The sequence below is a fragment of the Epilithonimonas sp. JDS genome, assembly GCF_021261315.1.
Lineage (GTDB): Bacteria > Bacteroidota > Bacteroidia > Flavobacteriales > Weeksellaceae > Epilithonimonas.
Genome location: NZ_JAJSAX010000008.1, coordinates 1 through 57,671, shown reverse-complemented (window position 1 = coordinate 57,671; position 57,671 = coordinate 1). Strand labels below are relative to the sequence as shown.

General features: G+C 37.8%; 52 protein-coding genes and 1 tRNA gene (1 of these 53 running past the window's edge). 31 read left to right on the top strand and 22 right to left on the bottom strand.

Features of this window, described 5'->3' with window-relative positions; all coding sequences use genetic code 11:
• The 5 genes from ftsZ to LUD75_RS17080 all read left to right on the top strand — a co-directional run.
• Positions 1-1,714: the 3' portion of a cell division protein FtsZ gene (gene ftsZ, locus LUD75_RS17100; protein ID WP_232707026.1), read on the top strand. Its footprint begins 167 nt before the window's first position; 1,714 of the gene's 1,881 nt are visible here — the last part of the coding sequence; its start codon lies off the left edge, out of view; it ends in the stop codon at positions 1,712-1,714.
• A gap of 101 nt (positions 1,715-1,815) precedes the next feature.
• Positions 1,816-2,262 carry a GatB/YqeY domain-containing protein gene (locus LUD75_RS17095; RefSeq protein WP_232707025.1) on the top strand — a complete coding sequence of 149 codons (447 nt, stop codon included), beginning with the start codon at positions 1,816-1,818 and terminating at the stop codon, positions 2,260-2,262.
• Between the two features lie 298 nt (positions 2,263-2,560).
• A complete protein-coding gene (locus tag LUD75_RS17090; protein WP_034963849.1) occupies positions 2,561-2,971 on the top strand; it encodes a BrxA/BrxB family bacilliredoxin in 411 nt (136 codons plus the stop codon).
• A 108-nt stretch (positions 2,972-3,079) separates the two neighbouring features.
• Positions 3,080-4,021, top strand: coding sequence for a ribose-phosphate pyrophosphokinase (locus tag LUD75_RS17085; protein WP_232707024.1), 942 nt, complete (start codon positions 3,080-3,082; stop codon positions 4,019-4,021).
• Positions 4,022-4,064: 43 nt separating this feature from the next.
• Positions 4,065-4,706 carry a 50S ribosomal protein L25/general stress protein Ctc gene (locus tag LUD75_RS17080; RefSeq protein WP_232707023.1) on the top strand — a complete coding sequence of 214 codons (642 nt, stop codon included), beginning with the start codon at positions 4,065-4,067 and terminating at the stop codon, positions 4,704-4,706.
• A gap of 197 nt (positions 4,707-4,903) precedes the next feature.
• On the opposite strand, the gene LUD75_RS17075 is transcribed toward LUD75_RS17080, so the two are convergent.
• From LUD75_RS17075 to LUD75_RS17050, 6 genes are all read right to left on the bottom strand, one after another.
• Positions 4,904-6,619: a hypothetical protein gene (locus tag LUD75_RS17075; RefSeq protein ID WP_232707022.1), complete on the bottom strand. Its 1,716-nt coding sequence runs from the start codon at positions 6,617-6,619 to the stop codon at positions 4,904-4,906.
• 78 nt (positions 6,620-6,697) lie between these two features.
• Complete coding sequence (locus LUD75_RS17070) at positions 6,698-7,357, bottom strand: hypothetical protein (RefSeq protein WP_232707021.1); 660 nt, start codon at positions 7,355-7,357, stop codon at positions 6,698-6,700.
• Positions 7,354-7,851 (bottom strand): hypothetical protein, encoded by a 498-nt coding sequence (locus LUD75_RS17065; protein WP_232707020.1) that lies wholly within the window; start codon positions 7,849-7,851, stop codon positions 7,354-7,356. The genes LUD75_RS17070 and LUD75_RS17065 overlap by 4 nt, the downstream gene beginning before the upstream one ends.
• A 149-nt stretch (positions 7,852-8,000) precedes the next feature.
• Positions 8,001-8,411, bottom strand: coding sequence for a hypothetical protein (locus LUD75_RS17060; protein ID WP_232707019.1), 411 nt, complete (start codon positions 8,409-8,411; stop codon positions 8,001-8,003).
• 27 nt (positions 8,412-8,438) lie between these two features.
• Positions 8,439-10,235, bottom strand: coding sequence for a translation elongation factor 4 (lepA, locus tag LUD75_RS17055; protein WP_232707018.1), 1,797 nt, complete (start codon positions 10,233-10,235; stop codon positions 8,439-8,441).
• Between the two features lie 69 nt (positions 10,236-10,304).
• On the bottom strand, positions 10,305-11,327 hold the full coding sequence (locus LUD75_RS17050) for a hypothetical protein (protein ID WP_232707017.1): 1,023 nt from the start codon (positions 11,325-11,327) through the stop codon (positions 10,305-10,307).
• A 161-nt stretch (positions 11,328-11,488) separates the two neighbouring features.
• On the opposite strand from LUD75_RS17050, the gene bamD reads away from it, so the two are divergent.
• From bamD to LUD75_RS17015, 7 genes are all read left to right on the top strand, one after another.
• Complete coding sequence (gene bamD / locus LUD75_RS17045) at positions 11,489-12,481, top strand: outer membrane protein assembly factor BamD (RefSeq protein ID WP_232707016.1); 993 nt, start codon at positions 11,489-11,491, stop codon at positions 12,479-12,481.
• 33 nt (positions 12,482-12,514) lie between these two features.
• Positions 12,515-12,838, top strand: coding sequence for a DNA-directed RNA polymerase subunit omega (locus LUD75_RS17040; RefSeq protein WP_034973898.1), 324 nt, complete (start codon positions 12,515-12,517; stop codon positions 12,836-12,838).
• Between the two features lie 199 nt (positions 12,839-13,037).
• Positions 13,038-14,231, top strand: coding sequence for a bifunctional phosphopantothenoylcysteine decarboxylase/phosphopantothenate--cysteine ligase CoaBC (coaBC, locus tag LUD75_RS17035; RefSeq protein WP_232707015.1), 1,194 nt, complete (start codon positions 13,038-13,040; stop codon positions 14,229-14,231).
• 93 nt (positions 14,232-14,324) lie between these two features.
• Positions 14,325-15,227: a DUF4835 family protein gene (locus LUD75_RS17030; protein ID WP_232707014.1), complete on the top strand. Its 903-nt coding sequence runs from the start codon at positions 14,325-14,327 to the stop codon at positions 15,225-15,227.
• A 143-nt stretch (positions 15,228-15,370) separates the two neighbouring features.
• Positions 15,371-17,020, top strand: a complete 1,650-nt coding sequence (locus LUD75_RS17025; RefSeq protein WP_232707013.1) for a DNA repair protein RecN — start codon at positions 15,371-15,373, stop codon at positions 17,018-17,020.
• 79 nt (positions 17,021-17,099) lie between these two features.
• Positions 17,100-17,441, top strand: a complete 342-nt coding sequence (locus LUD75_RS17020) for a hypothetical protein (protein WP_232707012.1) — start codon at positions 17,100-17,102, stop codon at positions 17,439-17,441.
• Complete coding sequence (locus LUD75_RS17015) at positions 17,438-17,596, top strand: type II toxin-antitoxin system RelE/ParE family toxin (protein ID WP_232707011.1); 159 nt, start codon at positions 17,438-17,440, stop codon at positions 17,594-17,596. Before LUD75_RS17020 ends, LUD75_RS17015 begins: the two co-directional genes overlap by 4 nt.
• Positions 17,597-17,721: 125 nt before the next feature.
• On the opposite strand, the gene LUD75_RS17010 is transcribed toward LUD75_RS17015, so the two are convergent.
• From LUD75_RS17010 to LUD75_RS17000, 3 genes are all read right to left on the bottom strand, one after another.
• Entirely contained in the window at positions 17,722-18,885 is a 1,164-nt protein-coding gene (locus LUD75_RS17010; RefSeq protein WP_232707010.1) for a thioredoxin fold domain-containing protein, read from the bottom strand.
• A 36-nt stretch (positions 18,886-18,921) separates the two neighbouring features.
• Positions 18,922-20,439 (bottom strand): GH3 auxin-responsive promoter family protein, encoded by a 1,518-nt coding sequence (locus tag LUD75_RS17005; protein ID WP_232707009.1) that lies wholly within the window; start codon positions 20,437-20,439, stop codon positions 18,922-18,924.
• Between the two features lie 358 nt (positions 20,440-20,797).
• Positions 20,798-21,265: a hypothetical protein gene (locus LUD75_RS17000; RefSeq protein ID WP_232707008.1), complete on the bottom strand. Its 468-nt coding sequence runs from the start codon at positions 21,263-21,265 to the stop codon at positions 20,798-20,800.
• Between the two features lie 173 nt (positions 21,266-21,438).
• Between LUD75_RS17000 and LUD75_RS16995 the strand changes: the two genes are divergently transcribed.
• Together LUD75_RS16995 and LUD75_RS16990 are read left to right on the top strand one after the other, a co-directional pair.
• Positions 21,439-23,298, top strand: a complete 1,860-nt coding sequence (locus tag LUD75_RS16995; protein WP_232707007.1) for a M1 family metallopeptidase — start codon at positions 21,439-21,441, stop codon at positions 23,296-23,298.
• A 108-nt stretch (positions 23,299-23,406) separates the two neighbouring features.
• Positions 23,407-24,165: a type III pantothenate kinase gene (locus LUD75_RS16990; RefSeq protein WP_232707006.1), complete on the top strand. Its 759-nt coding sequence runs from the start codon at positions 23,407-23,409 to the stop codon at positions 24,163-24,165.
• 8 nt (positions 24,166-24,173) lie between these two features.
• Here LUD75_RS16990 and LUD75_RS16985 read toward each other — a convergent pair whose 3' ends face one another.
• From LUD75_RS16985 to LUD75_RS16965, 5 genes are all read right to left on the bottom strand, one after another.
• Complete coding sequence (locus LUD75_RS16985; RefSeq protein WP_232707005.1) at positions 24,174-24,554, bottom strand: VOC family protein; 381 nt, start codon at positions 24,552-24,554, stop codon at positions 24,174-24,176.
• Positions 24,555-24,557: 3 nt separating this feature from the next.
• Positions 24,558-24,989: a nucleoside deaminase gene (locus tag LUD75_RS16980; RefSeq protein WP_232707004.1), complete on the bottom strand. Its 432-nt coding sequence runs from the start codon at positions 24,987-24,989 to the stop codon at positions 24,558-24,560.
• Positions 24,990-25,415 (bottom strand): Rrf2 family transcriptional regulator, encoded by a 426-nt coding sequence (locus tag LUD75_RS16975; RefSeq protein ID WP_232707003.1) that lies wholly within the window; start codon positions 25,413-25,415, stop codon positions 24,990-24,992.
• 110 nt (positions 25,416-25,525) lie between these two features.
• Positions 25,526-27,079, bottom strand: coding sequence for a G-D-S-L family lipolytic protein (locus LUD75_RS16970; RefSeq protein WP_232707002.1), 1,554 nt, complete (start codon positions 27,077-27,079; stop codon positions 25,526-25,528).
• Between the two features lie 14 nt (positions 27,080-27,093).
• Positions 27,094-28,332, bottom strand: a complete 1,239-nt coding sequence (locus LUD75_RS16965; RefSeq protein ID WP_232707001.1) for an outer membrane protein transport protein — start codon at positions 28,330-28,332, stop codon at positions 27,094-27,096.
• Positions 28,333-28,711: 379 nt separating this feature from the next.
• Between LUD75_RS16965 and ricT the strand changes: the two genes are divergently transcribed.
• The 4 genes from ricT to LUD75_RS16945 are packed head-to-tail and all read left to right on the top strand — an operon-like array spanning position 28,712 to position 34,573.
• Positions 28,712-30,178 (top strand): regulatory iron-sulfur-containing complex subunit RicT, encoded by a 1,467-nt coding sequence (gene ricT, locus LUD75_RS16960; RefSeq protein WP_232707000.1) that lies wholly within the window; start codon positions 28,712-28,714, stop codon positions 30,176-30,178.
• Positions 30,171-30,632, top strand: a complete 462-nt coding sequence (locus LUD75_RS16955) for a gliding motility lipoprotein GldH (protein ID WP_232706999.1) — start codon at positions 30,171-30,173, stop codon at positions 30,630-30,632. The genes ricT and LUD75_RS16955 overlap by 8 nt, the downstream gene beginning before the upstream one ends.
• A gap of 7 nt (positions 30,633-30,639) precedes the next feature.
• Positions 30,640-32,997: a transglycosylase domain-containing protein gene (locus tag LUD75_RS16950; protein WP_232706998.1), complete on the top strand. Its 2,358-nt coding sequence runs from the start codon at positions 30,640-30,642 to the stop codon at positions 32,995-32,997.
• A gap of 40 nt (positions 32,998-33,037) precedes the next feature.
• Positions 33,038-34,573 (top strand): protein adenylyltransferase SelO family protein, encoded by a 1,536-nt coding sequence (locus LUD75_RS16945; RefSeq protein WP_232706997.1) that lies wholly within the window; start codon positions 33,038-33,040, stop codon positions 34,571-34,573.
• A gap of 7 nt (positions 34,574-34,580) precedes the next feature.
• On the opposite strand, the gene LUD75_RS16940 is transcribed toward LUD75_RS16945, so the two are convergent.
• Complete coding sequence (locus LUD75_RS16940; protein WP_232706996.1) at positions 34,581-35,681, bottom strand: DUF4172 domain-containing protein; 1,101 nt, start codon at positions 35,679-35,681, stop codon at positions 34,581-34,583.
• A gap of 183 nt (positions 35,682-35,864) precedes the next feature.
• Here LUD75_RS16940 and LUD75_RS16935 point away from each other — a divergent pair, with 183 nt between their 5' ends.
• The gene (locus LUD75_RS16935) at positions 35,865-37,133 is read left to right on the top strand and encodes a DUF6080 domain-containing protein (RefSeq protein WP_232706995.1); all 1,269 of its coding nucleotides are present in this window, start codon (positions 35,865-35,867) and stop codon (positions 37,131-37,133) included.
• Between the two features lie 52 nt (positions 37,134-37,185).
• Here the strand turns inward: LUD75_RS16935 and LUD75_RS16930 are convergent, their stop codons facing one another.
• The 3 genes from LUD75_RS16930 to LUD75_RS16920 form a co-directional block, all read right to left on the bottom strand.
• Positions 37,186-39,513, bottom strand: a complete 2,328-nt coding sequence (locus LUD75_RS16930) for a T9SS type A sorting domain-containing protein (protein WP_232706994.1) — start codon at positions 39,511-39,513, stop codon at positions 37,186-37,188.
• A gap of 105 nt (positions 39,514-39,618) precedes the next feature.
• Positions 39,619-41,226 (bottom strand): tetratricopeptide repeat protein, encoded by a 1,608-nt coding sequence (locus LUD75_RS16925; protein ID WP_232706993.1) that lies wholly within the window; start codon positions 41,224-41,226, stop codon positions 39,619-39,621.
• A gap of 116 nt (positions 41,227-41,342) precedes the next feature.
• The gene (locus LUD75_RS16920) at positions 41,343-41,852 is read right to left on the bottom strand and encodes an SPOR domain-containing protein (RefSeq protein WP_232706992.1); all 510 of its coding nucleotides are present in this window, start codon (positions 41,850-41,852) and stop codon (positions 41,343-41,345) included.
• A gap of 189 nt (positions 41,853-42,041) precedes the next feature.
• Between LUD75_RS16920 and LUD75_RS16915 the strand changes: the two genes are divergently transcribed.
• The 8 genes from LUD75_RS16915 to LUD75_RS16880 all read left to right on the top strand — a co-directional run bounded on the left by LUD75_RS16915 (position 42,042) and on the right by LUD75_RS16880 (position 51,578).
• Positions 42,042-43,412: a c-type cytochrome gene (locus LUD75_RS16915; RefSeq protein WP_232706991.1), complete on the top strand. Its 1,371-nt coding sequence runs from the start codon at positions 42,042-42,044 to the stop codon at positions 43,410-43,412.
• A gap of 21 nt (positions 43,413-43,433) precedes the next feature.
• Positions 43,434-46,484 carry a TAT-variant-translocated molybdopterin oxidoreductase gene (locus LUD75_RS16910; RefSeq protein WP_232706990.1) on the top strand — a complete coding sequence of 1,017 codons (3,051 nt, stop codon included), beginning with the start codon at positions 43,434-43,436 and terminating at the stop codon, positions 46,482-46,484.
• 7 nt (positions 46,485-46,491) lie between these two features.
• Positions 46,492-47,889: an NrfD/PsrC family molybdoenzyme membrane anchor subunit gene (nrfD, locus tag LUD75_RS16905; protein WP_034973937.1), complete on the top strand. Its 1,398-nt coding sequence runs from the start codon at positions 46,492-46,494 to the stop codon at positions 47,887-47,889.
• The gene (locus LUD75_RS16900) at positions 47,876-48,397 is read left to right on the top strand and encodes a DUF3341 domain-containing protein (RefSeq protein WP_232706989.1); all 522 of its coding nucleotides are present in this window, start codon (positions 47,876-47,878) and stop codon (positions 48,395-48,397) included. Before nrfD ends, LUD75_RS16900 begins: the two co-directional genes overlap by 14 nt.
• The gene (locus tag LUD75_RS16895; RefSeq protein ID WP_232706988.1) at positions 48,390-49,130 is read left to right on the top strand and encodes a c-type cytochrome; all 741 of its coding nucleotides are present in this window, start codon (positions 48,390-48,392) and stop codon (positions 49,128-49,130) included. The genes LUD75_RS16900 and LUD75_RS16895 overlap by 8 nt, the downstream gene beginning before the upstream one ends.
• A gap of 12 nt (positions 49,131-49,142) precedes the next feature.
• Positions 49,143-50,477: a quinol:cytochrome C oxidoreductase gene (locus tag LUD75_RS16890; RefSeq protein ID WP_232706987.1), complete on the top strand. Its 1,335-nt coding sequence runs from the start codon at positions 49,143-49,145 to the stop codon at positions 50,475-50,477.
• A gap of 77 nt (positions 50,478-50,554) precedes the next feature.
• Positions 50,555-51,250: a 3'-5' exonuclease gene (locus LUD75_RS16885; RefSeq protein WP_232706986.1), complete on the top strand. Its 696-nt coding sequence runs from the start codon at positions 50,555-50,557 to the stop codon at positions 51,248-51,250.
• A 1-nt stretch (position 51,251) separates the two neighbouring features.
• Positions 51,252-51,578, top strand: a complete 327-nt coding sequence (locus LUD75_RS16880; RefSeq protein WP_063971654.1) for an SUF system Fe-S cluster assembly protein — start codon at positions 51,252-51,254, stop codon at positions 51,576-51,578.
• Between the two features lie 33 nt (positions 51,579-51,611).
• Here LUD75_RS16880 and LUD75_RS16875 read toward each other — a convergent pair whose 3' ends face one another.
• Both LUD75_RS16875 and LUD75_RS16870 read right to left on the bottom strand, forming a co-directional pair.
• A complete protein-coding gene (locus LUD75_RS16875; RefSeq protein ID WP_232706985.1) occupies positions 51,612-52,016 on the bottom strand; it encodes an OsmC family protein in 405 nt (134 codons plus the stop codon).
• A 117-nt stretch (positions 52,017-52,133) separates the two neighbouring features.
• A complete protein-coding gene (locus tag LUD75_RS16870) occupies positions 52,134-52,982 on the bottom strand; it encodes a hydroxymethylglutaryl-CoA lyase (protein WP_232706984.1) in 849 nt (282 codons plus the stop codon).
• 226 nt (positions 52,983-53,208) lie between these two features.
• On the opposite strand from LUD75_RS16870, the gene pepT reads away from it, so the two are divergent.
• The 4 genes from pepT to LUD75_RS16850 are packed head-to-tail and all read left to right on the top strand — an operon-like array spanning position 53,209 to position 56,774.
• Positions 53,209-54,459 carry a peptidase T gene (gene pepT / locus LUD75_RS16865; RefSeq protein WP_232706983.1) on the top strand — a complete coding sequence of 417 codons (1,251 nt, stop codon included), beginning with the start codon at positions 53,209-53,211 and terminating at the stop codon, positions 54,457-54,459.
• 30 nt (positions 54,460-54,489) lie between these two features.
• The gene (locus LUD75_RS16860; RefSeq protein WP_034963970.1) at positions 54,490-54,909 is read left to right on the top strand and encodes a SufE family protein; all 420 of its coding nucleotides are present in this window, start codon (positions 54,490-54,492) and stop codon (positions 54,907-54,909) included.
• The gene (locus LUD75_RS16855; RefSeq protein WP_232706982.1) at positions 54,910-55,875 is read left to right on the top strand and encodes a glycosyltransferase family 9 protein; all 966 of its coding nucleotides are present in this window, start codon (positions 54,910-54,912) and stop codon (positions 55,873-55,875) included.
• Entirely contained in the window at positions 55,872-56,774 is a 903-nt protein-coding gene (locus LUD75_RS16850) for a glycosyltransferase family 2 protein (protein WP_232706981.1), read from the top strand. Before LUD75_RS16855 ends, LUD75_RS16850 begins: the two co-directional genes overlap by 4 nt.
• Here the strand turns inward: LUD75_RS16850 and LUD75_RS16845 are convergent.
• Both LUD75_RS16845 and LUD75_RS16840 read right to left on the bottom strand, forming a co-directional pair.
• A complete protein-coding gene (locus LUD75_RS16845; protein WP_232706980.1) occupies positions 56,749-57,213 on the bottom strand; it encodes a VanZ family protein in 465 nt (154 codons plus the stop codon). The genes LUD75_RS16850 and LUD75_RS16845 overlap by 26 nt on opposite strands.
• Before the next feature lie 186 nt (positions 57,214-57,399).
• Positions 57,400-57,474, bottom strand: a tRNA-Val gene (locus LUD75_RS16840).
• Positions 57,475-57,671 lie beyond the last annotated feature (197 nt).

Sequence of the window (57,671 nt, the reverse complement as noted above, 5' to 3'; positions counted from 1 at the left end):
GACTTTGGACAACAATCCGGTTTCTAACAAAGTTCAGCTAGGAATCTCAATGACAGAAGGTCTTGGCGCAGGTGCTGACCCAGAAGTTGGAGAGAAAGCGGCGATTGAAAGCATCGACGAAATCAAAGCGGCGATGGGACAAAACACCAAGATGGTTTTCATCACTGCCGGAATGGGCGGTGGAACGGGAACCGGTGCGGCGCCTGTGATTGCAAAGGTAGCGAAGGAAATGGGAATCCTGACTGTAGGAATCGTAACCGTGCCTTTTAGTTTTGAAGGAAAAAGAAGATTGGACCAAGCTGAATTGGGCCTTGATAAATTAAGAAATAATGTTGATTCCCTGATTGTCATCAATAATGATAAATTAAGACAACAATTCGGAAATCTTGGTTTCAAACAAGGTTTTTCCAAGGCCGATGAAGTTTTGACCAACGCGGCGAAAGGAATGGCAGAGGTGATTACAGGTTATTTCGATGTCAATATCGATTTCCGTGATGCAAAATCTGTCCTTCAGAATTCCGGAACAGCATTGATGTCAACCGGCGTTGCAACCGGCGAGAAAAAAGCGGAAGAAGCAGTGAAAAAAGCATTGGATTCTCCATTGTTGAATGACAACAAAATCACGGGAGCGAAAAACGTTCTATTGTTGATTAGAAGCGGTGTTTCTGAGGTGACGATGGACGAAATCGGTGTGATTATGGACTACATTCAAAAAGAAGCTGGCCACACGGCTGATATTATTTTTGGAGTTGGAACAGATGAGGAATTGGGCGATGCAGTAAGCGTTTTGGTTATCGCAACAGGATTTTCTAACGATGATAAAAAGCACACAGGAACCACTGAAACAATTAAATATTCTTTGGACGACAGACCAAATTCGTTTTCAAGAAACAGAGAATCCCCTTTCAAAAGCAGACTTCAGGAAGAGTCAAAACCTCAGCCTGAATCCGGAAAGAACTTTTTTCGTCTAGAAGATGAGGATGATTTCGGAACGTCTAATTTTCCAACTAATTCTTTAGTAGAAAGTTTGGTGGAAGAAGTGCAGACTGAAACTCAAATCATCGAGAACGAGGAAATCGTAGATTATTCTAATGATTACAACGATGGAAAACAGGAGTACAATCTTTTCAATTTTGAAGATGATGCAAATGACGACTTCGATTTGGAGCCGCAATCTTTCACTTTCGAAGTAGAGGACAAGCCAAAAGCGTCTTTCAAAACTGAGGAAGTAGAAAAACCGGTTGAAGTTACTTTCACCATCAACGAATCTCCAGCGGAAGAGGAATTTCCTGTCATCGAAAAGCAAGTGATTTCCGAAGTTAAGGAAGAAATCGTAAACGAGGTTATCGAAGAAAAAATCGAGGAGCCAAAAGCTAACAATTATTCTTTCACATCAGAAGTAAAAGAAGAAATCGTAGAAGAAAAACAAGCTGAACCAATTCAGGAAACTGAAGGCGAATTCACTTTCTTCAACAAAACTTCCGACACCGCTTCCAAAGCAATGGACAGAAGAAACAAGTTGAAAGAATTCAATTCCCGTTACCAGCAATTGGACAACGAGAACGTTTTCGAAACAGTTCCGGCGTTCAAAAGAAAGAACATCATCATCGATGGCGCCAACGCATCAGACCAGAATATCAACACATTTTTGTCGGATAATAATGGAAATATGCAACTAAGAGAAAATCGTTTTCTTAATAAAGATGTAGATTAAAAATTGTACAAGTGTATTGACGTAAAATGTATTAACGATTAAAAGTTACATGCATTTTCAGTCATAAATACATTAATACTTTTTACATTAATACAAAAATTATGAGTTTAGAACTTACCATAAACGACGCGATAAAAACCGCAATGAGAGAGAAGGACAGAGTTGCTCTGGATTCTCTACGTGCTGTGAAAGCACAAATATTATTGCTGAAAACAGAATCGATTGGAGCGGAAGTTTCAGCAGAGCAGGAAATTGCAATTTTGCAAAGAATGATCAAGCAAAGAAAGGATTCCTACGACCAATTTACGGCTCAGGGAAGAACGGACCTTGCGGAAGTAGAAGAAGCACAATCCAAAGTGATTGAGAAGTTTCTTCCACAACAGCTTACTGCAGAAGAATTGGAATCGGAAATCAAGAAAATCATTTCTGAAACCGGCGCAGAAAGTATTAAGGATTTAGGAAAAGTAATGGGCATTGCTTCTAAGGCATTAGCTGGAAAATCAGACGGAAAGAGCATTTCCGAAATGGTGAAGAAGTTACTTTCTTAAAAGTTGTTGTTGGTTGATAGTTGTCAGTTGATAGTAATATTTTTCTATCAACAATCAACTAAAAACTAACAACCAAAAACTGGATATACAAAATATGCATATCGATTTGATTTGAACCCAAAGTCTTAGGATTTTGGGTTTTTTATTTGATTAAATTTTTGATGAAATTAAGACAAAATGGCTCAATAGATTTTCGGAATGGTTTTAATAGAATGAAAGATGAGCCAAGCAAAATAATTATGATTAAATTTGCAACTCAAACGAAACTTTGAACGTTAAACTTTTAAACAAATCAATTATGTATCCAGCAGATTTAGTATTGCCAATGAAGGCAGAACTTACAGATAAAGGTTTCCAAGACCTTACAACACCAGCAGAAGTTGACTCGGCACTTAAACAATCGGGAACAACTTTATTAGTTATCAATTCCGTTTGCGGATGTGCGGCAGGAGCGGCAAGACCAGGCGTTTTGTACTCTTTGACAGGCGAGAAGAAGCCTGACCATTTGGTAACAGCTTTTGCGGGATTTGATACGGATGCAGTCGCTGAAGCAAGAAGATTGCTGGCGCCCTTTCCTCCAAGTTCTCCAGCTGTAGCACTTTTCAAGGATGGAGAATTGGTGCATATGTTAGAGAGACATCACATCGAAGGAAATCCTGCAGGCGCAATCGCTGCGAATCTTCAAGCGGCTTTCGACGAATATTGTTAAGAATAAAAAACCAAAATAGAAATATTTTGGTTTTTTTTATGACTATAGATAAAAATCACCTTTTATAGTTTTTATTATTTTTTAAATTTGCAAAAAAGTAAAGAAAGAATGTCAGATCATCAAGCCAGTTATCTATTTTCAACAAGGACCAGCCACGAGTTGGCAGAAAAGATTGCCAAAAGCTACGGGCAAACACTTGGAATCATTAATTTTCAACATTTCAGCGACGGAGAATTCGAGCCTGTGTTGGAGCAATCTGTGAGAGGAGCGCGCGTTTTCCTTATTGCATCTACCTTTCCACCAGCGGACAATCTTTTGGAATTATTATTAATGATAGATGCTGCAAAAAGAGCGTCAGCCAAAAATATCACAGTTGTTATTCCTTACTATGGTTTGGCAAGACAAGACAGAAAGGATAAACCAAGAGCACCAATAGGCGCAAAATTGGTTGCCAATCTTTTGACTGCAGCCGGAGCGACCAGAATTATGACAATGGATCTCCACGCCGATCAGATCCAAGGTTTCTTTGAGATTCCAGTGGATCACCTTTATGCTTCCACAATTTTTGTAGATTACATCAGAAATCTGAATTTAGAAAATCTTACCATCGCTTCACCGGATATGGGTGGTGCAAAGAGAGCTAAGAATTATGCTGGACATTTGGGAGCCGATGTTGTAATCGCTTATAAAGAAAGAAAAAAAGCCAATGTGATAGAAGAAATGTTCCTGATTGGTGACGTTAAAAATAAAAATGTAATTCTTATCGATGATATGATCGATACAGCAGGAACGCTTTGCAAAGCTGCTGATATCCTGATGGAAAAAGGAGCAAAATCTGTGAGAGCGATGGCAACACACGGGGTTCTTTCCGGTAAAGCGTATGAGAATATAGAAAACTCAAAATTATTGGAAGTGATTGTGACAGATTCTATTCCTTTGAAGGAAGGATTATCATCAAAAATCAGAGTATTGTCTTGCGCAGATTTGTTTGCAGATGTGATGAAAATGGTTCACGAGCACAAATCCATCAGTGATAAGTTCATTATTTAAAAAAAATTAATACCTTTGCACCCTTAAAATAATTTTATACAAAATGAAATCTATTACAATTCAAGGTACAAAAAGAGAAAGCGTGGGCAAAAAGTCTACTAAAGCTTTACGTGATGCTGAATTAGTTCCTTGTGTTGTTTACGGAGGTGGCGAGCCATTGAACTTCTCTGCATTGGAGAAAGCGTTCAAAGGTTTGGTATATACTCCCGAAGCACACACGGTATCTATTGAAGTTGACGGACAGGTAATTCCTGCAGTTCTTCAAGATATTCAGTTCCACCCAATTACGGACAAGATTATCCACGCAGACTTCTACAGATTATCTGATGACAAACCAGTAGTTATGGAAGTTCCTGTAAGAGTTACAGGTCGTTCTAAAGGTGTAGTTGCCGGTGGTGTTCTAAGACAGACTTACAGAAAACTAAAAGTAAAAGCTATCCCAGCTAACTTGCCAGATGAGATCGTAGTTGATATTACTTCTCTTAAAATTGGTAACAAATTCTATGTAGAAAGTCTTAAAAATGACAAGTATTCATTCATGCACCCAGACAATGCAGTAATTGTTGCTGTTAAAATGTCTAGAAATGCTAGTAAAAATGCTGCTGCAGCTATGGATGATGACGATGAAGAAGAAGTAACTGAAGGTGGAGCAGAAGCTGCTACTGAAGAAACTTCTGCAGAGTAATTAATTATCTGTACGAATAATATCAAACCGCCTCGATTTCTTCGAGGCGGTTTTTTTGTATTTACTTTATTAGAGTTGTTATGGCATTACATAACGATTTCTGAGAAAAAATGCTATAATAAATACTTTATCAAATTATAAATATTTTAATTGAATTCATCTTTCAAAGATTGACTATTTTCTAAAAAGTATTAACTCTAATTAATCCTAAAGATCGGATAAAGCCGATGCGTTTTCTCGTAGTAGTTGGAATGTTTGTAAACCCAATCCAGCTGTGCGTCGCCGTCTTGAGCCAACTTTGGATTGATGGATTTTTCCATTTCGAAAGCGGTTTTCAAAGCTTTATTTTCTTTCAGAAGTTTACTGGCCGTATCTTCGAAAACATAAGGCGAATAATATTCCTTCTGACCCAACATCGCATCGAAGAAATTCCAGTTGAAGTAAGAATCCACTGCTTCCGGCTCCAAAGTTTCCAAGAGAAATTTCACGCCATCTTGATTCAATGGAACCAGAAAATCTCCTGCGCGAAATTTCATTTTGCCAGAATCTTTGGTCACAAATGTATCGTAATGCAGATAGTGACCTTCATACGGATTGGGAACGGTTTTGAAATCTTTGATCCTGTAACTTTCCACCACCATCGCAGAATCCTGTTTTATTGGAATCATTTTTATTTGGTTAAGCTTCAGCAAATCAATCACTTTCCATTCGGATTGTGGGATGACGTAATATTTTGGGATTGTAACTTCTTTTGCCGGAACATACGTGTTGTAATATTTCACAGGATTGGAAAACGGCGATTTTCTGTCGTACCAAAGTCTGGTTTTTCCGGAAACGTCGCTTGGTTTATATTTCGCTTCAAAACCTTTGAAATCAATCGTTTCGTATTTTGTAGAATCAAGTTTCCAGGCAATCGCATATCTGTTTCCGACTTTGTATTGTTTCAGATTTTCGGCTCGTTTTTGCTGAATGGTTTTGTAGTTTTCATCGATATAATTAATGTTATCGACCATATAATCATACGTCACTTTCACGCGGTCTTTGTACGGCTTCAGCATATGCGTTTCCACCACCGTCCCGATGGAATTGAAAAGTGTCGTGTAACCTGTCGCATATCTCGGAGAATCGGTAAATGCTGGAAAACCGTCGTCCGGAACATCGCCGTGAATGTTGACATAAGGCACAGAAATCACCCCTTTTTTCTCCATATTTTTCAGAAGCGTTTTCTGCATTTCGCCATTGAAATAATTGCCGAGAACATTTCCCAACCGTTCTTTGTTCGTCGAAATATAAGTGAAAGTGTATTGATAATCCGCACCATTGCTCACGTGATTGTCTATGAAAACATCAGGCTTCAGCCATTGAAAAATCTGCTGGAAACTTCTGGAATTTTTTGAATCTGTTTTGATGAAATCCCGGTTCAAATCATAATTTCTTGCATTCCCACGGAAACCATATTCTTCCGGACCATTTTGATTGGCTCTGGAAAAACTGCCACGGTTCATCATTCCGCTGATGTTGTAACTTGCTATGGACGCGATGATTACATTTTTCGGCGCTTTAATTTTTCCGGTTGCTAAGTCTCGCATCAACATCATCGTCGCATCAATGCCGTCCGGTTCACCTGGATGGATTCCGTTATTGACGAATAAAACCGATTTTCCTTTTCTTGCCTCTTCAAAATTTTGTTTGGTCGAATTGAAAATCACCACATCGATTGGCGCGCCGTTGTCATCTTCGCCTCTTGTCTGGAAAGTGATGCTTTCAAATTCCTTATCCAGTTTTTGATAATAAGTTCTCATTTCCTCAAACGTGACGGTTTGGTTGCCGTTGCCTTTTTCGAAAGGCGTTTGGAAGGATTGGGAGAATGTGAAAGTGGAGATAACAAGGAAGAGAATTGAAAGATTTTTCATAATGCAAATGTAGAGAACTCGAAAATATATAATCCACAGAATTTTCTGTGGATTATATTTATGAGTTTAAAAATTTAATTATTCGAAAGTAACTTTTATAAAAACCTTTTTTAAAACCCCATTTTTCTCAATTGAGTGTACTATTACCTTAGGTTTATATTTAGTGTGATAAAAAACTCTGCTATTAATCAATTTTACATATCCCAATTTAACTTCGTCTTTATACAAAGCAACAGCATATTGATCATAAGCATTGTCTTTTTCTAAAACAGATTTTAAAATATCTCCTTCATTTATTAAACTACTTTCAATTTTAGTTGTGGATAAACCTGAAATTTCAGTAATAAAACAAAGACTTTTCCTAGGATAGAAGTCTGCTAAAAATTCAAAATTATCTGTTGGAACAAGTCCTTGAGTCATAGCCAATAAATAGTAGGTATCATCTCTCTTATTTGGTTCAATCATCCAAAAATCATAGAAATATTTTGAATCATTTCTCTCATTTTTAATTAATCTGTGACCAAAAATATCTAAAACGTTTGATTCATAAACCTTATTTATATCAGGGAAACCTTCAAAAAGAAGAAATCCATTTTTTTTAGCTTCTTCAACTCCTTTTTTAAGATAATTAAATACAACTCCTTCCGAAGAATTTTTTTTAATTCTTCCTACAGGAATTCTACTACCTCCCTTACCTGTTCTCCAAGTTAGATATATATTTTTAATTGACTTTTTCATAATAAAGAGAGCAGTTTTTGAATACGTAAATCTACAATTTTTACAATTACCTCTTTCCTGTCTTTCGTTAATTTATAGTCATAACAAAAATCAGGCAAACTATTGTCTATTTTATTTATTAGTGTTTTTAATTTTTCTATATTATATCTATTTCTAATAACTTTGAATCTATTTTCAATTGTTTCCTGATGCAAGGGTAATAAATTTTGTATAAGTTGAAAATGATTTATTTTATTTCCTTCCCAATGAATCTCTGATTTCCCTTTAATGACATATTTTTCTATAAGCAAATCATCATTATTCATTTTAATAATTTCCTCATCAGTTTTTTCTCTTGCGAGGCAACAACCAGAATCATAAATAGGAGAAAATTTAGTGCTATTATTAATATTAACTCTAATTATACTAATGTTCTTTCTCCTTTGTTCTATCTTTCTATTAGTAAAGAATGTTTTAAACTTTTCTATAAAATTTAAATCTTCTCCGTTTTGCAATTTTTTGAGATTTTTATTACTAATAGGAATTTCTATATATTCTCTTACAAATCCCCAATTCTCTTGATGGCGATCAGAATTTCCAATAATACAGTCGAATATAATTACATCAATTAAAGAAGGAAGATGTACATCAATTTTATGATGAATTAAAGCTCTATTAATAAACTGAAATGTATAACTTTTCTATCATTGGCAGGATCATAGTTTGGAGAGTATCCTTTCAAATAAGTAATTCCTTCTGTAAGCCTTTCTTGTTTTTCATCAATCATTGATTTTGATAAACAACCAATTTTTTGAATATGATTAGAGTCATAACCAATATTATAGTCAAGCATATTAAAGCCCAATAGTTGACCAATCTTAGAGGATATTATTTCAGACCAAAATTCCAAAGGATATCTTATACTTCCATCAGGAGCTTCCTTTGAACCCTTAAAATAAAAAATTTCTTCATTATCATTTAACGAGATAAATTTAGCTCTAGTACCACCAGTATTAACAAAATTCCTTTTTTGCCATATTGTGACATTTGTAAAAGAAGGAATTAGTTCTTCCATTTTTGGATAAATTTAATTAGTTCTGAGTTAATCATTCAACTTCAAAACAGCCATAAACGCTGACTGCGGAACTTCTACTCTACCAATTTGCTTCATTTTTTTCTTACCTTCTTTTTGTTTCTCAAGAAGTTTACGTTTTCTGGAAATATCACCTCCGTAACATTTTGCTGTAACGTCTTTTCTCAAAGCTTTGATGGTTTCCCTGGCGATAACTTTCGCTCCCAAAGCCGCCTGAACAGCGATATCGAACTGTTGTCTCGGAATCAATTCGCGCAATTTTTCACACATTCTTTTTCCGATGTAGAACGCATTGCTATCGTGGATCAATGAGGATAAAGCATCCACCATATCGCCATTGATCAAAATATCCATTTTCACCAACTTAGAAGCACGCATCCCAATCGGAGAATAATCGAAAGAAGCGTAACCTTTGGAGATAGATTTTAGTCGGTCATAAAAATCGAAAACCACTTCTGCCAAAGGCATATTAAAAGTTAATTCTACTCTGTCCGCCGTCAAATAACTTTGGTTGACAATCTCGCCTCTTTTCTCGATACAAAGTGTCATTACACCGCCTACGAAATCAGATTTTGTAATGATAGAAGCTTTAATATAAGGTTCCTCAACTCTGTCCAAAAGATTCGGGTCGATCATTTCGGATGGGTTGTTGATCAAGATCGGTGTGTCTGGTTCTTTTTTGGAGAAACCGTGGTACGAAACGTTGGGAACCGTTGTGATCACATCCATATTAAATTCGCGGTCGAGACGTTCCTGAACGATTTCCATATGCAACATTCCCAGGAATCCGCAACGGAAACCAAAACCAAGTGCTGCAGAACTTTCCGGCTCGAAAACCAGGGAAGCGTCATTCAGTCTTAATTTTTCTAATGAAAACCTCAACTCCTCAAAATCCTCAGATTCAATTGGATAGATTCCGGCAAAAACCATTGGTTTTACCTCTTCGAATCCGTCGATGGCTTCTGATGCAGGATTCACAAAAGATGTAATCGTATCACCAACTTTTACTTCACGGGCATCTTTTATCCCGGAAATGATGTAACCTACATCGCCACATTCGATGGTTTTCTTTGGAAGCTGTTTTAGTTTTAAAGTTCCAACTTCGTCTGCGCCATATTCTTTTCCTGTAGCGAAGAATTTGATTTTTTCGTTTTTGGAAATACTTCCGTTCACAACTTTGAAATAGGCTTCAATTCCTCGGAAAGGATTGTAAACAGAATCAAAGATCAATGCCTGAAGTGGTGCTTTCGGGTCACCAACTGGTGGCGGAACTCTTTTGACAATTTGCTCAAGTAATTCGTGAACACCTTCACCTGTCTTCCCTGAAACTCTTAGAACGTCTTCATATTTACAACCTAGAAGTCCCATGATCTCATCGGTCACTTCTTCCGGATTGGCTGATGGAAGATCGATTTTATTAAGGATTGGAATAATTTCCAAATCGTTTTCTAAAGCCAGATACAAATTACTGATGGTCTGCGCCTGAATACTTTGCGCTGCATCGACAATCAATAATGCACCTTCGCAAGCCGCGATGGAACGGGAAACTTCGTAAGAAAAATCTACGTGTCCTGGCGTATCGATAAGGTTTAAAATATATTTTTCACCATTCAGCTCATAATCCATTTGGATTGCGTGAGACTTGATGGTAATACCGCGTTCTTTTTCCAAATCCATATCATCCAAGGTTTGCGATTGCAACTCTCTTTGTGTTACGGTGTTGGTATATTCTAAAAGACGATCTGCCAATGTACTTTTACCGTGATCGATATGTGCAATGATGCAGAAATTCCTGATGTTTTTCATTTAAAATTCTTGTAGTTTGCAAAGATAAAAAAACAGACTGTAAAAAACAGTTTTAATATGACTCAGTTTCTAATCTCGGAAAATATACTGTCCGTTCATAAAATCGATATACACTTTTTCTCTCTTTTCGGTTTTAGCTTTGTTGAATTTTGAATTCGCTTTGATCGCATCAATTGTACCGCCGATCACGCCACCCACGATTCCTCCGAACAAGGCTCCAACAAGTCCAAAAGTATTTCCGCTAGACGGATATATCAAATCTCTATTAGAATCTATGTAAAACCCGCCGTCATTTTTATTAAGAGGAATAAATCCTTCCAACGTGTTGTGATATGCAATACCATTTTCTACATAAGCAAAAATCTTGGGAGCGCGTAATTTCTCTTCCAAATTATCAGGATTTTCGGCTTTTACTACATTTCCTTTTTCATCCTTTACAATTCTGTATCGTAATACATCCTGACTATAGAATTTTTCAAAATCCCCGTAAACACCATTTTTGAGGGATTTTGCAGCAAAGGCATTTTGTTTTTCGAGCAAAATATTATAATATCCAGACAATTCATTTTCTGCCAAAGCGATCTGTGAAGGCTCTTCTTTAAAAGATTTTGAAATAATATGCTGTAAGATTTTCTCAATCCCTTTTGATAAAGTTGTAGGGATTCCGCTTGCTTCTTTGGGATTAAAAGTAAGGATGTCCTCATATCTTTTTAGAGCATAATATTTTGAATCCTGTTTGAGGAATGTTGTGAGTTTCACTTTTAGTTTGCAATAGTTTGTATTGACTCCCAATGAATTGTAGACATTCAAATCCTGAATCAACAAGATCAATTCTCTTCCGCCTTTCTTTTTATTTTGTTTAGAAAACCAATCTTCAATATTCTCAGTTGCAGTACCTTTAGGAAAGCCAAAGCTGTAGGTTTTTCCTTTATAAACTAGACTTCCAATATTGCTATCCTTTCTCTCATCAATCACTTTGAGTGTAGATGCACCGTAATAATCTCGAATCGGAACATCCAGTTTGATTTCTTTAACTGATTTCTGAGCAGCAAAAAATATTGGAAGCAGGATTAAAAAAAGTGTTTTTTTCATTTGATTTTAATTTTTTCTCTAGACAGCCTGATCTTATAGTTGAAGAATGACTTGAAAGCAAATAAAACGTTAATCTTTCATAAAAAAAAACTATTGCAGAAAAAAGTTTTATTTTTGCAAATTAATTACAATCAAGTGACAGATTTATTCTGGCGGGAATTATGAAGAAATATATTAGTTTATTAGTGTTGTCTGTGATTTTGCTGTCTTGCAAAACAGAAATGGATCAGGCTATGAAGAGTGCAGACAAAGATTTTATCTTAAAAGTTGCTAATGAAAAATTCGCAAAGAAAAAATGGGCAGATGCGCTTGCTTTGTATGACAGATTGCCAAATCTGGTAGCCGGAACTGATGATGCACCCAATGTTGTTTTCAATTCGGCTTATGCCAATTATTATGATAAAAATTACAGATTAGCGGCCAATCAGTTTAAGAATTTTGTGATCAGTTTTCCTCAGGATCCAAGAAAGGAGGAAGCGGCTTATCTTTCAGCGCTTTGTTATTATGAAGGATCTTTGCAATATAACTTAGATCAAAGCAACACAGAATCTGCGATTACAGAACTACAGAATTTTCTGAATGAATATCCGGATTCAGAGCGTTCCAAAAACATTACCCAATTGGTTGATGAGTTAGCTTACAAATTGGAGTTCAAAGCGTTTGAAAATGCTAAGCAATACTACAAAATGGGCGAGTACAAAGCTGCTGCGGTGACTTTTGAAAACGTTTTGGAAGATTTCCCGGCAACCAAGCTGAGACCAAAAATCTACGATATTATTATGAAGTCTAAATATGAATTGGCTGTCAATTCTATTTACGATCTGAAAAAAGAAAGACTGGATAATGCTGCAGCTTATACGAGAAGAATTTCTGCCGAACTTCCAAACTCTGAATACTCCAAAACAGCAGATGAACTTAACGCCAAACTGGAAGCTGAGAAAGTAAAATTCGCCGCACTGCAGGTAGAAGTTGAAAAAAGAAAAGCGGAATATGATGCAAAGGTGAAAAATGCTGAAGCCAAAGAAAACGAGAAAAAAGAATTGGAGCAGGAAAAAAATCAGGCGAAAATTGAAAACTCTGCAGACCAGGCCAGGAGAGACAGTGCAAAGGTAAATTCGCCGGAACCACAAGCTACTTTCAAGTTTAAAAGATAATTAGTATATTTGCAACCCTAAACAATTCGTCCAATGAGCCTTAAAGATACAAAAGCAGAAGTAAGCACCATCACTTACGACAAAGATAAAATCGAAGCAAAAGTAGCCAGCATCTACGAAGCGATCGTGATTATGGGTAAAAGAGCTGAGCAAATCAATGGAGAAATCCGTACAGAATTGCACGGAAAACTAGATGAATTTGCTGTTCACAATTCTACTTTGGAAGAAGTTTTCGAAAACAGAGAGCAAATTGAGATCTCCAAGCATTACGAAAAAATGCCAAAGCCAACATCTATTGCTATCAGAGAATGGCTGGATGATGAGATCTACCACAGAAAAACTGAAGAAAAAAACTAAATCTTTCAGATTTAAAAATATAAAACCGTCGCTTTGAACTCACCTTCAATCTGACGGTTTTTTTGTTATTATAAATTTGAAATCCAGCAACTTCAAATCAATTTTACTTGATTAAACTTCGCTCTCTAGATAAATCAGAAGAAAGAATAGAAAACTTTGGGTTTAATTTAATACTTTCGCTAATAAAAATCAAAGCAAAATGAGCTTGCAAGGCAAAAAAATCATTCTTGGAATCACAGGAGGAATCGCGGCTTACAAAATAAATTACCTGGTTCGGGATCTCATAAAATCCGGAGCTGAAGTGAAAATTATAATGACAAAATCTGCAGAAGATTTCGTGTCTCCACTCACGCTTTCCACGCTTTCCAGAGATAAAGTCTACACTAATTTTTATGATGAAAACAAAACCTGGAACAACCACGTTGAACTCGCACTTTGGGCAGATTTGATGCTGATTGCACCTTGCACAGCAAACACTTTAGCAAAAATAACGAACGGACTTTGTGATAATTTCCTGATGGCCGTTTATATGTCTGCAAAATGTCCCGTGATCATCGCTCCGGCAATGGATTTGGATATGTACTCACATCCAACGGTTACGAAAAATCTGCAGACAGCTGAAGGTTTTGGACACCAAATCATTCCGGCAGAATTCGGAGAACTGGCAAGCGGACTTTCTGGACAAGGCAGATTAGCAGAACCTTCCACCATTTTATCAGTTTTAGAAAATCAATTTTCTGAGGTTGAACAAAATTTTGCGGGTAAAAAATTTCTGATTACAGCCGGACCAACTTACGAAAATATTGATCCGGTAAGATTTATCGGAAATCATTCTTCCGGAAAAATGGGATTTGATCTCGCAAAAGAAGCTGCAAAACGTGGCGCAGAAGTGATCTTAATTTCCGGACCATCTTCCCAAAAAGTTGATGATAAGAATATTACAGTTCATCGAGTGACTTCGGCACAGGAAATGTTTGATGAAGTTTTCAAATATTACGAAAACGCAGATGTTGCGATAATGAGCGCTGCAGTTGCAGACTACACACCGAAAGTAAAAGCAACAGAAAAAATCAAGAAAAACGAAAACGAATTGACCATAGAATTAGTCAAAAACAAAGACATTCTCAGAACAATGGGCGAAAGAAAGTCCAGGCAATTTTTGGTTGGTTTTGCTTTGGAAACGCAGAATGAAGAGGAAAATGCAAAAGGAAAATTAGTCAAGAAAAATCTCGATATGATTATCCTGAATTCTTTGCGAGATGAAGGCGCAGGATTCGCAAATGCAACCAACAAGATCAAAATTTTCACACCAACAGAAGAACAATCTTTTTCATTAAAATCAAAAGAAGATGTTGCGAAAGATATTCTGAATTTTATTGAGCATAAATTGTAAGAAAAACGGTAGATTTTCGTTCTATTTTTATTAATACTTAGATTCTTAACTTTAGCAAAGATTGCTTATTTTTACAAACATTTTTATTGATAGATGAAAAAACTACTTTATATAATCTGCGCTTTATTTTTCGCTCAAACGGCTTTTTCGCAGGAGCTTTTGGCAACAGTGCAGATCAACAATCAGCAGATCGCAGGAAGTAACACGCAGGTTTTCCGAACGTTGGAAAAATCTTTGCGCGATTACATCAACAACACAAGCTGGACAGGAAAAAAACTTCAAAACTTCGAAAAGATCAAATGCAACTTCGCAATGGTCATTTCCGGACGTAACGGTAATGTTTTCGAAGGGAATCTTGTGGTGCAGGCAACACGTCCCGTTTTCAATTCTCAGTATGAATCGCCTTTGATCAACATCAATGACAAAAGCTTTTCTTTTGAATACGCAGAAAACGAGAACCTGATTTTCAACGAAAGACAATTTTCAGGTAAAAATTTGACAGATGTCATCAGTTTCTACATCTATGTGATCTTGGGATATGATGCCGACAGTTTTCAGTTAAAAGGCGGACAGCCGTGGTTTGACAAAGCATTCAAAATCGCTCAAAACTCTCAGAATCAAAACTATGTAGGCTGGAATCAAATCGAAAGCCAAAGAAACCGTGGCGCGCTAATCTCCGGTTTGCAAAACGAAAATACCTCAACTTTGCGAACGGTTTATTACAGCTATCACCGTGCAGGTCTGGATAATTTGGCAAAAGCAGATCAAGGTCCGGCGAAAAAAACCATCGCAGAATCTCTTATGCAGCTCAAGTTTTATGAGAATAACTTCCAGATGAATTATCCGTTTACCGTTTTTATTGATAGCAAAAGTACCGAGATTTTCAACATCTTCAATTCCGGCAACAATGCTTCGGTCAACATCAGCGAACTGAAGACTTTGATGAATATTTTTGCTCCGATTGACAATGATGCCAAATGGAGTAAGTGGAAATAAAACACTTTTAAGTACTATTTGAGCAGCTTTATCCGCCATCCGTTCCCTCCCGATTTTTACATCGGGATCCGTTCAAGTCGGGTTGCGGGTTTTGTCTTCAAATCAACCTTAAGTAAATAATTTAGTTGTAAAAAAAGAATTTCGTGCTTTCAAGAATTTTTATTCAGAATTTTGCATTAATTGACACCCTTGAGATCGATCTCAGGAAAGGTCTTCAGGTCATTACAGGAGAAACCGGAGCCGGAAAATCCATTATCCTCGGCGCATTACGTCTGATAATGGGCGAAAGAGCCGACGCCAAATCCTTTGCAAAGTCGGACGCCAAAAGCATCGTAGAAACCGAATTCCAAATCAGTGAAAATTTCAAAGATTTCTTCGAAGAAAAAGATCTGGATTTCGAAGAGCAAACGATTATCAGAAGAGAGATTTCCTCCGGTGGAAAATCAAGGGCTTTTATCAATGATGTTCCTGTAACGCTGGATGTTTTAAAGGAATTATCTTCGAGATTGATTGACATTCATTCCCAATTCGAAACATCTGATCTTTTCACCGAGCAATTCCAGTTTGGAATTCTTGATGGATTAGCAAGAAACAAATCGTTACTTTCTGATTATCAAAACCATTACATTGGTTATCAGACCACGAAAAGAGAAATCGAACAACTGAAATCAGCACTGGCGGAAAATAACAAAGAATCTGATTACAAAAATTTCCTTCTTGCAGAACTAGAAGAAATGCAACTGGACGATCTGGATTTTGAAGAAATTCAAAATCAATTGAATACGCAGGAAAATGCAGGACAAATCAGTGAATATCTTTCAGAAATACTTTCAAAATTAAATCAGGAAGATTTCGGAATCTTGTCCGGACTTTTTGATGCTAAAAATAAAATCGCCAAACTTTCCGAACTTTCTACAGATTATCAGGACCTAAGCCAACGCCTGGAAACGACTTATCTGGAGCTGAAAGACATCAATATCGAAATCGAAAATAAAGCAGAAAATCTGGAAATTGATCCCAATCTTTTGCAGGCATTGTTGACAACTGTCAACCGATTAAATTCACTTTTCTTGAAACATCAGGTGAATGACATTGATGGACTTTTGGAAATCCGGGAAGAATTGTCCGCAAGTCAAAATTCTTTGGAAACGATTGAAAATCAAATCGAAGAAAAAGAGAAAAATCTTAAACTGATTGAAAAAGAACTTCAGGCATTAAGCAAAAAATTATCAGAAAACAGATCTAAATTTTCCGGAGCATTAGAAAATCAGGCAAAACAAATCTTTTCAAAATTAGGTCTTGAAAAAGCTATTTTAAAAATTGATTTGTCAGAATCTTCAGCTTACAATCTTCACGGGAAAAATAATATTCAGATCTTATTCCAAGCTAATTCCGGTTTTCCATTGAAACCAATTCAAAGTGCTGTTTCCGGCGGAGAAAGATCAAGAGTTATGCTGGCCATCAAAAAAATAATGGCAGAGAATAATGATCTTCCAACCTTGATTCTTGACGAAATCGACACAGGCGTTTCCGGCCGAATTGCCGAAGAAATGGGGAAACTGATGCAGGAAATGTCTCAGGATCTTCAGCTCATCGTTATTACACATTTAGCGCAAGTCGCAGCGAAAGGCAACGAGAATTACAAGGTGGTAAAATTTGATGAAAACGGAATCACCAAAACCACCATCGTCAGCCTTTCCGAAGAAGAAAAACTGAACGAAATTGCTCAGTTGATTTCTGGTTCTAAGATTACTGAAGCGGCTATTTCTCAGGCGAAAGAGTTGATCGGGTAAGGAATTTTTTTTGAGATTTTTGCTATTGGTCGCTCCTCTGGAGCTGTGCTTTAAATGATAATTATTTTTCTACCAACTGTTGACCACTCTGTGGCTTTTCGAACAAAAAGTTATTTCTTACAAAATTCGTTTTCATAGAATTGAAAAATTTCAAAAGAAAAAATTAATTAACTTTGATGTAAATATATCTGCTATGCAAACGCTTACGTTACAATACAGTCAAGAAATAAAGGAAGAATTACTGAAGGTTTTAGAAAAATTTTCCAAAAAAGATCTGGAGATTATTGATGAAAATCCCAAATATGATCAAGTGAAAGAAGAGCTGCATGCAGATTATAAAGCCTATAAAAATGGAGAAACAAAACTCCTGAGCATTGATGATTTTGAAAAAGAAATGAATGCTCTTTTCCCTAAGGAATGAAAATCGAAACAACAACTGAATTTCGTGCGAAATTAGAAAAGCAAATTCAATACATTTCTTTAGACAAGCCAAAAGCTGCTAAAAATTTTAAAAGCGCAATTTTTTCAGAGTTAAAAAAACTAAAAGAAATGCCTTATAAAAAACAAGCAAAGTAAATTTTTTGACGACCAAAATATTAGGGAATTAATATATAAAGGCTATTCAATTATTTATATTGTAGAAAAGGAAAGGATCGTTGTTTTTGGTTTCCACAAATGGGAAAACACTCTCGGCTTGTAATTTACTTAATTCTATTCAACAGTTTCTCTGTGTCTTCGTAATCTTCGCCAGATTTTTTGGCTAGTTCTATGGATTTTTGTGCCCACAATTTTGCATTCGCTTTATCTCCAAGTTTTTTGTAAAGATTGGCCAAAGTATCTGTAAAAGCATAATTTTCGTCTTTTTTAATCGATTCTTTAGACCATAAAACGGCAGTTTCCAAAGATGATTTTGTATCCACATTCTCGAAGAAATTCCAGGCTGCAGAATTGAGCGCGCCAGAGGAAGCTGATGCATAATCCTTATAAATTTCCAGCATTAGCTTTTCGTAGGTAGGAATATCTTTGTTTCTGAAGGCGTTGCCAGCTTTTTGTCTTAATACATATTTTTCAGCTTCGGTTTTTCCTACAACTTTCTCAGCTTCTGTGAGTAGGTAAGTTTCATTATAAGATTTAGTTTCTTTATTATAAGCTTTGGTCGTAATCGTACTAAGCTTTAGATCTTTGTTGATTTTGTTGTATGAATCCTCGGAAACAACAGCAATAACATCCGCCTTTTTCGCTTCAAAAGTTTTATAGAGTGGAGATTCAGTATTTTTAATGGCTTGTAACAAAAGACCGACATCCTCTTTATCGAAAGCTTTTTTATCAGCGAAATATCTGTCTAAAACTTTCGCCGTGAATTCAGGTTCTGTGTAGATTGTCAGATTTGCCAGATTTTTAAGGAATTCAGGACTTTTCTCACCAGCTTCAAATTGCTTTTTCAAAGCACCGATTCTTCTGGTTGGATCTTCGGCGTCTTTAGCAAACTGCAGGAAATCTTTTTCTTCTACATACCCCAAAGTCCTGTGCACTACTTCTCCGTTTCCATCAATAAAAAGATAAGTCGGATACGCATTGACCTTGAACTTTTTAGCCAATTCTATTCCTTCGCCTTTTTCCATATCGATCTTAGCATTCACAAAACGTGCATTGTAAGTATCGCCAACGGATTTTTGAGTAAAGATGTTTTTTGCCATCAGTTTGCACGGTCCGCACCAGCTAGTGTAAGCGTCCAAAAAGATCAGTTTGTTTTCTTTTTTTGCTTTTGCTAATGAACTTTTGAAGTCAGAATTTTCAAAAACAATCCCTTGTGAGAAATAGATCAGGGATGAAAGCAGGAATAGAGCGGAAAGTAATTTTTTCATTCCACTAATTTATAAAATAATTTGATTAAAAAGCGTTTACTGAGCGTTAAGAATAAGAAGCGGATCGATATATTGTCTGTCGTTGCTCAGCCTCGGCACTTTGTTCTGACCGCCGAGTTTTCCGCGGCTTGCCATCCATTCGTAAAATAAGTTTGGTTTTGCGGCGTGGACGATCGGACATCTTAATGTAATATCATTGTAGCGTTTGGCTTCGTAATCGGAGTTTAATGTTTTGAGGGTTCTGTCAAAGACTTCTGTGAATTCCTCAAGACAATTCGGGTGTTTTGTAAATTCGAAGATCCACTCGTGGCAGCCTTTGCTTGTGTTGGTCATAAAAACCGGTGCACCTGTGTAGTCGGATATGCTGGCATCCATATGTTCACAAGCAATTTTCAGAGCAGTTTCTACATTATCGATCATCAGTTCTTCGCCAAAGGCATTGATGTAATGTTTTGTTCTTCCGGAGATTTTGATTCTGTAAGGATTTATGGATGTAAACTTAACTGTATCTCCTATCAAATAACGCCAAAGTCCGCCATTGGTGGTGATCACGACTGCGTAATTTTTATTAATCTCAACCTCCTGAATCGGAATTGCCTCACGGATTCCTGCATAGTAAAGATCCATCGGAATAAATTCGTAGAAGATGCCGTAATCCAGCATTAGCAGCATTTCGTCGCTTCCTGCCTGATCCTGAATGGCAAAAAATCCTTCGGAAGCATTGTAGATTTCGTAGTATCGGATTTTTTTACCGATAATTTCTTCGTATTGATTTTTATAAGGTTTGAAGCTGATGCCGCCGTGGAAGAACACTTCCAGATTTGGCCAAAGTTCAGAGATTGCATCTTTGCCAGTCTCCTGTAAAGTCCTTTGCAGCAACACCATCATCCAGCTCGGAACACCTGTGAGACTTCCCACATCTTCGTTCTTCACTTCTCCGATAATAGCTTTCATCTTGCTTTCCCATTCGGACATCAACGAAGTTTTTTTGCTTGGCGTGTTGATGATCTCCACCCAAAACGGAAGGTTCTCAATCAATATGGCTGACAAATCTCCAAATTTGGTATTGAAATCCTGATACATCTCTGCACTTCCGCCCAAACGAAGGTTTTTATGCTGGAAGAGCTCGCTCTCAGGATGGTTATTGACGTAAATTGAGATTAAATCTTTTCCCGCTTTGTAATGACAATCTTCCAGACTTTCTGCGGTAATAGGAATGTACTTACTTTTCGCATTTGTAGTTCCGGAGGATTTTGCAAATTGTTTTATAACGCCCGGCCAGAAGACATCTTTTTGTCCCTGACGTGCTTTTTCTATGTATGGTTCAAAGTCTTCGTAGCAGACGATCGGTACTTTTTTCCGGAAATCTTTGTAATTGGAAATGGAACTGAACCCGTACTTCATCCCGTACTCGGTTTCTTCCGCATTGAAGAGTTGGGAGAACAACAAACCCTCCTGTGTTTCCACTGGATTCTGTTTGAAATGCTCAATTTGATCTATCCGCTGACGGATAAACCAATTGACGACGGTATTAAATAAAGCTTTGGTTGCCATTCTTCACAAATATAACAATTTTTGGGAATGGAAAATGATTTGATTTTTGTTTTTGGAAATCCCGTTTATTTTCGAAATTTGCTCAAGACGGCTAAGCGCAACTGGATTGGATTTACAAACATTCCGAATACTACGAGAAAATGCATCGGCTTTATCCGGTTTTTAGGATTAATTAGAATTTGGGCAGCTTTTCCGCCTTCCGTTCCCAATCTTTTTTGCAGACGATTTCAGTTTAAATAGAACTTTAGACATGCAAAAAAGGATTTCCACTCAATTCGGGCTGCGAATCAACTTATAGGAACATTCATCATTACACACAATTTGTCATTTGGAACAAATCAAAATATAGCTTGAGAAATTATTTTTTACGGTTTACATAAATTATCTCCAGCCTTTTACTATCTAAATCTCTCTTGTTTCTTCCAAAGAAGCCAATTTCTGAATCGCTTGGATTTTTAGTTCTCAATTCTCCAGGATTGACATAAGTGTACATTCCGTAACCGTGACCGGAAACAAGCCAGCCATCAGTTTGATTTAATTTTATAATGCCAAAGTCTCCTGCAGAACCTCCAGCGTACACTGGACCAAAGTCTTTCATTTGTTTTAATGCTTCGCTATTTACGTCTTTAATTGTATTTGCTTCATCAAAAATAATATAAGTTCCATTTTTAAACAACACCCAGTCCTGAAACTTGGGATTAATGGCTAATTTGATGTGGCTAATTAATTCATGATTGCTCATTTGGACAGTTTTTTCATCTATATTTTCACTTTGTTTGTTACAACTACTTAATAGAATGCAAGCTGTTATTATTATTAGTCTCATTATATTTGTGTTATTTCTGATGCTGTTTATCAAATCTACAAAATTTCCAACCACAACCCAACCTTCGAAGCCTTTCCACTTGCCATTCAACAAAAACTTAGTATTTTTGAGACAATTAAAAATAGAAAACCTTTAGGAATGTCAAATTTCCAAAGGTTCACAAAAATAATTCTATGAAAAAACTGCAATTCTCTTTAGTTTTTATTCTTTTCTCTTTGGTCGTTTCGGCGCAGCAAAGTGCTTACTCCCAACAATATGCAAAATACAAAATGGATATTGATGTGGATGCGGCCAACTTCACTTACCAAGGGAAGCAGACTTTGCAATATCAAAACAATTCGCCAGACGAGTTGAGAGTGGCGTATTTCCATTTGTATTGGAACGCCTTCAAAGCAGGTTCTATGATGGACCAGCGTGTGGCGGGTCAAGGTGTGAATGCGGACAGCAGATTGGCAAAACGTGTTGGGAATACAGTCATTTCCAGATTGTCCGAAATTCCTAAGAATGAAGAAGGCGCGCAAAACATCCGTTGGATAAAGCAGAACGGAAAAGATCTGAAATTTGAGATTCAGGGAACTATTATGAAAGTTTATTTGGCAGAAGCCATTAAACCAAATTCTTCCACCACTTTCACAATGGAATGGGATGCAGTAATTCCTATGCAGATCAGAAGATCCGGACGCAACAACCGCGAAGGTGTCGATATGACAATGACGCAATGGTATCCGAAAATTGCAGAGTATGACTACGACGGCTGGGCTGCTTTCGATTATATCGGAAGGGAGTTCCACGCCCCGTTTTCTGATTACGAAGTGAATATCAAAATTGATAAAAATTATGTCATCGGAGCCGGCGGAAATCTGGAAAATCCGGCAGAAGTGAAAGGTTATGACAGCAATGCAGCTATTAAACAAGATATTTCGAACAAAGTGACCTGGAAATGGACAGCCAAAAACATTCTTGATTTTGCCTGGGCAGCAGACAGAGATTACACCGTTGAAAGCTTTCCAATTCTTGACGGACCAAAGGTTTTCTTAGTTTATCAAAAATCTGAAAAGACAAAATACTGGTCTGAAATGAAACCGTACATCACAAAATATTATCAGTTGATGAACGCGACTTTCGGACGTTACAAATGGCCAAGTTATTCTTTCATCCAAGGTGGCGACGGCGGAATGGAGTACGGCATGTGTACCATGGTTTTGGGCGAAGCCACAACTTTGGAAGGTCTTAGCGGACTAATGTTCCACGAAGGCGCACACTCCTGGTTTCAGCAGATGCTGGCTACAAACGAAAGCGTAAGGCCTTGGATGGACGAAGGTTTCACGCAGTACGCAGAAGATTTTGTATCATACAGATTGTTCCCACCAAAGGAGTCAAAACCGAATCCTTTCGCAGACGCCATCAGAGCTTATGTGAATTTTACAAAGTCCGGAAAAGAAGAGCCTGCGGTTTGGCTTGCAGATCATCACGACAACGGAACGGCTTACACTTATGCAAGTTATATTAAAGGTGAAATGTTTTTGGTTCAGCTCGGCTATATTGTCGGAGAGGAAAATCTCAATAGAATTATGCTGAAGTATTACGACGAATGGGCGATGAAACACCCTACAGAAAGAGATTTCATCCACATCGCGCAACAGGTTACGGGGATGGATTTGAAGTGGTTTCAGCATTATTGGATCAACACGACAAAAACCATCGATTACGGCATCAAAAATGTCAAATATGACCCTGAATCTACCACAGTTACTTTGGTGAATAAAGGCGGCGTTCCGATGCCGATTGATTTCAGTGTTTTGACTAAGGATAAAAAGGTCGTTAATTACAATATTCCGTTAAGTCTTACCAGAACCTGGAAATCAAAAGATATCTATGGACCGTTCAAAACTTTACCTTATTGGGCTTGGACACAGCAGGAATATACATTTACAATTCCTTACACCAAAGCGCAGTTATCAGCAATCGGCATTGATTTCAGTGGACGTTTGGCAGATGTTAATTCTGAGGATAATTATCTGGAGGTGAAGTGATAATGTAACAGTGTAATAATTTAACAATGTATCGGTGACAACGGACTTTAAGATTTTCAGATATTGGTAAACTGTTACATTTTATAAATTGGTAATTTAAAAAGTTTTATGAATTCCATCGTAATCAATATAGGCAACACCAACATCCGCTTTGGATTGTTTGATGGTGACAATTGTGACATTTCCTGGGTCATCAATACAAAACCTTACAAAACGACGGACGAATTGTACGTTCAGATTTTGATGTTGTATCAGACTTATAAAATTGAGGTTGAGAAAATTGACAAAATCATCATCGGTTCAGTCGTTCCTCAATTAACAAAAGTCGTGAGCAGCGGCATCAAGAAGATTCACAATAAAATTCCGATTATTGTTGACAGAAATACGCCTTCCGGAGTCATTCCCAAATCAAAACAAATGGGAACGGACATCTATGCGAATTTAGTTGCAGCCCATAATCTGTATCCGGAAAAGAAGAAAATTATCATTGATTTTGGAACGGCACTCACGGCAAGTTGTCTTGATGAGAATGGAGAAACGCTTGGTGTCATCATTGCGCCGGGAATTGTAACATCGCTTAATAGTTTGATTCAAGGAACTGCACAGCTACCGGAAATTGAATTAGTGAAACCGAAATCTGTTCTTGGATTGGACACCATCAGTTGTATGCAAAGCGGGATGGTTTACGGTTTTCTCGGAATGGTGGAAGGTTTTATCGACAGAATTAATGAGGAGGTGAACGATGATTGTTTTGTGATTGCAACCGGCGGAGTAAGCCACGTTTATAAACCTTTGACGGACAAAATCAATATCGGCGACAGACTTCACACGTTGAAGGGACTTTATTTTTTGGGGAAAGATTTGTAGGGACGAATTTATTGGATGTAATTGCTGACTTCGATTAGATTAAGATCGGGATCCCGGAAATATATAGATCTGATTTTTCCGTTTGCGCCAGTTCTTTCTACGATGCCTTCTGTGATGTTAATGTTTTTTTGTTTTAATTCTGATAGAATCTCTTCCAATTTAGTTTCGGCAATGAAACAAAGGTCAGCCGAACCAGCTGTTGGATTTTCAGCTTTAGGCTCAAATTCTTTTCCTTTTTGATGAAGATTAATCTTTTGATTGCCAAATTTTAAAGCTTTCCTGTTGTTAAATATAACCAATTCGAAACCAAGAACTTTTGTGTAAAATTCAGCACTTTTTTCAATGTCAGAAACGGTTAAGACGAGATGATCCAGATGAGAAATCTTCATTGATTATCTTTTATTTTTAAAAAAGCTTTTCACTATCTCAGAACATTCATTTTCCATAATTCCGGTGACGACTTCCGTTTTTGGATGAAGTGATAAACCTTTATTAATAAAACCGCGTTGCTCATCTCTTGCACCGATCACAACTTTTGTAATTTGCGACCAGCTGAGTGCACCAGCACACATCACACAAGGTTCCAGAGTGACGTACAATGTACAATTCTGAAGATATTTCCCACCAAGGTAATTGGCGGCAGAGGTAATAGCCTGCATCTCTGCGTGTGCTGTCACATCATTTAAGGTTTCTGTAAGATTATGAGATTTTGCAATGACTCTGTTATTAGAAATGACAACGCAGCCAATTGGAACTTCATCTTTTTCCAGAGCCAATTCAGCTTCGTGGAAAGCCATTTTCATAAAGTATTCGTCGGTAAACATTTAGATGGCAGAAGTTTCGGATTTGGTCATATCTGCGATGCTGGTGTCTAAAATCGGCAGCATATTGTCACGGACATTAATAAGTAATTTTCTGATGCTGCAAGTGCCTTCATCTTTACAGTCAGCACATTTTTCATAAAAGTTAAGGGAAGCGCAGGGCAATAATGCAACCGGGCCATCCACAATTCTGATGACGTCTAAAACCTTAATGTCGGCTGGATCTTTCATCAATGTGTAGCCGCCTTCTGCACCTCTTTCGCTTTTCAGTATTTTATTCTGTTTCAGTTCACGCAGGATTTGTTCCAGAAATTTGAGCGGAATACGTTCGTTCTCCGATATTTTTTTTGCAGAAAATAGGGAAGCATTGTCTGTCCTGTTTAGGAAAAGCAAAGTTTTGATAGCGTATTTGACTCTTTTTGAAAGCATAGTGTAAAAATAATCAAAATTTTATAACTCAGAAATAATATTCAGATTCGAATAAAAAAAGCCGTCCTGTTACGAAGAACAAGACGGCTTTGTCATTATTAATAATCTAATTATGGGAACTTAACGCCCGAGTAGGAGTTTGGATTTACCATAGGAAGATTGGATCTGTATTTCGAATTGATAGCTTTTAAGAATTCGTTAGCAATAATTGCATAACCTCTTCCAAGTGGATGTACTCCATCTAGTGAGAAGGTACCTCCTGTAACAAATTTTGCAGTGTATTTTACACCATCAAATTGAATTCCAGAATTTGAGTTTAATTCAGTCATTTTGGCATTTGCATTTACAAAAGCTAATCCATAAGCTGTTGCAATATTTGCAATTTGCAGATTATACGCATCTGTAGCCGTTTTTACTTTTGCTGATTCTGTTTTTGTTAATACCAATTGATCTGGCAAAGGAATTGTCACACCGTTAATTTTTTGGGAAGTTGGACTCGGTGGCAATCCGGTTGTAGGATCGATACCAATAATTCCAGATGCTGGCAGTAAAATTAAATCTTCCGCAGTCGCATGTCTTGCTTGCCCATACATTTTTGATGCTTCTGGCAGGTAAGCAGAAATGTCCAAAAGACTTTTATCTACAATAAGAACAGGATTATTAGCAGAAGCGGTTAATGTCACAAATCTTTTCGCCTGTCCAAGACTTGCGAGTGCAGCATTAAGCTGTCCAAAGTTTGCGTTAAGAACTGTTGCAGAAGCAGCAGCCAGTGGAACTGGATTGTAAGGCACAGTTGTAAAATAAGGTATAGATGTTACGTAAGGAATATTAGCAATGACACCTTTTGTAGCTCCTTTACTTTTTAATCCTTCCAAGACTGCTTTTATTGAATTTCCTACCAATACGGGATCAGAAATATCATTAGCTCTATAAGTTGCGGGATTGGGATTGTCTTTTTGGTCAGTTGCTTGGGTGTATGTAGTTACGCCTCCTACAGTCTGCGAATTAGTTCCGCCATTTGTTGAATAAGACAATACATCATTTGCTCCAATCCAAAGTGAGAAAAATGTTGGAGATTGAGCCATAGCATCTGCCAAAACTGTTGTAGTAGCAGAGGTAGCAAATCTTACAAAATAAGGATTTGCAGCACCAATCGATAAGTTAGAAACACTTCCATATCCAGGCGTTATCAAGTGGAATGATTTTGCTCCCGGAACTCCCATATTGCTAAAATATTTTCCAGCTCCTCCAATTACATCAAGAGTTGCAGCAGCAGGTGCTTGAACAGGAGACAGAGATTGGCTTACCACTGCTCCGGTATAGTCTTTCTTATCTACTAATTGAAGATTATATTTTCCACCAAATCCAGGAAGACCTACAAATCCGCCAACGTCGTTAGGCATCATTGGTTGGGAAAATTCTCCTCCACCAGCAAGTTTCATTTGCCCTGCAAGCATAGAAGGGTATGATTCATTCTGTCCACTGGAGTACAATGCTCCGTCTCTATAGCCGGAAGTTAAGGAGTTTCCTAAAGCAATATATTTGGAAAAGTTGGCATCTCCTGAGGTTACAACAACATCTTCCGTATCGTTATCGAAATCTGTTTGACAGCTCACTGCAAATAAAAGTGAAGCTGCTATACTTGATAAAAATATCTTTTTCATAATTATTCTATTTTTTAAAATGCGTTGTAAGATAATCCTAAACCAAAGTAAAATACATCTGCTTTAGCCTGTCCGTAAAAACTGTTGTACTTATTGTTTACTTTTCTGCTTTCCGGCATTGCGTAAGCTCCCGAAATATCTACACCTAATTTGTTGAATTTTAGTCCAATACCTCCGGTTAATACATAATTGTTAAATGAAGGAGTTTCCGGGATGAAATTCTCATCAGAATAAGGAGACTCATCATAATACCAACCTAATCTACCCGCAATCATATCGGTGAACATATATTGTGTTCCTACACGTATGGATTTGGCATTTTTGAAATTCTTAGGCGCTACCAAAATAGTAGGATCAGACGCTTGATTACCAACAGGTGCATTGGCAAAATCTAAAGTCAGCTTATTGTATCGTTCCCAACCGTGGTAATTGAAATCTGCAGAGACCAGCCACTTTGGAGTCACTTTGTAGGTTGCCCCTATTGTAATTTCATCCACCAAAGGTAACGTTGCTTTGAAGGTGTCAACACCGCCAGTTGCTGCCAAACCAATATTAGGATATAATGCTTGAGAAATATTAAAAGTTGCTTTTCCGTTTTCCGCTTTCATATCTACAGGAGAGCGATAGGCAACACTCACGTCCCACTGGCTGTCTGGCTGAAAATAGAAACCAAATCCAAAACCGTGTCCGGTAGCCTCGTCATCTAAAAGATTAAGAGATCCGCCAAGCTGCGTTACTCGTTTTGTCCAGTCTACTTTTCCTTTTGCATAGATGTAGCTGGCTCCAAATGATGCCCAAGGTGCTAATTTTACAGAAACCATTGGTTGGAAGAAGTAACTTTTCAGCTCTAATTTTTCTACCATTTCTGCACCTTCCCAGCCTGTAGGCCATTCGATTGTACTTCCAAAAGGTGTGGAAAAACTGAAACCTAAAGAAAGATTGTCCAGAACTTTGTAAGCAACTGCCGCATAGATGGGTGTTCCCAGCGGATTATCAGTCTCTGTTTGCTGCAAAGTATTGGTATTTTGGAAAGTGATTTGGTTAGAAACGCCAAAACCACCCACTGCTACACTTAATTTGTTAGGAATAAAAGAAATACCTGCAGGATTGAAAAATGCAACACTTGCATCCTCCGCGTGAGCACTGGTATGAGCCATCGCTAGCTGCTTTACGCCCTGAAGAGATACTCGGAATCCTCCTGCGTATGCCATTACACCGGCGGTTAACGCCATGGTCATTAAAATTCTTCTCATAGTGATTATTATTAATGTTCCAAATTTATAATTATTTTGATAACAATTATAAAAAAACATAAAAAATGTTAAACATTGCTATTCTAAGAATAATTGTTTGAATTCGATAGTTAATTAACTATTTGATTGATAGATTTTTAAATTAATAATAAAATTTATTTCCGACTCAGTTTAATTTTAAACAAGTCTTCACAAAGCATACTAAAACGGCTGATTCCATTTTAAATATATCACAAATTTTACGTTTGTTATTTAATTATTTATCAATATTAATCGTGTATTAACTTAAAATTAACAAAAAAGTATTTTTAAAAAAGATATTCGTTAAGCTTAAATAAAATTTATATTAACTTTGCAATCAGACATAAAAAATTAAAATATGAGTTGTGGATGCAAAACATCCGGCGATTCTTCCCACTCTTGCGGTACGAAGAGTGCCAGTGGGTGCAGTAGTGTAGATACTTGTGGCAATAGTTATAAATTAAGTGTTTTTGACTGGCTTTCCGACGTTAATCCTTCGGGTTCAAAAAGTTCAGAATATGTGGAAGTCCGTTTTAAAAACGAACGTAAATTATATTATAGAAACGTCAACAACCTGCCTTTACATATAGGAAGTATCATTGCTGTAGAATCCAGCCCGGGTCACGATATAGGTGTAGTAAGTCTTTCAGGAGAACTGGTGAAAATCCAGATGAAGAAGAAAAATGTACACACAGATAGTATACAAAAGGTGTATCGCCTTGCGAATCAAAAAGATGTGGAAACCTGGCAAGACCTTAGAAATAAGGAAAATGCCATCAAGGTAGACGCGCGTAAAATTGCTTACGGTCTAAATCTTGAAATGAAGATTACAGACGTTGAATATCAGGGAGATGGCTCAAAAGTTACTTTTTATTACACAGCAGATAATCGAATTGATTTCCGTGTACTGATTAAAGAATATGCTTCGACTTTCCGGACGAAGATTGATATGAAGCAAATCGGCTTCCGTCAGGAATCTGCAAAAGTCGGTGGAATTGGATCTTGTGGCCGTGAACTTTGCTGTTCTACCTGGCTGACGGATTTCCGTTCCGTGAACACCAATGCAGCGAGATATCAGCAGCTGAGCATCAATCCTCAAAAATTAGCAGGACAATGCGGAAAACTGAAGTGTTGTCTTAATTATGAATTAGATACTTATCTTGATGTTTTAAGAGATTTCCCATCATCCAGCACCGTTCTGAATACTGAAAAAGGAAGAGCGTTCTGCATCAAAATCGATGTTTTCAAAAAGAAAATGTGGTTTGCCTACGTAGAAAACTCTATGGCTTGGTTTGATATCGATATTTATGAAGTCCAAAAGATGATTGCCATCAACAAAAAAGGCGAGAAGTCTAAGGCTTTGGAAGATGTGAAAGTGGTGGAAAACCGTATGGTAACTTCCGATTTGATCCAGGAAAACAGTATGGATCGTTTCGAAAAGAAGAACAAAAAACCGCGACCAAACAACAACAATAGAGATCGAAACAATCCTAGACAGCCTGACAACCGGTCTTCAAGACCACAATCGGATAATAAAAATCCGAGACAGGCAGACAACAGAAACCGTCCGAATGATCAAAAGCCGGTAGAAAATAAAGGTGGAGAAACGAAAGCTCAACCAGCTAATAATCAAAATGCTGGGAATAAAAATCCAAGGCAATCTGATAACAGAAACCGACCAAATGAGCAGAAGCCTGTAGAAAACAGAGCAGCTAGTCAGAATGGTCAGCCAGCAGATGGACAGCCTGCGGATAATAAAACGCACAAAAAACCGTTCAAAAAACCGAAAAAGAAATTTCCGCCGAAAAATGAAGGTAATGCTTAGATCGATCGTCGTTTTTATATTATTTTTATCCGTGATTTCTTGTCAAAACGAAAATGAAAAAGTTTTTGTGAATGACATCAATAATCAATGGAAAAAGAAAGACATCCAGACTATTGATTTTGACATTAATGATGCTCAGAATCAGAAAAATCTGCTTTTTGTCGTTCGGAATAATAATGATTATCCTTACAGCAATCTGAGGCTGATCGCAAGTATTGAACAAAGTAAAAAAAAGATCTCAACCGACACGCTCAATTTTGTATTGGCAAAACCAAACGGCGAGTGGATTGGAACGGGTTTCGGAGATACCAAAGAGATCATTTTTCAGTACAAACTGAATTATAAATTTCCGCAAAACGGTAAATATTCTGTCAAAATCACTCAGGCGATGAGAAAAGATGTTTTGCCGGGAATAGAAGATATAGGAATTAAAATTCAAAACTTAAAGCCATAATTTATTAATGGAAAATAAGAAAACTGAACATAAAACTTTTCCTCTGCCAGACAAGAAAAAAGCAAAATCCGGCATCAGAAAATGGATCAAGATTATCTGGGTCGCATTCTTTGCTGTCGTTTTAGGAATTTCGGGATTATTTTTTGCTGTTTCCCAAGGTTTTGTGGGAGATATGCCGGATGTGAAGGAACTCGAAAATCCTGATATATATGTTGCATCGGAGATTTATTCTTCGGATAATGTACTTTTGGGAAAATTCGAAAAGGAAAAGACCAAACCGGTAACTTACAAACAGTTGCCGCCATTTTTGGTGTATGCACTGCAGGCAAAAGAAGATGAGCGTTTCAAAGAACATTCGGGAATTGATCTTAAATCTATTCTGAGAGCGATCCGTTTTGGAGGCGAGAGAGGTGGAGGTTCTACCATTACACAGCAGCTTGCAAAGCTATTGTTTACCGGAAATGCATCTCAAAACAAAATTGAAAGAGCTTTCCAGAAACTGAAAGAGTGGAGCGTTGCCGTGAGCTTGGAAAAACGTTATACTAAAGAAGAAATCGTTGCTTTGTACTTCAACAAAATGGATTTTCTTTTCAATGCAAAAGGAATCGAAATGGCGTCCAGAGTTTATTTTAATAAATCGACAAGCCAGTTGACTTTGCCGGAAGCTGCAACTTTTGTAGCAATGCTGGAAGCACCAAGACGAAACAATCCGTACAGAAATCCTGAGAAAGCGAAAGTTCGTAGAGACGTTGTGTTGAAGCAGATGCTGGACACAGGTTATATCGATAATTCGACGTATGAAAAAGCAGTTTCAACACCTGTTGTTGTAGATTTCCACGAAATCGAAACGGTAGAGGATGGCTTTTCTTCTTATTATAAATTTTACCTGAGAAAAGAAATTCAGCAATATCTTGAAACTTACGAAAAGGAAACAGGAAAAGAGCTGAATCTTTACAAAAATGGATTAAAGATTTATGTAACATTAGATTCCAGAATGCAAAAATATGCTGAAGAGGCGATCAAAGAGCATTTGACAGATCTTCAGAGAAGCTTTGATGGTGAAATGAGACGTAATTCAAACAGACCTTATTATTTCCTTTCAAAACCGGATATTAATAAGCTGATGATGTCTTCTGTACGAAGAACTGGCAGATACAAACAGCTGAAGGCCGAAGGAATGTCTGAGGATTCTATAATGCTGGATTTCCATAAACCTGTTAAAATGTCAAGATTTACCTGGCAGGGCGAGGAGGAAGTAGAAATGTCACCTTGGGATTCTATCCGCTATCACAAGCAGATTGCACAGGCTGGACTTATGTCTATGGAACCTGCAACCGGCGATATCAAAGCTTGGGTTGGAGGGATCAACTGGCAGCATTTCCAATACGATCACGTGAAACAAGGGAAACGTCAGGTAGGATCTACTTTCAAACCTTTCGTTTATGCAACAGCAATTATGCATCTTGGGATGACGCCTTGCTCCGCAGTTTCCAATGCAAGTTTTAACAAAGGATCTTATCATGTTCCGGGAAGAGGTGGAATGCTGACGTTGAAAAATGCATTGGCTCAATCCCAAAACCCTGTCGCACTGCGACTGGCAGAGATGTCCGGAACGCAAAATGTAATACAAACGGCTAGAGATCTTGGGGTAACGACAGATATTTCCACTAGTTTGCCAATGGCATTAGGAACTTCAGATATTACAATCTACGAAATGCTGGGAGCTTACAGTACATTTGCCAACTTTGGAAACTACACCAAACCGGAAATGATCTGGAGAATTGAAGATGCCAACGGACGCGTGATCAAAGAAGTGAAACCAGTTGTGAAAGAAGTGATGAACGAAATGTACGCCTACACAATGATCGATCTGATGAAAGGTGTGGCAGAATTCGGAACTGCTTCTGGTGAACTCAGAAGACGTGGAATTCCTGCGACAACAGAGATTGCAGGTAAAACGGGAACCACACAGAACAACTCCGACGGTTGGTTTATGGGAATCGTTCCGAAACTGGCAACCGGAGTCTGGGTAGGCTGGGAAGACAGAGCAACCCACTTCTACAGTACTGGTGAAGGACAGGGAGCGAAAATGGGTCTTCCAATCTGGGCTATTTTTATGAAGAAAGTCTTTGCAAACAAAGCTTTGAATATCCTTCCGGATGAGAAATTCATCAAACCTGCCAATTGGACAGGAAGCTGTTCCGACCTTAATAATTTAAGAAATGGCTACGGTGATGAAGGCGGATTGCAGTCGATAGACGAGCTCAAAAATCCAACTCAGATTGTACCGGAAAAACCCGTGAAGAAAGAGGATCGTTCCAATGAAGCTCTTAATTCCGGAGAAGATATAGATTTTAACAAATAAAAAATACAACCCACATTTCTGATGTGGGTTTTTTATACAAATGAAACTCAATCTCATTACTCAGAAATTCACCCAATTATTTCCGGGCGATTTTTCAGAAAATACGATGCAGAGACAAACACCCGATGTGATGTTTTGCTCTGTAAAACCTGCTGAATTTGATACAACAGAACTGATTGATTTTAATGAAAAATTATCAGAAGACATTGGACTTGGAAAGCTTGAAAATAATGAGGATTTCCTTGCTGCTCAACATCTTCCCGAAAACGTAAAAACTTATGCTACAGCTTATGCCGGACATCAGTTTGGAAATTGGGCAGGGCAGTTGGGCGACGGCAGAGCAATCTACGCTGGCGAAATCCAAAACGGAAACAGACAGACCGAAATCCAGTGGAAAGGAGCGGGCGCAACACCTTACTCAAGAAACGCAGACGGGAGAGCAGTTTTACGTTCCTCGATCCGGGAATATCTAATGAGTGAAGCCATGTTTCATCTTGGCGTTCCGACAACCAGAGCTTTGAGTCTTGCTAAAACCGGAGAAGATGTCATTAGAGATATTCAGTATTCCGGAAATCCTCAGAAGGAGCAGGGCGCAGTTGTGGTGAGAACTGCCGAATCTTTTCTTAGGTTTGGTCATTTTGAATTGTTGTCTGCAAGAAAACAGGATGATCTTTTAAAACAATTAGCAGATTACACGGTTGAGAATTTCTTTCCCGAAGTTTCCTTAGAAAATAATCCAAGTAAATACATCGATTGGTTTCAAGCCATTTGCGACAGAACTTTGAAAATGATTATCGATTGGTATCGCGTCGGATTTGTACACGGAGTTATGAATACGGATAATATGTCGGTTCTCGGCTTGACGATAGATTACGGACCATATTCTATGATGGACGGCTATGATCTGGAGTTCACGCCAAACACAACCGATTTGCCGGGAAGACGTTACGCTTTTGGGAAGCAAGGTCAGATTTCGCATTGGAACTTGGCGACGTTTGCGAACGCTATTTTTCCTTTAATTGATAATGCTGAGGTTTTGGAAAAAATTCTGGACAATTTCGGGAAACAATTTTGGGTAAAACATGACCAAATGTTAGCGGATAAATTCGGTTTCGATGAGGTTTTGAAAGAAGATGAAAAGTTCTTCACAGAATGGCAGCAGATGATGCAGGATTTAACTTTAGACTATACCTTATTTTTCCAACAAATTGAAAAACCGATTTCCGAAATTAAAACCGACGATTTCAAAGATTCTTTTTATAGAAATCTTAATGAAAATGAGTTGAAAAAATTATTGAACTTCATCGAAAAATATCATACGAGAAAACTTAGAAATAAGATATCGGAAAGTGATTCTTTAGATTTAATGTCCAAAACAAATCCGAAATTCATCCTTAGAAATTATCTCTTATTCGAAGCTATTCAGGATGCGGAAAACGGAAATTATGAGATGTTTTTCAAACTGAAAAAAGCTTTGGAAAATCCTTACGAAAACCTATATCCAGAATTTAACAAAAAGAGACCTTCAAAATATGATAATCAGACGGGAAGCAGCCAGTTGTCTTGTAGTTCGTAAATATTTCTTAAACAACAATATTTAAGTCATATCTCACATTTCTACCTTCTCCCTGTTGCAGTAAAATTCCCTTAACTGTCAAATCCTGCAAGTCACGTGTGGCTGTAGCCCGGGAGGATTTGGTAATGGAAACATATTTTTTAGAAGTCATTCCACCTTCGAAACCGGAAATCTCAAAAATTTTCATAATTGCTTTGATTTGTCTCTCATTCATTTGGGACTTGTGCCGATCCAAAAATCTGGTTTTATTGAGAGTCGTCCATATCGTTTGCTTTGCTTGTTTTTGAGCATCCAAAATTGCAGAGGAAAAATAGAAAATCCAATCGGTAATTTCCAACGATCTTTGAGCAGATTTCAATGTATTGTAATATTGCTTCTTATCTTTTTCGATAGTGCTGGACAGACTCATCAAAATAGGTCTTCCAAAAGATTCCGAAAGACATTTTTCGGAGATTGCTCTGCCGATTCTTCCGTTTCCATCTTCAAAAGGATGAATCGTTTCGAAATACAAATGGCATATGGCAGTTTTAAGAAGAATATTCCTAATGTCATTTGTAGAGACTTCAAAACCATTGTACCATCTGATGAAATTTGACATCTCATTTGGTATTTGGTTGGATGGAGGTGCTTCGAAATGAACAATTTCTCTTCCCAACGCGCCAGAAACAATTTGCATTGGTTCTTTCCCAGCTCGGTATTCTCCAGCATTAATGTAAGGTGTATGCTTCATTAACAAAAAATGCCAATTTTTTAGAAGTGCTTCAGATAATTCATTTTTGTAGAAGTTTCTTACCTCAATCATAAGAGAAGCTATACCTTGAGTTTTTTTGTCTCTGATTTGTGGTAAAGCATCCGCAAATCCCAATTGCTTTTTAAGGGAAGACATCACATCTTGTCTGCTGAAAAACTCGCCCTCAATCTCCGAAGTTTTGATAGCTTCAGAAATCATAAATTCCAAAATGGTCTCTTGCTGAATTGTCTCTGGTAATGAATCCGTCAAGCCTTTCATTTCGCCTGTTTCAATGGCAAAATCTATAACTAATGAGTCTAATATAGAATCATCGTACGTAAAATTTGCCCAATCTGGAAATTGCCAATTGTAAGTCATGAGGAGATAAAAACATTTAATTGCCTCAAATGTAATAAAATTTTGAGGCAATTATCGCTATTAATTGCCTCAAAACGATTTTTATTTAAATTAAGTTTTATTTGATCGCTATTCCTGTCAGAATTAATCTTAAGTTTTAAGGATAAGATTTATTTTTGCAAAAATATCCCAAGTTTGAAACTATTGAACAAAATTTTATCCTTCCTGAAAATCGTTTTTCCATCTACAAAAACTGAAACCTTTATCTTTCTGTTTTTCGTGATTGTTTACGGCGCCAATGCGTGGTTCATTGCCGATAATTTCAGTATTATCTACGACGACAGAATTCCGTGGGACGGTTATTTTAGTTTTGATAACAGAGCGATTGTCCAGACTGGAGGCGGTTTCGAGAGACATCCATTGTCCAATTATTTCTTTGATGTGATTCGGGATTTTGCGTTGTGGATTTCGGGGAATCATTACAATTCGGCTTTCAGATTAGTTTTGGCGCTATTGTCAACTTTGGTTGTCAGTTTAGCGAATGTTCAGATCTTCAAATATCTTAATAATATCATCAGACTTCCGCTGAAAATCAGTTTGTTAATTTTAGGTTTCTACGGATTGTTTGTGACGAATATTCTTTTGTCTTTCACGCCGGAAACTTACACTTACACTTTGCTTTTCCTTTCGTTTTTCAATTATTATTCAGCGAAAAAAATTCAGGAGGAAAAGACGGTTTCATTTGCCGCTACGATCCTCGGTTCGGTTTTTATCGGCGGACTCACGATCACCAATATCGTCAAAGTTTACATTCCGTTTTTGTTTGAAAAGAAAATTTTCTGGAACTGGAAAAAAATCGGAATTGCAGTTTCAAAGATTGCAGTTTCAATCGGTGTTTTTGCTTTTCTGTTTTTATTGAGACTGGATTTTAATTTCCAGAATTTCCTCAACAAGACAGAAGAACAGTACGACAAATTCTCCAAACCGAAAGTGACGCCGCTTTGGGATATGATTTCCTCGTGGTTTTTCGGTGGCAATATTCTCTTTTCCAATTATGAGATCAGAAATTATCACAACAAAGACAAAACATTCTACTACAAAGCTTTGTTCATGGATGTTTATTCGTCCGTCGTTCCTTACATTTTCATCGGAATTATTTTGTTAATGATTATCTGGAGCGTGTTCAAAAATTATAAAAATAAGCTTGTTTGGGTTCTGGTTATTTCACTTTTTGTTGATATCATCATTCATTGTGTTCTGAAATTCGGACTTCATACATCCTACATTTACGGCGGACATTTTGTTTTTGTCTTTCCATTGCTGATCGGCTGGCTGTTTTTCAGTTTAAAAGAGAAGACGCTGCCAATCACTTATTTATATGGGATTTTAATGATCTTAACCGTTTATCTCGGCGTCAATAATTTTTACCGAATGTCAGAATTCTATCAATTCTTAGAAACTTATTACCAATAAAAAAAGCGATTCAGATATTTCTGAATCGCATTTTAAATATAAATTAAAAGGATTAGTTCTTGATAATTTTCTTCGTTACGGGTTTCCCGTTTTCCGGTTCAATTTTCAGGAAGTAAACACCATCATTAAGGTTTGAAATATTGATGCTTGATCTGTTTTCTGTTGTCAATAAAACCTGTCCTGCTGCATTATATAAACTCGCTTTGAATTTCGAAACGTTTTTATCCAATTTTATATTAATGAAATTCTGTGTCGGATTCGGGTAAACACTGATTCCGTTTTTCAGATTTTCAAAATCAGAATTTCCTAATGTTTCCAGGCTGATTTCATCTTTTAAAATTCCCAAAGATTGTGAAGTCAGATAAACTTCCACATTTTTATCATCAACAAAACGAACTGCACCGGCAATTACGATCGTATTAAAATAACTGGTTGATGCTTTTTCCGTCCACGTATTTCCATTGTTGCTTGTGTACATTACTTTTGGAAGCGTGTCAAGATAAGAATAGCCGATTCCCACGATTTGTCCATTCTGTTTTGTGGAATGTTCTACTTTCTGCACCATTCCGTTGTAAATCTTAGTCCAGTTGTTTCCACCGTCAAGAGATGTGTAGATCCCGTTGGATGCTGCGATGGTATATTGGTTCATATTCAATGGATTCTGAATCAGTTCCAAAGCGATGTTTGGTAAGGTAAGATCTTGTAATCCATTTGTGATTTCTGTCCAGTCAGTTCCGCCGTTTGTCGTTTTGAAGATTCTGTTGCCTACAGTTACAAGAACTTCATTCGGATTAGTTTTACTGGATTTGATTCCGTAAATATAATCTGCATCATAAGGCAGCATCATAAAATCCATCTGAACATCATCCGGATTTGCAAAATTTACTTTAATCAAAGATGCAGTTTCTCCGTTGAAAGTCGCCAGCCACGCAATATTCGGATTGGAAGAATCTGTTTCTGCTGCCGTAAATCCTGTATCGTAAGTGGTAAAAATCGGCGTTTTGTTCACACCATAATCATTACTCACATTGATGGTGTTTCCCATAAAAGAAGAATCATAAGTGTAAACTCTTCCCGGATAATCTTTATCTGTGTGTACCAATCCGATCTGGCCACTCATCGGACTTTCATTCAATGGGAAAACGTTGATTGGTGTTTCTTCATTGGTTTCCAGATTCTTAACGGTATATCCATATTGAACGCCGTACATTAATTTGTCGGTTCCGTTGTCATTGAAGATATTCAGATTTCCCATCCCTTCAAAGAATGGATTTTTGATGCTTGTCAACGTAACGCCTTTGTCTGTCGATATTTTCGGATAACGGTTGCTGGCAATCATCACTTCGTTAGCATTAAAAGGATTAAAAGCCGCACCAATTCCGTAAAAATAAGAATGTCCATCATTCAATCCGTCGTGTGGCGTAGTTGTCCAGCTAGTTCCGCCATTGGTTGTAACGGCAACTCTGTCATCAGCCAAAACCAAAACGTGATTGCTGTTATTTGGATTAATATGAATTTTCGGAACGTTTTTCAAACCAAAACTACTGTCCGACCACGTGATTTGTGTCTGTTCTGTCCAGGTTGCGCCACCGTCAATCGATTTGTAAACCGCTTCGTGCTGATCCAGATAAGTCCAGAGAACACCTGTCCCAACATAGATAACATTGCTGTTATTTGGATCGATGTCCATAGACTGAAGGATAAGTCCGTTCAGAGTTTCTGTCCACGTTGCGCCGCCGTCAGTCGATTTGAAGAAACCGCCGTCCTCATTTCCTGCACCGCCATTTCTCACGATGTATAGATTTTGAGGGTTTTTAGGATCCATCATTGCGTCATTTAAGATGACACTTTCGTGATCGGTTCCGTCATAGACTTTGGTCCAGGAATCTCCGCTGTTGTTTGTTTTAAAGAATTTGTCTTGATCGCCGCTTGTTAAGATGGTCGCAGTAGTCATATTTCCATCATCAAGAAGAGAATAATTTTTAATAGAAAAAACGGCTTCGTCTAATGGAATCTTAATTTCTTTAATGATCGATTTTGATTGCAAATCGAAAACAGCAACCTTGTTCAATGTGCTCCCACCGCCATAATATTCGATAAAACTTAATGCGGTTCCGTTGTTTGTAAGACGCATTTCCTGAATTGCCGGTGCCCATTCCGGATCCGGAAGTGTGAAAAGTACATTCCAGGTTGCTCCATTATCAGTAGAAACTACTATGTGCGAACCGATATAAGTGGTTGCGTAGATTTTGTTGGGAGTTGTTTTGTCGTAAGCAAAATTCCGCATCCTTCCATAGTCCTTATTTCCTGCAAAACCCACTTGCGAAAAGTAAAGCTGTACGAACAGGATGAAAAATAAAGTAAAAGTTGTTTTCTTCATATCAAATTAGAATTAATTGTTGCACAAATATATTTTTGTATTTGCAGCAGCTATTGTAATTGACAGGAATAAACAGGACTTATTAAGAAAAAACGTGACATTTGTCTATATGCTCGATAAATACGCATATAAATCATTGGAATTTTCCAGATTCAGTTTTTTGGAAATTCTTTCTTTTCGCTTTCTGCAGGCTTCAATGGTGATATTGAATATAGAAGCGATCTCTTTCGTAGAGAGATTCATATAGACGTAAGAAATGTATCTGATGTCATTTAAAGTCAGATCATTATGTTTTTCTTTTAGCGATTTGATGAACTTGCTGTTGATCTCCTGGAAGTGGTTGAGGAAATCGTCGCCGTTGTCTTCTTTTGAGAGAACTTCTTTCAGTTGATCCAATTGTTTTGCTAATAAAGGATTTGTCAGCATTTCCGGTCGCTCTTTCAAACGAAGAATGTAATCTTCAATTTTATCATTTTTCTGAGCCAGATGAATGGCGTTGGCGGCAAGCTGTCGGTTTTTATTTTCGAGTTCGTTTTTCAGTTTTTCTTTTTCTAATAACGCATCGGTTTCTTTTTCTTTAATCTGCTTTTCAAGAAGCAAAGCATAGTTTTCCTTGTTCTTAAGTTCCAAAGCAGTGATTTGCTCATTCTGCTCAGCAAGTCTTCTTTTTTGTCTGTTTTTAAGCAAATAACCGCGAAATAGCCAAAGAATCAAAGCCAAAACTGCAATCCAAAATCCGATGATGTAGAATTTTAATTTTTTCTCATTAACCAGTTCTTTCTGAGAATCCTGAAGTTTCAGCTTAATCTCACTATTCTGATACATCGCCTGATTCTGAATCGCATTGAGTGAATCTTTGACCACAAGCACAGAATCCTTGTATTGAAGCGACTTTCGGTAATCGCCTTCTGCAAAATAATTATCGGAAAACCGGTTGTAAATATCCGTCATATTGCTGTAGTTCAGATTTTCTTTCTGAGCCTGTTTAATCAATGCAAGCGATTTTTCCGCAACTTTCTGATCTTCATAGACTTTGGACAAAATCAAAAGAGCAGAAACTTTATGATCGTTGTATTCCGGTGTATTCAGCTTATTAATCAATGGATTGAGTATCGAAAGTGTTTTTGTGTAATCTTTCCTTTCCATTGCATTTTTGGCTTCAGCAATATCCAGCGCTCTCTGAATATCCAATTTTGCAATAGGTCTCGCAACGGAAATGTAATACGAAGCTTTGTCCAGATCTTTCGTCGTGTTGTACAGGTCGGCAAGATTTCCGGCGTATAAGGCGATTCCAATCGTATCTTTATTTGTGATTGCGAGATCGTAAGCTCTTTTTTGATGCTTTTCGGATTCTTTATATTTTCCCTGCCGGAGATAAACAAGCGCAATGTTGTTGAGAACAGTCATTTCTTTATCCTTGTTCAGGTGTTTCAAAGCGATGGTGTAGGCTTCTAGATAATAATCCAATGCCTCGCTGTAATCCAGCATTTGATAATAATTCAGCCCGATGCAATTGGTGGCGATGAATTGCTGCTGATACCAATTATTTTGTTCCGCTAAACTTCTTGCTTCTGTAAATAATTCTAATGAAGTGGTATGTTTTTTCTGATATAATGCATCTATTCCTTTCGAGATCAACTCTTCGCAGCGCTTTTTTGAAGTGTCATTTTGTAACACCGAAAGCAAAACGATAATAGAGAACAGAAATTTCATACGGAAATAAGCGATAACTGATTACACAGTAAAATTAATTAAATTATTAATCTGATTAAAATTAAAGCTTTAGAATTAAGACATAAAAAAACCGGAACTGAATCCGGTTTATGTTATTATTTAGCTTCGACACAAAAAACAGCGTAAGGAATCACCATCGCCGATGGATAGACGCGCTTGATGTTTCGAAGATCGTCTGCCGCACTTTGTTTGGAGAAGTAACTTCCGGCAAGGATTTTATAATTAGGCCTTAGCGAAGCATCTTTCTCTACTTTCAGATTTCTGAAGTTATTTCGGAATTCTGAACTGATTCTTGAGGCTTCTTCATTGCTTTTTACGACAACAACCTGAATCTTGAAACCCATAATCTTCGGATTTTTTCTGCAGATTTCAGCATTTGTAAGTTCTCTGTTGGCTACCAAAATCTTTGGTGGCGCTTTTACAGAACTGTCTCCGGAGCGGTTGCAATTGCCTTCCACTTTTTCCAAAGCATCATTTATACGTTCGTCCAGAGAGAAGGAAAGCTCGGTTCCGGAGAGGGTGTCTTTCTTCACAATGTATTGAGCATCAATTTGGTAAAAAGAAAATACCGTTGCGATTATGAAAAGCTTAAGCAGATTGTTCATTTAATATTTATTTTAGGCAAATTTAAAATAAATTGAATGAAACGCAAACCCTGTTATTTAGAACAATTACAAATTAATTGGATTTGACAAAAAGCATCCGATAAGGTCGTCTTAATTTTTGTTAAAGTGCTATTTTTGCGGAATTGAATGTAAACAGTCAATAGAATTTACTAACCCAAGATTATATAAATGATTAGTTGGAGAAAGCATTACAAAAAGGGTCTGATAGCAATTAGTTTATTGTTGTCAACCGGCGCTTCCGTTTATGCACAAGGCGATCCGAAAAAAGGACAGGAGCTTTTCAAAGCGAACTGTACAGCTTGTCACGCTTTGGACAAAAAAGTTGTAGGGCCTGCACTTGGCGGTGTTGTTGAGAAAGTCAAAAAAGATGGTCAAGATGTTGACTGGCTTCACAAGTGGATCACGAACAATGAGAAACTGAGAGCGTCAGGCGATGCATACGCAAACAAGATCTATGAAGAAAATGGAAAAGTTGCGATGCAGGTATTCGAAGGGAAACTTTCTGATCAGGATATCGATGATATCTTGGAGTACACAACTAATCCTCCAAAGGAAGAGCCGGCAGCTGACGATAAAGCAGCCGCAGGTGCTACTGATACTACAGCAGCCATCGAAGCTCAAAAAGCACAACAGCTTAATTCTAAAATTGTGATTGCAGCATTGATTGCAATTGCAGGTTTATTGTTCTGGTTGTTGATCAAAATCCGTCAATTAGTTAAACTACAGCAGACTCCGGAATTATCAGATCTTAATTCTACAAGAGTAACTTCTTTCTCGGCGTTGTATGAAAAATACAGCTATGTTGGAAAAGGACTTGTTGCTTTGCTGGCACTGTTTGCGGTTTACGGCGTTTGGAACTGGTTGATGTGGATTGGTGTTTATAAAGGATATGCTCCTGAGCAGCCAATTTATTTCTCTCACAAAATCCACGCAGGCGAAAACAAAATCGACTGTCAGCTTTGTCACTCCGGTGCAAAATATGGTAAAGTTTCTGAGATTCCTTCTCTTAATGTTTGTATGAACTGTCACCGTTCTATTTCTGAGTACAAAGGAAAATACCTTGAGCCAGGAAAAGACAGAGAGTTCTACACAGGCGAGATTCAGAAAATCTATCAACACGTAGGATGGGATGCTGATAAACAGGCTTACACTGGTAAAACAGAACCTGTAGAATGGACAAGAATCCACAATATGCCGGATTTTGTGTACTTCAATCACTCTCAGCACGTTGTAGCCGGTGAGCAGGCGATCATTAATTCATTTAATGCTAAACAAATAGATGCAGCCAACAAAATTGATGTGGTTTGTAAAGCTTGTCACGGAAAAATTGATACGATGAACGTGGTTCAGATGGCAAACAACTTCACAATGGGATGGTGTATAGAATGTCACAGAACTACAGAAGTAGATATGAACAACGGTTATAATAAAGAATACTTCAAAAATCTGCATGATAAGTTGAAAAAACAATATGGTGAAGGAAGTAAGATCACTGTAGATGCAATTGGAGGTCTTGAGTGTGGTAAATGTCATTATTAATAACAAAAATTAGAAGTATAAATGGCTTCAAATAAAATACAATTCAGAAGTATTCACGAACTAAAAGATCCAACCCTGAACGGGAAGTTGGCGCTGAAAGAGTTTCAGAATGAGATTCCGGTAGATGAATTCTTGGAAGATGCTGGTAACTCAGGAACTTCTCGTAGAGATTTTCTTAAGATATTAGGTTTCTCTACAGCAGCTGTTACTTTGGCAGCGTGTGAGGCTCCGGTTCTTAAAACGATTCCTTATGTGGTTAAACCACACGATATTATTCCGGGGATTCCAAACTATTACGCCTCTTCATATTTCGACGGATTCGATTTCGCCAGTGTTTTGGTTAAAACCAGAGAAGGTCGTCCGATCAAGATTGAAGCAAACCCCGCAGCTGGTTCATTAGGTAAAACCAATGCAAGAGCTCAGGCAAGTGTTCTTTCTCTTTATGATAATGATAAAGTGAAATTGCCAGCTTTGAATGGAGATGAGCAAACTGATTTTAACAAGATCGATGATTTTGTTCTAAAAGGTTTAACAGAATCTCAGGCGACTGGTAAAAAGATCGTGGTATTGTCACACTCTTTCCCAAGTCCAACGTTCAAAAAGTTGTTTGGAGATTTCAAAACCAAATATCCTTCTGCAGAACTGATCACTTATGATGCAATTCCTTACGCTGCAGCATTAGACGCAGCTCAGGAAGTCTTCGGACAAAGAGCATTGCCAGTTTATGATCTTAGTACTTCTCAATTGGTGGTTTCTTTCCAGGCAGATTTCTTAGGAGATTTCAACGCTTCAAGCTTAGAAGTTTCTTATGCTGCAGCTAGAAAGCCAGGTCCGGAAATGTTGAGACACATCCAAGTTGAATCTAACTTGAGTCTTACCGGAGCTAATGCCGATTCCAGATATAGATTGAAGCCAAGTGCTGTTTTCAAAACATTGGTAGAAGTTTATAATGGACTGAACGGTGGAACGGCTGATAAAACAGCTTCTGAGATCGTAAAAGAACTTCAGGCAAAAGGAAGCAACGCTGTTGTTTTCGCTGATGGTTCAAAAGCAGCTTACGTTCTGGCTCATTTAATTAATCAAAAATTAGGATCTAAAGCTTTTACTGGTAAAGCTAATTTCCTTAAAGAATATGACAACGCAAGATTCAACGAATTTTTATCTTGGTTGAATGGCGGACAAGTTGGAGTATTAATTTCCAATAATGTTAACCCAATTTATTCTCACGCAAAAGGAGAATCTCTAAAAGCAGCTTTGTCAAAAGTTCCTTATTCTGTAGCAATTACAGATAAGAAAAATGATATTTACAAAGCTTCCAAAGCAGTAATTCCTGCGACACATTGGTTAGAATCTTGGGGAGATATCGCTCCGGAAACTGGTGCATATTCATTGATGCAGCCGACGATCCAAAAGATCTTTACATCAAGACAGGTTGAAGAATCTCTTTTGGTTTGGATCAATGGAAAAAACAGTCCGGCGAATAACTATTACGAATATCTTAAAGCAAATGCTTTAACGCTTAACGAAGGGAAAACTTTCAATAAGACTTTATATAACGGTTTCACGACTGGTGGTCTTTCTACAGGATTGGCTTACGCAGGCGGAAATGCAGCTCAGGCTGTTGCTGAATTGTCAGCTTTCAGACCGGCTCAATTAGAATTACAACTTTATACCAAACAAGCAATTGGTGATGGAACGCAATCTAACAACCCTTGGTTGATGGAGCTTCCAGATCCGATCTCTAGATTGTCTTGGGATAATTACTTAACAATTTCTCCAAAAGATGCAGAAGCTTTGAAGCTTGAGAATAGCCTTAATGCTAGAATGCAGTTGGACGGAGACTTGGTTAACGTGACTGTAAACGGTGTGACATTGAAAGATGTTCCTGTTTTCATCCAGCCTGGACAAGCTGAAGGATCTTTGGGTCTGGCTTTAGGTTATGGTAAAAAAGATTCAGGGAAAGTAGCTGATACTGGTATCAACGCTTATCCAATTTTCGACGGTTACAATACAGTTCTTACCAATGTAAAAATCGAAAAGACCGGAGAAGATTATGAGTTCGCAGGAATGCAGCTTCAGAACACATTGATGGGTCGTTATGAAATCGCTAAAGAAGTTTCTTTGGAAGATTTCATCAGCAAGCCAACAGATGAGTGGAACAAGCCTTTGGCAATGCACACCATCGGAGGTGAACTTCCTATCGGAAAGATTGACCTTTGGGATTCTTTTGATGATACAGACGGTCCTCACTTCAACTTATCTGTCGATCTTAACTCTTGTACCGGTTGTGGTGCTTGTGTAGTTGCTTGTCAGGCAGAGAACAACGTAGCTGTTGTTGGTAAGGAAGAGATCAGAATGTCCAGAGATATGTATTGGTTGAGAATTGACCGTTACTACTCTGCAATTGAGAAAATCGAAACCAAAGAACAAATCGACAGAGGTCTTAATGCACCAATGTTGTACGGTGGTCCTTTCTCAGAAGGTATCCTGAACCATCCAGCTGATAATCCAGATGTGATCTTCCAGCCGGTAATGTGTCAGCACTGTAACCACGCACCTTGTGAAACTGTTTGTCCGGTTGCGGCAACATCTCACGGTAAACAAGGTCAAAACCAAATGGCTTACAACAGATGTATCGGTACTAGATATTGTGCGAACAACTGTCCATATAAAGTAAGAAGATTCAACTGGTTCAACTATGCGTTGAATGAGAAGTTTGACTTCAATATGAACAATGACCTTGGAAGAATGGTTCTTAACCCAGATGTTGTTACAAGAACAAGAGGGGTAATGGAAAAATGTTCTATGTGTATCCAAATGACTCAGTCTACAATTCTTGAAGCTAAGAAAGATGGTAGAAGAGTGAAGGATGGCGAATTCCAGGTTGCTTGTGCTAACGCTTGTTCTACGGGCTCACTTAAATTTGGAGATATGAATGATGTAGCTTCAGAAGTTCGCAGCTTGTTCAACAGCACCAGAAAATACGTATTGTTAGAAGAGATTGGTACAAAACCAAATGTATTCTATCATACAAAAATCAGAAACAGAAAAGAAAGTTTAAATAATAAATAGGTAAAAAATGTCAGGACATTACGAAGCTCCGATAAGGGAACCTTTAATTATTGGTCACAAGACTTATCACGATATCACAGAGGATATCGCAAGACCTATCGAAGAACGCGCAGGGAAATTATGGTGGGCATCATTGTATGCTGCTTTGATTCTGTTTGTTTACGGATTTGGTTGTATTGCATACACCATCGGAACCGGTATCGGTGCCTGGGGACTAAACAGAACTATCAACTGGGGTTGGGATATTACCAATTTCGTATGGTGGGTAGGTATTGGTCACGCAGGAACATTGATCTCTGCCGTACTATTATTATTTAGACAAAGATGGAGAATGTCTGTAAACCGTTCTGCAGAAGCGATGACGATCTTCGCAGTTTGTCAGGCGGCTATCTTCCCGGTGATTCACATGGGTAGAGTTTGGGTTGGATATTGGGTTTTCCCTTTGCCAAACCAATTTGGTTCTCTTTGGGTGAACTTCAACTCACCACTACTTTGGGACGTATTTGCAATCTCGACTTATTTCTCAGTATCCGTTGTATTCTGGTTTATGGGATTGATCCCTGACTTTGCAATGATCAGAGACAGAGCGAAGACGCCTTTTAATAAGAAAATTTATACACTACTAGCATTCGGTTGGGGTGGAAAAGCAAAACACTGGCAGAGATTCGAAGAGTTATCTTTGGTTCTAGCAGGCCTTGCAACACCACTTGTATTCTCAGTACACACGACTGTATCATTTGACTTTGCAACATCGGTGATCAAAGGATGGCACTCAACGATCTATCCTCCATACTTTGTTGCTGGAGCGATCTTCTCAGGATTTGCAATGGTACAAACGCTATTGTTGGTTGCGAGAAAGGTGTGTCACTTGGAAGACTATATCACAATGTATCATATCGAAATTATGAACATCGTAATCGTGGTAACTGGTGGAATGGTAACTGTAGCTTATGCAACGGAGTATTTCATCGGTTGGTATTCAGGATCCAGATTTGAAGATTTTACATATCTATCTCCGGGAGCGGCAACTGGTCCTTACTGGTGGGCATTCTGGGCATTGATTATTTGTAACTTGGTTGTTCCTGCAGCATTCTGGTTCAAAAAAGTAAGAACCAATATCTTCTGGACATTCATTATCGCATTGATCATCAACATCGGGATGTGGTTCGAGCGTTTTGATATTATCGTAATCAACTTGTCAAGAGATTATTTACCATCTTCTTGGACGATGTTCAAACCAACAATTATTGACGTTGGAGTATATTTAGGAACGATTGGTTTCTTCTCAGTATTATTCTTATTGTATGCAAGAACATTCCCTGTAATTGCACAAGCAGAATTGAAAAGTATTTTGAAAATTTCCGGTGAAACTTATAAAGCAAAAGAAGGAGATGAGCACCACTAAAATTATATATGGACTTTACGGCGACGACGATGATTTGATGCACGGCGTGAAAGCCTTTACGGATAAAGGAATCAGTATAAACGAAGTGTATACACCGTTTCCTGTTCACGGACTAGACAAAGCTCTTGGATTAAAGAAAACCAGAATTTCTGACGCAGCATTTATCTATGCTTGTTATGGAGTGACGATCGGGATTACTTTGACCGCTTGGATTATGAACCACGACTGGCCACAGAATATCGGTGGTAAACCGGCTTTTGACTGGTTGCACAATATGCCGGCTTTCGTAGATCCAATGTTCGAATTGATGGTATTCTGTTCTGCTCACTTGATGTCATTGACTTTCTTAGTTAGAAACAAAATGTATCCAGGCGCAAAACCTCAGAATCCAGATCCAAGAACGACGGATGACAAATTTATGATGGAGTTCGTTTCTGATGATGTTGAAACTATTAAACAACTGTTGATTGATACAGGTGTTGAAGAAATAACAGTTAAAGATGCTTAAGATGAAGAATAGTATATTAAAAATTACGGCAATCTTTGGTTTAACTACTGTTTTACTGAATTCTTGCGGTGGTCCAAAAGACAATCCACCTTTGGTATATTTTCCGGATATGTATTTTCCTGTAGCTTATGATCCTTTGATGAAAGCTAAAGATGCTTATTCTGATCACGAAAATGAAATCCCAGCATTCGTTGCTCACAACGGTGCAACCGGACTTTCTCCAGTAGAAGGAAGTGTTGCCCAGAATAGAGACGGAATCGTAACTGAAGAGGCTTTACCAAAAAATGTAGATCAGTATAATGCTGGCTATGATGCGTCCAAATTGATCACAGCTTCGCCTTTGAAACCTGAAAATCTTGAGAAAGATCTGGCAAGAGGGAAAGTGCTGTTTGATCATACTTGTTCTGCTTGTCACGGAACTGGAGGTGACGGGCAAGGACCAATTGTAAAAAGCGGTGCTTATTCAGGTGTTCCAAATTATGCTGACAGAGATATTACAATCGGATCTATCCATTATGTTTTGACAAATGGTAGAAATGCGATGGGATCTTATGCAGGACAACTTAATGTAGGAGACAGATGGAGAGTAGCTTTATATGTTTACAATACATTCAAAGCGTCAGCTGCTACAGCAACTCCAGCCGCTGCTGCACCAGCTGCGACGGCAACAGCTACAACAGAAAAAACTTCTACTGCAGCACCTGCAACGGAAGCTAAAACCAATGCTAAATAAAAAAAGAAAAAAATGTATAGTTTTTCACCTAAATTAAAATTGTATTCTATCATACTCATTGTTGTAGGAGTTGTTTTATTCGGGATTGGTTATGCTCTTAACCACGGATTAGATGATACTGCAATTTCACATTGGATGGAGTCTGTTCATTCAAAAGGTCACGATGCGCCTTCTCACTCAAGTGAGTTAGTTGGTCCTCAGGATCACGATGCTCATCTGGAGCACGCAAAACATCAGATCCACAATCAGCCTTTGGCAGCAGTTCATACATTTGCAGTATTCTTTTTTGGAATCAGCTGTTGTGCATTGTTCTTCTACAGTATTCAGCACGCGGCACACGCAGGTTGGTCTATTATTGTCACTAGAGTAATGGAAGCGGTTGCTTCATTCATTCCTTATGGAGGAGCACTTTTAATTATTCTTACAATTCTTAATATCACTCACAACGGACATTTGTTCCATTGGATGGATCCGGCACTTACAGATCCGAATTCACCCGAGTTTGATGTGATTTTATATGAAAAATCAAAATTCCTTAATATCCCTTTCTACTTTATCAGAACTTTGATCTATACTTTAGGAGCATCTTTCTTTGTATGGAAACTGAAAAGTATTTCTAAAAAAGTAGATGAGAACAAAGGAGACAGAAAGATTTATGCTAGTCTTTACAGCTGGAACGTAGGCTACATCGCATTCTTTGGGTTTGCATCTGCGGCTTGGGCTTGGGATTGGTTGATGTCTATTGATCCACACTGGTATTCTACACTTTACATTTGGTATTCAATGGTTAGTTGTTTGTCAACTGCTGTTGCTTGTATCATTTTGGTGAGTGTTTACATTAAGAAAAAAGGAGTATATCCTCAGTTTAACAACAACCACCTTCACGATCTTGGTAAGTTCTTATTTGCAACGAGTATGCTTTGGAGCTACCTTTGGTTCTGTCAGTTCATGTTATATTGGTATGCGAATATTCCTGAGGAGATCAATTATTTCTTCGGTAGATTCGAATATTACAAACCGACTTTCTTACCAATGTTGGTGATCAATTTCCTTGCACCGTTGTTGGTTTTAGTAAGCAGCAGTATCAAGAGAAATTACAAAGTGGTAACATTTATGGCTTGCGTAGTGATCTTTGGTCACGCTGTAGATTATTTCAATATGGTAATGCCGGGAACAGTTGGTCCTTACTGGAATAATACCTCAATGCTATTCTTGGTAGCAGGCGCATTCATTTTCGTAGTTGGTCTTTTCGTTTTCGCAGTAATGACAGCTTTGTCAAAACTGAAACTAATGCCAACTGGAAATCCGTTCTTCCACGAATCAGAGATTTACGAATATCCTTTCTAATTAATTTTAGAACTGAAAATATAAAACCCAGCAGTGATGTTGGGTTTTTTTATTAATTTTAAAGAAACAAAACTCAAATGATCCACAAACTTCCAATCGAAAATATTCTCTTCCTCGACATAGAAACAGTTCCACAAATCGATTCCTGGGAAAATCTAGATCCGACAACCCAATATCTTTATGATAAGAAAACCAAGTCTCAAAGAAAGGAAGAAGTTGAAGCGTCCGATTTCTACGAGCAGCGCGCCGGAATAATGGCAGAGTTTGGGATGATCATTTGTATTTCAATCGGAATGATTGATAGCAATTCCGGTAAATTAAAAATCAAAACATTCTCGGGAGAAGAGAAAAATTTATTAATCGAATTTTGTGAATTGTTTAATGCACCTAGAATGAACAGTGTAATTCTCTGCGCGCACAACGGTAAGGAGTTCGATTTTCCCTATATCGCAAGACGACTGCTTGTTCACGGCATTCAGCCGCCGCTTCCATTTCAAATGTTTGGAAAGAAACCTTGGGAAATTCCGCATATCGATACGATGGAATTATGGAAATTCGGAGATTGGAAAAGTTATGTTTCATTGGAATTGTTGGCTCACATCTTCGGAATCCCAACGCCAAAAGACGATATCGACGGAAGTATGGTTGCCGATATATTCTACAAAGACGGCGATATAGACAGAATCATTCATTATTGTGAAAAAGATGTCTTAACTTTGGCAAACATTTTCCGGCGTATGCGTCAGGAAGATTTATTAAAAAGATTAGATTAAAATGAAACTGACAGACGATCAAATCGCAGATATAGGCGAAGAAATTATCAAGGAACTGAAATCCGTTTACGACCCGGAAATCCCTGTGGATATCTACGAATTGGGATTGGTTTACGACGTTCAGATCTCAGAAGAAGCAGACGTTTTGGTAATAATGACACTCACATCTCCAAACTGTCCCGTAGCCGAAACTTTACCGGTAGAAGTGGAAGACAAGGTACGTGGCGTAGAAGGCGTTAAGTCTGCCAAAATAGAACTCACCTTTGAGCCAACCTGGACCAAAGAAATGATGAGCGAAGAAGCCAAGTTTGAACTTGGTATGTTATAATAAAAAATTCCTGCTGATTGCAGGAATTTTTGTTTAGTCTTTATATTCAAAAAGAAGAATTTTTTTAATATCAGGATGTAAACTGAGATACACTGCGCTGTTCTTTACCGTGTGCTCAATGAATTCCTGTTCTTCTGACGTATAAGAATGAGGGAATTTGAACACCGCGAAGATTTCGCCAATTCTTCTTGGCTCGAAATACATTGTTTTTTTCAATTCGCAGGTTGCTCCCGTAATATCAACGTGTCTGTCTTTTCCCAAGACAACAAGAGAAGCAAATGCGCTTTCTGCCAATGCCGTTGCAAAGATATCGGTCGGAGAGAAGTGCTCTCTTACTGTAAAGTCGTTGGATGGAACGTAAGTTGAGAAAACGTCGCCAGAAGCTTCGTGAACAGATTCAATTTTGAAGTCTCCTAAATAAGTTGTTTTTGAAGTCATAACGATAGTTTTTAGATTGTTTTTTCTGTAATAAATTTACACCATTTTTTCGAATTTGGAAATTTTGATTATTAATAATTATCAAAATATGATAAAATTTATCTTTCGGGGATCAATCTAAAAATGAAAAATATCCTTCGCCATATTGTAAGCGCTTTCGAAATGAAGAAGATTCTGTCTGATGTCTAGTTTTTCAGATGACATAAATGTAAATACTTTCTCCGTCGGCATATTTCCAACCAGATCATCCTTTGCCATCGGACAGCCGCCAATTCCTTTTATCGCACTGTCAAATCGTCTGCAGCCTTCATCATAAGCCGCTTTCAGCTTGATGTAAGAATCTTCGTAACGATTATGAAAATGCGCACCGAAATTAATCTCAGGATATTTCGAAGGAATTTTATTAAACAAAAGCGAAATCTTTTCAACATTCCCAACGCCAGTTGTATCAGAAAGTAAAATATCTTTAATGCCGATTTCCTCAAAACGTTTCGCCCAAAAATCTACATCTTCCCATTTCCAGCTTTCGCCATACGGATTCCCAAAAGCCATAGAAAAATAGAGATTCAGCTGTCGGCTTTCCGACTTTGCCAATTCGAAGATTTTCACAACTTCCGAGAAAGCTTCTTCACGACTTTTGTTCGTATTCCGATGTTGAAACGTTTCCGAAATCGAAAACGGAAATCCCAAAATATCAACCTGCTCGTGGCTCAATGCTTTTTCTGCACCCTTCAGATTGGCAACGATGACGGAAAGCTTTGTATTGGAAAGTGACTTGTCGATTTCATCTAGCACAGTTCCAGAATCCACCATTTGAGGCATCGTTTTCGGGTTCACAAAGCTCCCGCAATCCAGCACATCAAAACCAACTTCCATCAGCCTGTTAATGTAATCTATCTTCGTTTGCGTGGGAATCATTTCTCCCCAGCCTTGCATCGCGTCTCTAGGACATTCGGTTAAGAACATTGGTCTATTTTTAAATTTAATTTAGGGCAGCTATTCCGCCTTCCGTTCCCTCCCGATTTAACATCGGGATCCACTCAAGTCGGGCTGCAGTTACGAGTTGCAACATCTTTTAACAATCAGCAATCAATAATCATTTATTGCTTATCATTTATCACTTAACTCTAACCACGAATTGTTTGTTGTTCACTCCATAAATATATAACTTTGCGGAGATATAGCAAATTATATGGAAAACATCCAATTGGACGGCGTTTGGAAAGAAAAACTCCTCAGCAGATTCATCACATACATCAAGATATTTTCAACCAGCGACGCAGAAAGTGAGACCACGCCTTCCACGGAAAGACAGTGGGACATTGCAAATTACCTTCACAAAGAATTGCAGGAACTCGGCTTGGAAGATGTCAGTATCGATGACAAAGGCTATGTTTTTGGATTTATTCCTTCTAATATCGAGGAAAATGTTCCACAAGTTGGATTCATTGCGCACTATGATTCTTCACCAGATTTTAACGGCGAGAATGTGAATCCTCAGATTTGGGAAAATTATGACGGCGAAGATTTGTTATTGAACAAAGAAACAGGATTTACCTTGTCTTCAATCAAATTTGAAGCTTTAAAAAAATACATCGGACAAACCATCATCACGACAGATGGAACGACTTTGCTAAGTGCGGATGACAAAGCTGGCGTTGCAGAGATTGTAACGGCTGCAGAATTTTTGTTAGCAAATCCTCAAATCAAGCACGGACGAATTTCCATCGGATTCAATCCAGATGAGGAAATTGGAAGAGGCGCTCATCATTTCGATGTTGAAAAGTTTGGTGCAGAATGGGCTTACACAATGGACGGCGGTGAAATTGGCGAATTGGAGTATGAAAACTTCAACGCGGCCGGAGCTGTCGTGAAAATCCACGGATTGTCTGTTCATCCAGGTTATTCTTTCGGTAAAATGCTGAATGCAGGATTGGTAGCTTCAGAGTTCATCAATTCACTTCCGGAAAATGAAACGCCTGCCACAACAAAAGGTTTCGAAGGATTTTTTCACCTGACAGATTTCGAAGGTGATGTTTCCGAAGCCAAACTTCAGTACATCATCCGCGACCACAACGACCAGAAATTTGAAGATAGAAAAAAACTGATTGCTGAAAAAGTAGAAGCAATCAACCAAAAATACGGAGAGAAAACGGCTGAGATAGAAATCAAACCGCAATATCTCAATATGAAAAAACAATTCGAAGGCAAAATGCACATCGTGGACATCGCTGAACAAGCAATGAAAAACGCTGGCATCACCCCGAAAATCAAAGCCATCCGTGGCGGAACAGACGGCGCACAGTTATCCTATATGGGATTGCCTTGCCCGAATATCTTCGCTGGTGGACACAACTTCCACGGACCGTACGAATTTGTACCTTTGGAAAGTATGATTGCTGCCGTAAGCGTAATTGTTCATATCTCACAATTGGTAAAGTAATTGATTCATTAAATCAAATAAAATCTCTGAATGACAATCAAAGAAAATCAACAAGAATTAGTAGAAGAATTCTCCTTTCTGGAAGATTGGGAACAGAAATACGAATATATCATCGACCTCGGAAAAGAGTTGGAAGGACTTCCCGATGATAAAAAAACGGACGACAATCTCATCCGTGGTTGCCAGTCCAAGGTTTGGATAGATGCCGAACACAAAGACGGAAAATTGTTCTTCAATGCAGATTCTGATGGGATTTTGCCAAAGGGAATTGTTTCGCTTTTGGTGAGAATCTACAGTGGACATTCTACGCAGGAGATTTTGGATTCGGATTTTGATTTCATCTCACAAATCGGTTTGCAGGAATTCCTGTCGCCATCGCGCGCAAACGGATTAATGGCGATGACCAAGCAAATCAAATTTTACGCAGTCGCATTTCAACTAAAGAAGTAGGTGAAGACTATTTTAGCATATCGTTTTTCCGCATTTGGGGACGTTGCAATGACTGTTCCTGTTTGTATCGAGTTTCTGGAGCAGAATCCTGATGTTGAGCTAATATTCATCAGCAGGGAACATTTCAGAGATCTTTTTCACGGTCATCCGCGATTGATTTTCAAAGGCATCAGTTTCGATGATTACAAAGGAGTTTTCGGAATTCGAAAATTGACGAGACAGTTAATTAGAGAATTCAAACCCGATTATGTCGCTGACCTTCACGATGTCATCAGAACAAAAATGGTGAATTCTATTTTCAAAAGACACCGGTACAAAGTTTTCAAAATTAATAAAGGAAAGTCTGAAAAAGAAAAACTGACGAATATCTGGAATCTTGATAAAAAGCCACTCAAAAGAACGGTGGAAAGATACGCCGAAGTTTTCCGGAAAATGGGTTTTCCACTGGAATTATCACATCAATACCGTCGTAGATCTGAGGTCAAACAAGGAATCGGATTTGCACCATTTGCCCAGCATAAAGGGAAAATGATGCCGGAAGAAAAATCTTTTGAGCTGGCCAGAATTCTCGCCAAAACGCATAAAATTTATTTTTTTGGAGGCGGAAAAGAAGAGGATGAGATTCTGAAAAAATGGGAAAGCCAAATCCCTAATACTTTGAGTCTGTCAGGAAAATTGACGTTGAAAGAAGAACTTCAAAAAATCTCAGAATTGGAATTAATGATATCGATGGACTCGGCGAATATGCATTTGGCTAGTCTGATGGGAACAAGATGTATTTCTGTCTGGGGTTCCACGCATCATTTTGCAGGGTTTTTGGGTTACGGGCAAAGTAAAGATGATATTGTCCACGTGAAAGATTTATCCTGCAGACCTTGTTCTGTTTTCGGTGATAAAGAATGTTTCCGGGGGGATTATGCTTGTCTTGAGGAACTTAATATTCAGAAAATTATAGACAAAATATGAAGCTGAGTGTTTGTATTCCTGTTTATAATTTTGATGTCAATGAATTAGTCAATGATGTTCAAAATCAAATAAATTTAGATCAATTAGACGCAGAAATCATTCTGATAGATGACGCTTCGAAAGAAAAATTTATTGATTTAAATAAGGATTTACAAACCAAAGTCAGCCAGTTCATTTTCCTTGACAGAAATATAGGAAGATCAAAAATCAGGAATTTATTCTTAAAATATTCTCAATCAGAATATCTGCTTTTCCTAGATTGCGACGGAAAAATCATTAAAGAAAATTTTCTCCAAAACTATTTTGATTTTATTGAAAAAAAGAATCCGGAAGTTATTTTCGGAGGTAGAAAAGTAAGTGCAACCAAGCCAAGTGATGAATACGGCTTGCGTTGGAAGTTTGCCACAGAAAGGGAGAATCTTCCTGTAAGTCAACGTCTTAAAGAGCCATATCTTGATTTTCAAACCAATAATTTTGTTGTAAAAAAATCGATTTTAGAGCGGGTTCCATTCAATGAAGGAATTACCCAATACGGCTATGAGGATTTGGTGTTTTCAAAAGATTTGCAGGATCATCACATAAAGATTGATCATATTGATAATCCGATATTTAATAATGATGTGGAAACCAATTTGGTTTTCCTGGACAAAGCAGATCAGTCGGCAAAAAGTCTTGCGCATTTAATTCAAAAAGATAAAAATTTTGAAAGAGTCACTCAAATAAAGCTTGCCAAAGCTTATCTGATGATGAAGAGAACAGGTTTTATTCTGATTTACAAAGCGTTTTACAAACTTTTGAAGCCATCAGTCACCAGAAAACTTTTGAAAGGTAATGCGTCATTAAAAGTGCTTGACTTTTACAAACTTGGCCAGCTTATTGGTTATATGAATAAGCATTAGCCGTTTCGTAATTAAGTTCTAATTGGATATTGGCAACATTCAGCCAGGTTGCAATTTTAAGTGCAAAATATCCGATTAGCATTCCGAAAGTATTTAAGAAAACATCATCTATATCTGCAGTTCCTCTTGCGGTGTAATACTGTGCAAGCTCGATTGCGGAAATCCCACAAATGAACAGGAAGAATAATAGTGGTAAATTGTTAAGTTTTTTGATTAATAATCCCAATCCTCCGAATGGTATGAAAACCAATATGTTTCCTACGATATTGACCATAAAAGTCTCAGAGAAAAAATTATTGTATCGTAGAAAGTAGGTGATGCTTTGAAGCGGATTAAGTTGTAAGAATCCAAATTCGGGATGCCTTCCACAGCCGTAAAACATCATATATAATAGGAAAATAGTGTAGAAGGGAATTAACACTGCATAATATCTTTTCATAGGTTTCCTTTTGAGGGGATTAGTAATTAAAAGAGTTTTATACCAAAAAGGCGCAACAATTTTAGAAATAATTAAGCATCAAAAATCTTACCCTAATTAAAAAGTTAAACAGATGCTTAAATATTTTATGAAAGTTTAACGGTTGTGTGAATTGAGATTTAATAAATTAACAAAATTTTAAGAAAGTGGGCAGTACAGGATTCGAACCAGTGACCTCTGCGATGTCAACGCAACGCTCTAAACCAACTGAGCTAACTGCCCAAAAAATTTGTAGATGCTAATATAAAAAAAATCTCTCAATAAATTGAGAGATTTTGTGGGCCCTGAGGGATTCGAACCCACGACTCTCCCGATTAAAATCGGGATGCTCTAAACCAACTGAGGTAAGATGCAATCAATTTTTCAATCATCGTCTTGCTTTTCCAGTTTTTGATTTGTTTTTCTCTTTTGAAGGCTTC

Bases quoted from the DNA above. Each gene is read 5' to 3' on its own strand.
- lepA (WP_232707018.1), bottom strand. From the start codon at position 10,235: ATGAAAAACATCAGGAATTTCTGCATCATTGCACATATCGATCACGGT.
- LUD75_RS16945 (WP_232706997.1), top strand. From the start codon at position 33,038: ATGAAACTCAATCTCATTACTCAGAAATTCACCCAATTATTTCCGGGC.
- LUD75_RS16990 (WP_232707006.1), top strand. From the start codon at position 23,407: ATGAATTCCATCGTAATCAATATAGGCAACACCAACATCCGCTTTGGA.
- nrfD (WP_034973937.1), top strand. From the start codon at position 46,492: ATGTCAGGACATTACGAAGCTCCGATAAGGGAACCTTTAATTATTGGT.
- LUD75_RS16980 (WP_232707004.1), bottom strand. From the start codon at position 24,989: ATGTTTACCGACGAATACTTTATGAAAATGGCTTTCCACGAAGCTGAA.
- LUD75_RS17095 (WP_232707025.1), top strand. From the start codon at position 1,816: ATGAGTTTAGAACTTACCATAAACGACGCGATAAAAACCGCAATGAGA.
- LUD75_RS17005 (WP_232707009.1), bottom strand. From the start codon at position 20,439: ATGGCAACCAAAGCTTTATTTAATACCGTCGTCAATTGGTTTATCCGT.
- coaBC (WP_232707015.1), top strand. From the start codon at position 13,038: ATGAGCTTGCAAGGCAAAAAAATCATTCTTGGAATCACAGGAGGAATC.
- LUD75_RS16870 (WP_232706984.1), bottom strand. From the start codon at position 52,982: ATGTTCTTAACCGAATGTCCTAGAGACGCGATGCAAGGCTGGGGAGAA.
- LUD75_RS16985 (WP_232707005.1), bottom strand. From the start codon at position 24,554: ATGAAGATTTCTCATCTGGATCATCTCGTCTTAACCGTTTCTGACATT.
- LUD75_RS16920 (WP_232706992.1), bottom strand. From the start codon at position 41,852: ATGAACAATCTGCTTAAGCTTTTCATAATCGCAACGGTATTTTCTTTT.
- LUD75_RS16890 (WP_232706987.1), top strand. From the start codon at position 49,143: ATGTATAGTTTTTCACCTAAATTAAAATTGTATTCTATCATACTCATT.
- LUD75_RS17000 (WP_232707008.1), bottom strand. From the start codon at position 21,265: ATGAGACTAATAATAATAACAGCTTGCATTCTATTAAGTAGTTGTAAC.
- LUD75_RS16955 (WP_232706999.1), top strand. From the start codon at position 30,171: ATGCTTAGATCGATCGTCGTTTTTATATTATTTTTATCCGTGATTTCT.
- LUD75_RS16900 (WP_232706989.1), top strand. From the start codon at position 47,876: ATGAGCACCACTAAAATTATATATGGACTTTACGGCGACGACGATGAT.
- LUD75_RS17070 (WP_232707021.1), bottom strand. From the start codon at position 7,357: ATGAAAAAGTCAATTAAAAATATATATCTAACTTGGAGAACAGGTAAG.
- LUD75_RS16975 (WP_232707003.1), bottom strand. From the start codon at position 25,415: ATGCTTTCAAAAAGAGTCAAATACGCTATCAAAACTTTGCTTTTCCTA.
- LUD75_RS17090 (WP_034963849.1), top strand. From the start codon at position 2,561: ATGTATCCAGCAGATTTAGTATTGCCAATGAAGGCAGAACTTACAGAT.
- LUD75_RS16925 (WP_232706993.1), bottom strand. From the start codon at position 41,226: ATGAAATTTCTGTTCTCTATTATCGTTTTGCTTTCGGTGTTACAAAAT.
- pepT (WP_232706983.1), top strand. From the start codon at position 53,209: ATGGAAAACATCCAATTGGACGGCGTTTGGAAAGAAAAACTCCTCAGC.
- LUD75_RS17015 (WP_232707011.1), top strand. From the start codon at position 17,438: ATGAAAATCGAAACAACAACTGAATTTCGTGCGAAATTAGAAAAGCAA.
- LUD75_RS17040 (WP_034973898.1), top strand. From the start codon at position 12,515: ATGAGCCTTAAAGATACAAAAGCAGAAGTAAGCACCATCACTTACGAC.
- LUD75_RS17075 (WP_232707022.1), bottom strand. From the start codon at position 6,619: ATGAAAAATCTTTCAATTCTCTTCCTTGTTATCTCCACTTTCACATTC.
- LUD75_RS16875 (WP_232706985.1), bottom strand. From the start codon at position 52,016: ATGACTTCAAAAACAACTTATTTAGGAGACTTCAAAATTGAATCTGTT.
- LUD75_RS16930 (WP_232706994.1), bottom strand. From the start codon at position 39,513: ATGAAGAAAACAACTTTTACTTTATTTTTCATCCTGTTCGTACAGCTT.
- LUD75_RS16970 (WP_232707002.1), bottom strand. From the start codon at position 27,079: ATGAAAAAGATATTTTTATCAAGTATAGCAGCTTCACTTTTATTTGCA.
- LUD75_RS17030 (WP_232707014.1), top strand. From the start codon at position 14,325: ATGAAAAAACTACTTTATATAATCTGCGCTTTATTTTTCGCTCAAACG.
- LUD75_RS16880 (WP_063971654.1), top strand. From the start codon at position 51,252: ATGAAACTGACAGACGATCAAATCGCAGATATAGGCGAAGAAATTATC.
- LUD75_RS17080 (WP_232707023.1), top strand. From the start codon at position 4,065: ATGAAATCTATTACAATTCAAGGTACAAAAAGAGAAAGCGTGGGCAAA.
- LUD75_RS16885 (WP_232706986.1), top strand. From the start codon at position 50,555: ATGATCCACAAACTTCCAATCGAAAATATTCTCTTCCTCGACATAGAA.
- LUD75_RS17050 (WP_232707017.1), bottom strand. From the start codon at position 11,327: ATGAAAAAAACACTTTTTTTAATCCTGCTTCCAATATTTTTTGCTGCT.
- LUD75_RS16850 (WP_232706981.1), top strand. From the start codon at position 55,872: ATGAAGCTGAGTGTTTGTATTCCTGTTTATAATTTTGATGTCAATGAA.
- LUD75_RS16965 (WP_232707001.1), bottom strand. From the start codon at position 28,332: ATGAGAAGAATTTTAATGACCATGGCGTTAACCGCCGGTGTAATGGCA.
- LUD75_RS16915 (WP_232706991.1), top strand. From the start codon at position 42,042: ATGATTAGTTGGAGAAAGCATTACAAAAAGGGTCTGATAGCAATTAGT.
- LUD75_RS16895 (WP_232706988.1), top strand. From the start codon at position 48,390: ATGCTTAAGATGAAGAATAGTATATTAAAAATTACGGCAATCTTTGGT.
- LUD75_RS16950 (WP_232706998.1), top strand. From the start codon at position 30,640: ATGGAAAATAAGAAAACTGAACATAAAACTTTTCCTCTGCCAGACAAG.
- LUD75_RS17010 (WP_232707010.1), bottom strand. From the start codon at position 18,885: ATGAAAAAATTACTTTCCGCTCTATTCCTGCTTTCATCCCTGATCTAT.
- LUD75_RS16860 (WP_034963970.1), top strand. From the start codon at position 54,490: ATGACAATCAAAGAAAATCAACAAGAATTAGTAGAAGAATTCTCCTTT.
- LUD75_RS17085 (WP_232707024.1), top strand. From the start codon at position 3,080: ATGTCAGATCATCAAGCCAGTTATCTATTTTCAACAAGGACCAGCCAC.
- LUD75_RS17060 (WP_232707019.1), bottom strand. From the start codon at position 8,411: ATGGAAGAACTAATTCCTTCTTTTACAAATGTCACAATATGGCAAAAA.
- LUD75_RS16940 (WP_232706996.1), bottom strand. From the start codon at position 35,681: ATGACTTACAATTGGCAATTTCCAGATTGGGCAAATTTTACGTACGAT.
- LUD75_RS16845 (WP_232706980.1), bottom strand. From the start codon at position 57,213: ATGAAAAGATATTATGCAGTGTTAATTCCCTTCTACACTATTTTCCTA.
- bamD (WP_232707016.1), top strand. From the start codon at position 11,489: ATGAAGAAATATATTAGTTTATTAGTGTTGTCTGTGATTTTGCTGTCT.
- LUD75_RS16995 (WP_232707007.1), top strand. From the start codon at position 21,439: ATGAAAAAACTGCAATTCTCTTTAGTTTTTATTCTTTTCTCTTTGGTC.
- ricT (WP_232707000.1), top strand. From the start codon at position 28,712: ATGAGTTGTGGATGCAAAACATCCGGCGATTCTTCCCACTCTTGCGGT.
- LUD75_RS16910 (WP_232706990.1), top strand. From the start codon at position 43,434: ATGGCTTCAAATAAAATACAATTCAGAAGTATTCACGAACTAAAAGAT.